Below are 56,340 nucleotides of genomic sequence, written 5' to 3'. Positions count from 1 at the left end.
TCACCTCGGCGCGCAGAACACCCTGGGCGCGGGCAGCGACACGCTGACCGGTATCGAGAACCTGATCGGCTCGGACTACAACGACACCCTGACCGGCAACGATGGCGACAACCTGCTCAACGGTGGCCTGGGGGACGACATCCTCAAGGGTGGCGCGGGCAACGACATCCTCATCGGCGGGCCGGGCAACGACACCCTCACGGGTGGCAGCGGCAACGACACCTTCGTCTGGCAGAAGGGCGACACCGGGCATGACACGGTCACCGACTTCACCTTCGGCAACGACCGGCTCGATCTGTCGCAACTGTTGCAGGGCGAGAATGCCACCAGTGCTTCGTTGGACGACTACCTGCACTTCAAGGTCAGCGGTACCGGGACCAACGTAGTGTCGACCATCGAAGTCAGCAGCGTGGCGGGGGCCGCGCCGATCCAGACCATCGAACTGGCCGGGGTCGACCTGGCGCAGCATTACGGCGTCACGGCCGGGGCGGGTGGGCTGATCGCGGCGGGGCAGGATACGGCGACGATCATCAATGGGATGCTCAATGATCATTCGTTGAAGGTGGATACGGTGTAGCGGCCATCGCCGCGCAGGGCAAGCCCCACAGGTACCCCACCGCGCTTGCGGACGGTGGGGTACCTGTGGGGCTTGCCCCGCGATGAGGGCGGCCCTGACGCTCCGGCATACCAATCCGTCGCACCCACGACGCCATCCCTGCGCAATCCCCCTAGACTGGCTCGACCGTGTTCTTGAGCCCACCTCCATGACCACCCCCGCGCGCCACATCCACCGCCCCCACCAGGCCCACTGGCAGCCCATGCTGCTGGGCGACCGCATTCTCGAAGGCATCACCTGGGCTACCCTCACCGCCGCCGGCCCCTGGCAGGGCTACTGGATGCGCATGTCCCCCGGCAGCCGCTCGCTGCCCCACCGGCATGCCGCCACGGAACTGGTGCAGGTACTGCAAGGGGAGGTGGTCGACAGCGACGGCCAGCGGCTTCAGGCGGGCGACAGCCTGGTCTACGCGGCCGGCTCGGAACATTGGCTGCAATCGCCCAACGGCTGTCTGCTACTGGTGATCGAGTCGCAGCCGTCTTCGCTGCTCTAGGGCCGCTGCAGGGTCTTCTGCTTGAGGATGTACAAGGTCACCAGCACCGCGCTGGTGAGCATGAACGCCCGCGCCCAGAACAACGGCACCAGGTAGCACGACAGGCTGATGCTCGCCCACATCAACCCGATCGCGTAGACCTTGCCCTTGAGCGGAATGCCTTCGCCATTGAGGTAGTCGCGGATCCATGGCCCGAGCCTGGGGTGATTGACCAGCCAATGGTGGAAGCGTGGGGAGCTGCGGGCGAAGCACGCCGCGGCGAGGAGTAGGAAAGGGGTGGTGGGCAACACCGGCAGGAAGATCCCCAACACCCCCAGCGCGACACTGAGCCAGCCGATGGCCAGCAGCAGGTAGCGCACCACGGCACTCAGTGGTGGCGTGGCTTGAGCAGGGCGGGTTTCTCGTCAGGGGCGTGCAGCAGCAGGAAGAGCGCGGTCAGCGCCTCGGGGATCTGCACGATCATGTCGTCCTGCAGGTTGGCGTTGCTGGCGATGTCGGCGAATTCCGGCTGTTCGTCGAACAGGCCCGAACCGACCATGATCGGCAGGAGCATCTCGCTGACTTCTTCCTCGGCGTTCTCGAACCAGGCCTCTTCACGCAGGAATACGCCTTCCATGAAACCGATGCACCAGCCGCGCAGGTCGGAGTCGTCCGGCTCGTCGGTCAGGTCCAGGTCGCACGGCAGCTCGAACTCGTCGTCGCTGGCCAACTGGCGGTTGATGTGCGCCTTCAGGGCGACCAGGGTGGCTTCGATTTCGGTGCGCTGGGCCTCGCTGGCGTAGTGAGGTTCCTCGGCGAACAGCGCGTCGATCCATTCGCGCTCTGGAACGTCCTCGGCACAGATCGACAGCGCGGTCAGGTAGCCGTGTGCGGCGACGTAGTCCAGCGCTTCTTCGTGCAGCTCATCGGCGTCGAGGAAGGCTTGCAGGCGGGTCAGTTGCTCGGCGAAGGACATTACAGGGCTACCTTGGGGAATAAACGATAGTGGATTCTAGCACCTTGCGGCGCTGGCGGGGCAAAGGGAACGTCTGTCACCGGAGCCTGCCGCAGGGCCGGGCAGTCGGGTATACTCCGCGGCTTTCATGCCCGGGCGGCGCTTCCCTGCCACCTGGCAAAAACCGCTTACGCATTCGCTGCGCGCGCGGCAGGTTTATCGTCCAGCCTGTAGCCAGGATGGTACGGCGATTTTGGAGTGGCACATGCTCGAACAGGCTCAGCGCGTCCTCAAGGACATCTTCGGCTACGACAGTTTCCGGGGTCGCCAGGCGGCGATCATCGAACGCGTGGCCAGCGGGGGCGATGCGCTGGTGCTGATGCCCACCGGCGGCGGCAAGTCGCTGTGCTTCCAGGTGCCGGCGTTGCTGCGCCCCGGGCTGGCGGTGGTGGTCTCGCCGCTGATCGCGCTGATGGACGACCAGGTCGCCACCCTCGACGAGCTGGGCGTGGCCGCCGCCTCGCTGAACTCGACCCTGAGCGCCGAGCAGCAACGCGACCTGGCCGGGCGCCTGCGCCGGGGCGAGGTGAAGATGCTCTACCTGGCCCCCGAGCGCCTGGTGCAGCCGCGCATGCTGGAGTTCCTGCGCACCCTCGACATCGCCTTGTTCGCCATCGACGAAGCCCACTGCGTGTCGCAATGGGGCCACGACTTCCGCCCGGAATACCTGCAACTGGGCCAATTGGCCGAGCTGTTCCCGCACGTGCCGCGCATCGCCCTGACCGCCACCGCCGACATGCGCACCCGCGAGGAGATCGTCCAGCGCCTGCACCTGCAAGGCGCCGAACGCTTCCTGTCGAGCTTCGACCGGCCCAACATCTTCTACCGCATCGTGCCCAAGGAGTCGCCGCGCAAGCAGTTGATGGCCTTCCTCGGCGAGCGCCGTGGCAACGCCGGCATCGTCTATTGCCTGTCACGCAAGAAGGTCGACGAAACCGCCGCCTTCCTCTGCGACCAGGGCTTCCCGGCGCTGCCGTACCACGCCGGGCTGGCTGCCGAAACCCGTTCGGCCAACCAGCACCGCTTCCTCAACGAGGAAGGGCTGATCATGGTCGCCACCATCGCCTTCGGCATGGGCATCGACAAGCCCAACGTGCGCTTCGTCGCCCACCTCGACCTGCCCAAGTCGATGGAAGCCTATTACCAGGAGACCGGCCGCGCTGGCCGTGACGGCCTGCCGTCCGACGCCTGGATGGCCTACGGCCTGCAGGACATGGTGATGCTCAAGCAGATGCTGCAGAACTCCGAGGGCGACGAGCGCCACAAGCGCGTCGAGCAGCACAAGCTCGATGCCATGCTGGCGCTGTGCGAGGAAACCCGCTGCCGCCGCCAGTCGCTGCTGGCCTATTTCGACGAAGTGCTGGAGCAACCCTGCGGGCATTGCGACAACTGCGTCGACCAGGTGCAAACCTGGGACGCCACCGAGCCTGCGCGCCAGGCTTTGTCGGCGGTGTTCCGCACCGGCCAGCGCTATGGCGTCGGCCATCTGGTCGACGTGCTGGTGGGCAAGGACACTGAAAAAGTGCGCAATTTCGGCCACGAGAAGCTCTCGGTGTTTGGCGTCGGCAAGGCGATGGGCGAGAACGAGTGGCGCTCGCTGTTCCGCCAGTTGGTGGCCCGCGGGTTGGTGGACATCGACCTGGAAGGCTATGGCGGCCTGCGGCTGTCCGACAGCTGCCGCCCGCTGCTGCGCGGCGAGGTGAACCTGCAACTGCGCCGCGACCTCAAGCCACAGGCCGCGGTCAAGGGTTCCAGCAGCGGCGGCAGCCCTGCCAGCCAACTGGTGCGCGGCGAAGAGCGCGAGCTGTGGGAGGCGCTGCGCACCCTGCGGCGCAAGCTGGCCGAGGAGCACAGCGTGCCGCCCTACGTCATCTTCCCCGATTCCACGTTGCTGGAGATGCTGCGAAGCCAGCCGGCCAGCCTCAGCGACATGGCCCAGGTCAGCGGCGTCGGCGCGCGCAAGCTGGAGCGCTACGGCCAGGCGTTCCTCGAAGTGCTCAATGGTGCCGGTGGCACCGAGGAGGCGCCGAAGGTGGTGCTCGATCTGCGTCACGAATTGGTCAGCCTGGCCCGTGCCGGCATGACCCCGGCGCAGATCGCCGGGCAGCTCGATTGCAGTGAGAAGAATGTCTACAGCTTGCTCGCCGAGGCCATCGGGCGTCAGGAACTGAGCCTGGAGCAGGCGTTGGACCTGCCGGAAGACCTGATGATGGAAGTGCAGGATGCCTTCCTGGACGGCGAGGGCGAGCTGCCGCCGGTGTCGGCCATTGCCCCGCAGTTCGGCCAGCGGGTGCCCGAAGGCGTGCTGTATTGCGTGCGCGCGGCGCTGGCGGCTGAGTTCGAGCTCTGAGCCGAGGGCCCTATCGCGGGGCAAGCCCGCTCACAGGTACAGCGTTGTTCTGTGCACCGCGATAGGGCCGGCCCGGCCCACCCCACTCCTGACCTCTGTCACTCTTTTTGACGATTATCGAACGCTCTTGAGCGGCCGAACCTTGCCTGATCGTCCGGAGCATGATTAGCTGACTAATAATTAGTTCTATCGATCGAGTTGCTTATGCCCCTGACCGACAACCAACACCGCTTCGGCATGCAGCTGGCCCAGATGTCCCGTGGCTGGCGTGCTGAACTGGACCGCCGCCTGGCCGGGCTCAACCTGTCCCAGGCTCGCTGGCTGGTGTTGCTGCACCTGGCCCGCTTCGACGAGGCGCCGACCCAGCGCGAGCTGGCCCAGAGCGTAGGGGTCGAGGGCCCAACCCTGGCGCGCTTGCTCGACAGCCTGGAAAGCCAGGGCCTGGTGCGCCGCCAGGCGGTGCTGGAGGATCGGCGGGCGAAGAAAATCCTGCTGTGCCCCCCTGCCAAGCCGCTGATCGACCAGATCGAAACCATCGCCAACGCTTTGCGCGCCGAGCTGTTCACCGGCGTCGACGAGGCGGACCTGGAAGTGTGCATGCGCGTGCATGCGAAGATTCTCGCCAACCTCGAAAAGTCTTGAATTCAGCTTCGAGCTACGAGAAAAGCGGATTGCGGATGTCGCGCAAACTCCGCTTCTTCTCGAAGCTCGCCGCTCAAAACGTATGCCCCAGGTTCAGGTACACCGCTTTCTGGTCCTCACTGTTGACGCCATAGCTGATGTTCAACGGCCCCAACGGTGTATCCATCCCCAGGAACACGCTCGCCGCATTGATGTAGCCACTGTCGAACTCATTGTCGTTGTTCCACGCCCGCCCTCGCTCCAGCGACCCGCCCAGGTACAACGGGAAGTCCAGCGGCACGTAGGCCCGTGGCGTCAGGCGGCGGTAGTAGACCATGCGCAGCAGGCTGACGTTCTGGCCCGACACCGAATCCTGGCGGAACCCCGACAACTGCCGCGCCCCGCCCAGCACGAAGCTTGAGGTCACCACCTCGGTCTCATCCAGGGTGCGCCCATAGCGCCCACCGAGCACCCAGGTGTTCGGCCCGCTGCTGAAGGCCTTGTCGATGTTGAACTGCCACTGTCGGTAGTCGGTATCCGAGTCCAGCGAGCGGTCGTACTTGCGCAGGGTCAGGCCGATGTCTTCGCCGCTGTGCGGGAAGTACACGTTGTCGAGGGTGTCGAACGAATACTTCAGTTCATAGAACCCCTCGTTGAAACTGACCTTGGGCAGGTCCTGGTCGCCAATGCGCACCTCGGCCTCGCCCCAGGCCTTGCCCACACCCAGGCGCACCTCGCCGTAGGTGCCGATCTGCCGGCCCAGGTTGAGCCCGAAGCCATAGCGTTCCAGGCGGTACTCGGCGATCGGGTCGTTGTCCAGGGTCGCCTCGATGTTCTGTGAGCCGAGGTCCAGGTAGGGAGCGATGAAGTAGCGCGAACCCACGTCGAGCGGCTGGTAGAACTCGCTGTAGAGGTTCTGCTCGTTGCCGATCTGCGCACGGGTCAGCCACTCGGCGCCCAGGCGGTTGATGCCGTTGACCCGGTAGCTGGCACCCAGGTTGAAGGCGCTGTCGCCGCGCAGGTCGTCCGACAGGTTCAGGCCCAGGCGCAGGTAGTCGGTGCCGCCGCGCTTGCCGCGGGCGTTGATCACCAAGGTGTTGTCCTGCCCCTTGTGCACCACCCGGTACTGCACCCGGTCGAAGTAGTCCAGGCCGTACAGCGTGCCCATGTCGATCTGCAGGCGCTCGAGCTCCAGCGGCTCGCCGATGGGCTGGCGGATGTAGTAGCGGATCACCTCGTCACTGACTTTCGAGTCGTTCTCCACCTTGATCGCGGTGATCACGGGGGTGCGCTGGTTGGCCGAGCGCGCCGCGGCCAGGCTGCTGTCACCCTCGGGCTGGCGCAGCGTCGCGAGGCGGCCGTCGAGGGCGCGCGTGGCGCGGTAGCCGGCGTCGATCATGTCCTGGGCACGGCCGAAGTCGGTGACGCCGAAGGCTGCCAGTGATGGCTGCACGAGGATGTCCTCGCGACGCAGGCTGGCCAGTTGCTCTTCGGAGTTGCGCCGGGTCATCAGGGTGATTGACTGGTTGAGCACGTCGACCACGGTGGTCAGGTCCTTGCGGTTGCGCAGCGGGGTGCCGATGTCGACGACGATGGCCAGGTCAACGCCCATCTCGCGCACCACGTCCAGCGGGATGTTGTCGACCATGCCGCCATCGACCAGCAGGCGGCCATCCAACTCCACCGGGGCGAACACCGCCGGGATCGACATGCTGGCCCGGATCACCTGGGGCAGGTGGCCGCGGCGGAACACCACCTTTTCGCCGCTGGCGATGTCGGTGGCCACGGCGCGGAAGGGAATCGGCAGCTTGTCGAAATCGCGGGTGTCGGCGGTATGGGCCAGCTTGCTTTCCAGCAGCAGCGCCAGGTTCTGCCCTTGGATCACCCCCAGTGGCAGGCCGAGGCTGCCGTCGTCGCGAAAGCTCAGCTTCTGCTTGACCAGGAAGTCGCGGTCGTCCTGCTTGCGCCGGAATGGCACGTCCTTGCGCGGCGGGGCGTCGGACAGCGCCTGCTGCCAGTCCAGCGTCAGGGCCAGTTGTTCCAGCTCCTCGATGCTGTACCCGGAGGCATACAGGCCGCCGACCACTGCGCCCATGCTGGTGCCGGCGATGGCGTCGATGCGCACGCCCTGCTGCTCCAGGGCCTTGAGCACGCCGATGTGCGTCAAGCCCCGGGCGGCGCCGCCGGACAACACCAGGCCGACCTTGGGCCGGGTAGCCTCGATGGCGAGGGCGTTGAAAGAGGTCAGCACCAGCAACAGAAGTAACAGCAAACGATGCATCGTGAGTCTCAAAGCAATGGGCAAAGACCGCTAGTATAAGCGGCCCAACCCCGGAGGAGACCGTTCCCATGGCCAACGCCAAGCCCGAAATCGTCATCACTTATTGCACCCAGTGCCAGTGGCTGCTGCGCGCCGCCTGGTTGGCCCAGGAACTGCTCAGCACCTTCACCGACGACCTTGGACGGGTGACGCTGGAGCCCGGTACCGGCGGGGTGTTCCGCATCACCTGCGACGGCGTGCAGCTCTGGGAGCGCAAGGCCGACGGCGGCTTCCCCGAGGCCAAGGTGCTGAAGCAGCGGGTGCGCGACCAGATCGACCCGCAGCGCGACCTGGGCCACAACGACCGCTGATCAGGCCCCTTCGGGCAAGGTCTTGGCGGGCTGCTCGGTGCTCAGGCGGCTGGACAGCACGATGGCGAAGATGATCAGCGCGCCGCCAGCGAGCATGCGCAGGGTCGGCGTTTCGGCGAACACCACCCAGGCCATGGTGATCCCGTAAACCGGCTCCATGCCAAACACCACCGCTGCGGTGCGCGCCTTGATCACCGCCAGGCTGGCGACGAACAGGCTGTGCGCCACGCCCGTGCAGAATATGCCGAGCAGGGCGACCCACAGCCAGTCCATGGCCTGCACGGCGGCCATGTCCGGCAGGGCGAAGGGCAGCAGGCACACACCGACCACCAGGTTCTGGCACAGCGCGGCCTGCACCGCCGATACCCGGCCGGAGCCGGCGCGGTTGGCCAGCGACAGCAGCGAGAACAGCAGCCCCGAGAGCAGCGCCCAGAGCAGCCCGCCAGTGGCCTCGCTGGCCAGGTCGAACGACGGCGTGACCAACACCAGGCCAATGCTGACCAACAGCACCAACAGTGCTTCGTTGCGGCGGATGCGTTCGCGAAACAGCAAGCCTTCAAGGATTACCGTGAACGCCGGGAAGCTGGCGAAGCCGAGGGTCGCGATGGCCACGCCTGCGACCTTGACCGCGACGAAGAAACTCACCCAGTGCCCGGCCAGCAGCACCCCGCCGAGTAGCAGGCGGCGCAGGTCCTGGGGCTTGAGCGCCTGCCAGCCCTGGCGGGCCAGGGTGGCGAACAGGCCCAGGGCAAGTACGGCGAAGATCGCCCGGCCAAAGACGATGACCGACGGGGTGGCGCTGGCGGCGAGCTTGCCGAACACGCCAGTGAGGCCGAAGAACAACGCGCCGATATGCAGGGCGCCGAGGGCGGTGCGGTGATTCATGGTGGTCCTATGTTCGGTGGGCGCGACCCTATTCCCAGGATCGGGCCAGCGCTCAAGAATCGTCGCGGCAGACGGCCAGTGTACAAGATCACTGCGCCTGCCGATCACCCGTCACATGCCTGCCACCAACCTGTCATGTGCAACTGCCAGTCTCCAGCAAACAGCGCCGGAGCCCGCCCATGACCCACGCCGAACTCGCCCGCCCGTCACGCAAGCAACGCGTGCGTACCCTGTGGATCTCCGATGTGCACCTGGGCACCCGGGATTGCCAGGCCGAGCACCTGTCGCAGTTCCTCAAGGGCTACCAGGCCGACCGCATCTACCTGGTCGGCGACATCATCGATGGCTGGAAGCTGCGCGGTGGCATCTACTGGCCGCAGGCGCACACCAACGTGATTCGCCGTCTGCTGACCATGAGCAAGCGCGGTACCGAGGTGATCTACGTCACCGGTAACCACGACGAGTTCCTGCGCCGCTATTCCAAGCTGATCCTTGGCAACATCCAGTTGGTGGACGAGGCCGAGCACCTCACCGCCGACGGCCGGCGCCTGTTGGTGGTGCACGGCGACCAGTTCGACGTGATCACCCGCTACCACCGCTGGCTGGCGTTCCTCGGCGACCGCGCCTACGAGTTCACCCTGGTGCTCAACCGCTGGCTCAACCACTGGCGCGCTCGCTACGGTTACGGGTATTGGTCGCTGTCCGCGTACCTCAAGCACAAGGTCAAGGGTGCGGTGAACTTCATCAGCGACTTCGAGGATGCCATCGCCCACGAGTGCACGCGGCGGGGCTTCCACGGGGTGGTGTGCGGCCACATCCACCATGCCGAGATCCGCAAGGTGGGGGCGGTGGATTACCTCAATTGCGGCGATTGGGTGGAGTCGTGCACCGCGCTGATCGAGCATTGGGACGGCAGCATCGAGCTGTATCGGCTGGCGGATGCCCAGGCGCGTGAGGCCGAGCGGGAGGCGGCGTTGCGCGAGTTGGCGTAGAACTGCAATGGCTCTATCGCGAGACAAGCCGCCACAGGTTCGCCGCTGACCCAGTGAGCCACGCGATTCCTGCGTCCCGCGATGCGATCTAAAGGTTGATTCTGCCCAACAGAATGTCGCGAAACATCGCGAAATCGCCGATCAGGCTATAGAACGGATGAGTGAAGGTGGCCGGCCGGTTCTTCTCGAAGAAGAAATGCCCGACCCAGGCGAAACCATACCCGGCGAACGGTACGGCCAGCAGCAATAGCCAGTGGCCGCTGGCGATGGTGTAGGCCAGCAGGGCGATGACCAGGCTGGTGCCGACGAAGTGCAGGCGGCGACAGGTGGGGTTGGCGTGCTCGCCCAGGTAGTACGGATAGAACTCGGCAAAACTGCGAAACTGCGCTGTGCTGTTCATGGCTGTGCTCCCGGAGGGCGTTTTTGTTCAGGATACACGGCGTGGAGCCTGTTTCGAGTCTAGAGTCACTGAGGCACCCGGCCAGTGACAATAAGCGCCAATTGAGTATCCTTTGGATTCACCGCAGGAGCGGTCAGCACAAGAAGCCTGTCATGAGTGAAAGAACCACGTCAGCCAGCTGGGCATCAGGGATTGTAAAGGCGCTCGAACTGGAGGGGCTCGACTGCCGGGCCATGTTCAGGCAACTGGGGCTGGACTTCGCCGCCCTCGACGACCCCGACGCGCGCTTCACCCAGGACTCCATGACCCGGCTCTGGCAACTGGCGGTGGAGGTGTCGGGCAACGAGGCCATCGGCCTGAACATGGCGCGGGTGGTGCGCCCGGCGTCGTTCCACGTGGTTGGCTACGCGCTGATGTCCAGCCGCACCCTGGCCGAAGGCTTCGAGCGCCTGGTGCGCTACCAGCGGATCATTGCCGAGAGCTCCGACCTGAGTTTTCGCCTGGGGCCGGAAGGCTACGCGCTGGTGCTCACTGTCCACGGCGACCACCTGCCGCCGACCCGGCACAGCGCCGAGGCTTCGCTGGCCTGCGCACTGTCGCTGTGCAGCTGGCTCAGCGGGCGGCCGATCCAGCCGCGGCGGGTGCTGATCCAGGGCCCGCAACCGAAGAACATCGAACCTTACAAGGCAGCCTTCCGCGCCCCGCTGGTGTTCGGCGCGCCGCATGACGCGCTGATCCTCGAGCGCGGCGACCTCGAAGCACCGCTGCCCACCGCCAACGAGGCGATGGCGCTGTTGCACGACCGTTTTGCCGGGGAGTACCTGGCGCGCTTCTCAGAAAGCCGCGTGACCCACCGCGTGCGCCAGACGCTGTGCCGCATCCTGCCCCAGGGCGAGCCCAAGCGCGAAACCGTGGCCCAGGCCCTGCACCTGTCGCAGCGCACCTTGCAGCGGCGCCTGCAGGAAGAGGGCACGAGCTTCCAGACCCTGCTCGACGACACGCGCCGGGAACTTGCCGAGCAGTACCTGGCACAGCCCGGCATGACCCTGCTGGAAACCGCCTATCTCTTGGGTTTTGCCGACCCAAGCAACTTCTACAGGGCATTCCGCCGCTGGTTCGATGCCACGCCCAGCGAGTACCGTGCGCGGCTGGAAGGGCTGCCGGTCAGTGACGCCAGAACGCCGGCATGCACAACACCAGCACCGTGATGATCTCTAGGCGGCCAAGCAGCATGCCGCCGGAAAGAATCCACTTGGCCGCATCCGGCAGCGTCTCGTAGTTGCCTGCCGGGCCGATCACTTCGCCCAGCCCCGGGCCGACGCCCGAGACGGTGCCCGCAGCGCCGGTCAGCGCGGTCATCCAGTCCACGCCCAGCAGCGACAGCAGCAGGGCGATGATGCAGATGGTCGCGGCGAAGAAGAACGAGAACGTCAAGATCGAACGGACGATCTCCTCGTCGAGGCGGTGGCCGTTGTACTTCTGCTTGATCACCGCGCGCGGGTGGATGAGCTGGTTGAGGTTGGCCTTGAGCAGGATGTACGCCACCTGGAAGCGGAAGATCTTGATGCCGCCCGCGGTAGAGCCTGAGCAGCCACCGACGAAGCCCAGGTAGAAGAACAGCATGAGCGAGAAGTTGCCCCACAGGCTGTAGTCGCCCAGGGCGAAGCCCGTGGTCGTGACTACCGACGTAACGTTCAGGGCCACGTGGCGCAAGGCGTCGAGCCAGTGCAGGTCGGTGGTGGCCCAGTACCAGGTGCCGAGCACCAGCCAGACCGTCACCAGCAGGACCAGCATGCCCTGGACCTGCTGGTCCTTGATCAGCGCCTTACGGTGGCCACGCAGGGTCGCCACGTACAGGGTGAACGGCAGGCTACCGAGGATCATCACCACCACCGCCACCCAGTGCACCGCCGGGATGTCCCACTTGGCCAGGGACAGGTCGGAGGTCGAGAAACCGCCGGTGGAGATCGCCGACATGGCGTGGTTGATCGCATCGAACGGACTCATGCCCGCCCACCAGAACGCCAGGCTGCCGAGCACGGTGATGCCGATGTACACCAGCACGATCGACTTGGCGACCATGTGCGAGCGCGGCATCACCTTCTCGGAGCGGTCCGACGATTCGGTCTGGAACAGGCGCATGCCACCGATGCGCAGCAGCGGCAGGATCGCCACCGCCATGCCGATGAAGCCGATGCCGCCGAGCCAGTGCAGCATCGATCGCCACATCAGGATGCCCGGCGACATGTTGTCCAGCCCGCTGAGCACCGTGGCGCCGGTGGCGGTGATGCCGGACATGCTTTCGAAGAAGGCGTCGGTGTAGCTGATGTGCTGGGTCAGCAGGAAGGGCAGGGCCGCGAACACGCAGACGATCAGCCAACTGCTGACGGTCAGCAGGTACATGTCGCGCGGGCGCAGGTGCACGTGCTCGGGGCGGCCGGGGATGACCATGGCCAGGCCGGCGATGAAGGTGATCAGGCTCGACCACAGGAACGACGGCATGTCGCCGGTGCGTTCGAAGACCACCAGGGTCGTCATGGGCACGACCATGCTCACCGCCAGGGTGATCAGGAAGATGCCGATGATGAAACCAATGATCCTTAAGGTCGGCAACGCCATGTGATCTGCCCTGACTCGAAACGGAAGGGCGCCATTTTAAGCCGCAAGCCACAAGCTGCAAGCGGTAAGCGCGAACGTGCTTTATCTTGCGGCTTGCAGCTTGAGGCTTGCCGCTTGAGAATGGCGCACTTCCCACTTGCCAGGAGGGTAGCCGATGGAGGCTCTCGACGCATTGCTCAACCGTGTTTCCGTGGCACGCCTGACCGACCCCGCGCCCAACGAGGCCCAGCGCGAGGCGCTGTTCCAGGCCGCGCTGCGCGCCCCGGACCACGGCCAGTTGCGGCCATGGCGCTTCCTGACCATCGAAGGCCAGGGCCGCGAGAAGCTCGGAGAGCTCTTCGCCGAAGCCGTGCAGGCCAAGGGCGAGGCCAGCCAGGCCGCGCTGGACAAGGCCCGCGCCATGCCACTGCGCGCGCCGCTGCTGATCGTGGTGATCGCCCGGCTGCAGGACCATTTCAAGGTGCCGAAGTCCGAACAGCGCCTGGCCGCGGCGTGTGCGGCCCACGGCATCCTCATCGCTGCGCATGCCCAGGGCGTGGGGGCGATGTGGCGCACGGGCGACCTGTCATTCGATGCGCATGTGCAGCGAGGGCTGGGGCTGGCGCAGAACGAGGAGCTGCTGGGCTTCCTGTATGTCGGCACGCCGATCAGCGAGCCGCGCACGGCGCCGGTGTTGGCCACGGCTGACTTCGTCAACGCCTGGGGCGAGTGACGGCTGCGGGGCTGCGTCGCAGCCCCATTGAGCTCAGGCGGGCGCCTCTGCCAGCGGCAATTCCAGGCGGGCGACGAACCCACCTTGTGTGTGGTTCTCCAGCACCAGGTTGCCACCATGGCGCTCCGCCGCCCGCCGGGCAATGGCCAGCCCCAGGCCATGCCCCGGCGCCTCTTGCCCCGGCGCACGGAAGAACGGCTCACCCAACTGCGTCAGGTGTTCCACCGCCACCCCCGGCCCATGGTCGCGCACGCTCAGCACGATGCGCGCTTGATCGCGCGCGGCGTGAATCTCGATCGGCTGCCCTGCCGGGCTGAAGCGCAGGGCGTTGCGTACCAGGTTGTCCACGGCGCGCTCCAGCAGGGTCGGCCAGCCCTGCAAGGTCAGGCCAGGCTCGGTTTCCAGGCGAATCTCCTGCTCCGGCGCGCCGAGTTGCGCATCCTTGCGCACGCTACCGAGCAGTACGTTGAGGTCCACCGGTTCGGCGTGGGCTTGCTCGGCATCGACGCGGGCCAGGGCGAGGATTTCGCTGATCAGGTCTTCCAGGCGGTCGCATTCGCGGGCCAGGCGCGGCCACAGCGCCTGGCGCTGCTCGGGCTCGGCGCGTTCGGCCAGGGCCAGGGCGATGCGCAGGCGCGCCAGCGGCGAGCGCAACTCGTGGGAGACGTCGCGCAGCAGCTGGCGCTGGCTGCCGATCATGCTTTGCAGGCGTGCGCCCATCTTGTTGAAGTCGTTGGCCAGCACGCCGAACTCGTCGCGCCGGGCGGCCAGGCGCGCCAGGCTGTTCTGCTGGTAGCTGGTCTGGCCGAGGTCGTGCACCGCGCCGCGCAGGCGGCTCAGCGGGCGGGTTATCGACAGGGTCACCAGCAGGCTGAACAAGGTCAGCACCACCAAGGCTATTCCCAGGGCGCTGAGCGGCCAGATCATGCTCTCGCGACGCCAGGCCATCAGTTCCGGGTGGGGGATGCGGTAGATCAGCAGGTAGGTCTCGCCGGTGGTGGGGCTGGTGTATTCCTCGGTCAGGCGGCGCCAGGGCAGGCGGCGGTCATCGTTTTGCTGGCGCGCCTCGAAGGCCGCGGCGCGGCGCGGGAAGGTGCCGGGCACCACGGCATCGCCGCTGTCGTCGAGCACCTGCACGTCGATCCTGTAGCGCTGCTTGCGCTGTTCCAGAAACTGCTGGGAGGCCTCCAGGCCTTCCTTCTCGTAGTGCTGCACCCAGTGGCTGGCCAAGGTATTGAGGCCGGGGTGGCGGCTGAGGATCCAGGCGTCCTGGTTGAGCATGTGGCCGAGCAGGATCGACAGGCCGGCGACCAGGGCGATGGCCAGCCAGAAGCTGGCCAGGATGCGCCAGAACAGTGAACGCAAGACGAGCACCTCCAAACGATGAAAAACCCGGCCCGCAGTGCAGCGGGCCGGGCGTCGGGTTGACAGCTTACTGGGCCTTGCCGGCTTTTTCAGCCTTCCAGGCCTGGAAGGCCTGCCACTCGGCTTTGCGCGCGGCGCGTTCCTTCTGCAGCTCGTCGAACTGTTTCTGCTGCTCGGGCTTGAGCAGGGCGCGGATCTGGCCCTGGGTCTTGTCGTGGCCGGCCTTGATCTCGTCCTGCATGGCCTTGTGCTCGGCGGCCGGCAGCTTGGCCAGGTAGCGTTCAGTGACGTCGCGGCGCTGCTTCATCTGCTCGCCCATCAGCTTGCCGATCTGTTGGCGCTGGTCGCGGGTCAGGTCCAGTTGGGCGAAAGGCGCGTCACCGCGATGATGCGGGCCGTCGTGGCGCGGGCCGCCTTCTGGCATGGCCAGGGCCATGGTCGGCAGGGCGGCGGCGAACATCAGGGCGATCAGGGTCTTGCGCATGGTGTCTCTCCTTCTTGGGGCCGGTGGTTACCGGATGAGCCCAGTCTAGGGAGATCAAGGTCAAGGGCGGTCAGTGCTCGGTAAAGGTGCGGTAAAGATCTTGTAGGCGGGGCAAGCCCGCTCCTGGCGGGAGGCGTTCGGGTTCGGTTAGAGGCTGTAGTAGTAGCCGCGGCTGCGCAGGGCGACGATGCGCGGACGGCCGTCCGGGTGCGGGCCGATCTTCTTGCGCAGGTTGCTCACATGCATGTCCAGGCTGCGGTCGTACAGGGTCAGCTTGCGGCCCAGGCCGATCTGCGCCAGTTCCTGTTTATCCAGCGGCTCGCCGGGCTGACGCAGCAGGGCTTCGAGGATGCGGCTCTCGGAAAGGGTAAGGGTCATTTCGCGCTGGTCGATGTTGACCACACCGCGCACCGGGCTGAACGCCAGGTCGCCGATCTCCACCTGGGTGCTCGGTGCCGCCGGGTGGCTGCGGCGCAGAACGGCGCGCAGACGGGCAGTGAGCTCACGCGGGTCGCAGGGTTTGGCCAGGTAGTCGTCGGCACCCAGCTCGAGGCCAAGGATGCGGTCCAGTGGCTCGCCTCGGGCCGAGAGCATCAGCACCGGCAGTTCGGCGTGGTCGGTGCGCAGCTGCTTGAGCAGTTCCAGGCCGCTGCCATCCGGCAGCATCACATCCAGCACCACGGCCGCCGGGGCGTGGGCCGCCAGGGCCTGGCGCGCGCTCTGGCCATCGTGGCAGGCGCGTACCGAGAACCCCTCTTGGGTCAGCCAGCTGCCGAGCAGCTCGCATAACTCCTGGTCATCATCAATCAGTAACAGCTCGCTCATGACTCACTCAATTCAACCATTGACGGCGTCTTCTGTGTCCGCCGCTGGCTAAGATACCGCAGACTGCGGATAACAGTGCAACGGCTGCGCCGATCAGGAACCACTGCTGCTGGTCGGTGAGCAGGCGCTGCGGGGCGCTGGCCTGCAGTTCCTTGAGCGACAGCTTCAGGCGCTGGTTGTCCTGGCGCAGGCGGGTGAGCTGGGCGCTTTCCCGCTCGCCGTCGGCGTTTTGCAGTTGCTGGGCCAGGGCTGTGCGCTGTTTCTCGCTTTCCTCCAGGCGCTGCTGCAGTTCGGTGATGCGCGCGCCGGCTTCCAGCGACAACGGCTGTTCGGCGTGGACCAGGGGGGACAGCAGTGACAGGCAAAGCAGCAGGGACATCGGACCTTGACGCATTGGAACTCCTGATTCCTATCGGTTCAGAAGGTTGTCGGCCGTTGGTCGGATTTGATGAGCGGGGCGCGGGGTCATCGCATGGCCAGCCACGCCTGTAAAGTGCTGTAAGGCAGGCTGGCCGTGCGTTGAGGCGCTGCGGAATCAGGGCAGGACTTGCTTGAACGGCTTGACCACGACGTTGGCGTAAACGCCGGCGGCGATGTACGGGTCGGCGTCGGCCCAGGCCTTGGCGGCCGCCAGCGAGTCGAACTCGGCGACGATCAGGCTGCCGCTGAAGCCGGCTTCACCCGGGTCGTTGCTGTCGATGGCCGGGTGCGGGCCGGCCAGTACCACGCGGCCCTCGGCCTTGAGCTGCTGCAGTCGCTCGATGTGCGCCGGGCGGGCGGCCAGGCGCTTTTCCAGGGAGTTTTCGACGTCGCTGGCGATGATGGCGTAGAGCATGTCAGTCCTTGGGTTTGGAGGTGGAAGGGTCGGCGTCGTGCAGGTGGCGCGACAGGTACACGCCCTGTGCGACCAGGAATACCACGGTCATGCCCAGGCTGCCGAACACCTTGAAGTCGACCCAGAAGTCCTGGAAGGTGAAGGCGACGAACAGGTTGGCCGCCCCGCACACCAGGAAGAAGCCGATCCAGGCCAGGTTCAGGCGCGCCCAGATGGCGTCGGGCAAGGCCAGGGCGTGGCCCATTATGCGCTTGATCAGCACCCGGTCGCCGATGAAGTGGCTGGCGGCGAAGCCCAGGGCGAACAGCCAGTTGACCACCGGCGCCTTCCATTTCAGGAACGTCTCGCTGTGGAAGGCCAGGGTCAGGCCGCCGAACACCAGGCACGCGACCAAGGTCAGCAACTGGCCCTTCTCCAGTTTGCGGTGACGCAGGAACAGCGCGCCATAGACCACCAGGGAACTGAAGATCAGCATCGCCGTGGCGCTGTAGATGCCGCCGAATTCGAAGCCGTGGCCGGCGATTTCGACAGGGCGGGGGTCGAGCTTGTAGACGATGAAGAACAGCAGCAGCGGGATGAAATCGATGAATTGTTTCACAGTGGCAGCCAGAAGCGGGATGTGACGGCATAATAACAAACATCGATTCCAGCGAAAGCGCTCCCCATGAATGTTGATCTGCACTGTCACAGCACGGCTTCCGACGGCGCCCTGTCGCCCTCGGTGCTGGTCGCCCGGGCCCATGAGCACGGGGTGCGGACACTGGCCCTGACCGACCACGACACCCTCGAAGGCTTGAACGAGGCGCGCCAGGCGTGCGTTTCGCTGGGCATGCAGTGGGTCAGCGGGGTGGAGCTTTCGTGCACCTGGGGTGGGGCGACCATCCATGTGCTAGGCTACGACTTCCCGCTCGACGCACCGCCCTTGCTCGAGGCCATCGCCGCACTGCACCGTGGTCGCTGGCTGCGTGCCGAGGAAATCGCCCGGCGCCTGGCGGCCAAGGGCATGCCGGGCGCCTTGGAGGGCGCGCGGGCGGTGCAGCAGGCGCTGGGTGACAGCGGCAATGCCCCGGCGCGGCCGCATTTCGCCGAATTCCTGGTGCGCGCCGGGTACGCCAAGGACCGTGGCGAGGCGTTTCGCAAATGGCTGGGCGCCGGCAAGCTGGGCGACGTCAAGTTGCATTGGCCGACCCTAGATGAAACCGTGGCGACCCTGCGCGAGTCCAACGCATGGGTGAGCCTGGCCCACCCGATGCACTACGAACTGACACGCAGCAAGCGCAGAAGGCTGATCGCCGACTATATTCAGGCAGGAGGGCAGGCGCTTGAAGTGGTCAATGGCATGATGCCGCCCGAGCAGGTGGGCACGATGTCCATCCTTACCCGTGAGTTCGGCCTGCTGGCAAGCGCTGGCAGTGACTTCCACGGCCCCGGCACCTGGGGCGAGATCGGTGCCTACCGGCCATTGCCCGAGGACCTGCCACCTCTGTGGCGCCGATTCAAGCATGAACAGCCTATGGCGGTATGAACAGGACGACTACGTGAGCCAATTTTTCCAGATTCATGCGGAAAACCCGCAGGCGCGCCTGATAAAACAAGCGGTCGAGATCATTCGCAAGGGCGGGGTGGTGGTCTATCCGACCGATTCGGCCTATGCGATGGGGTGCCAGATCGGCGACAAGAACGCCGTGGAACGTGTCCGTCGGCTACGCCAACTGGACAAGAACCACAATTTCACCCTGTTGTGCTGCGACCTGTCGCAGATGGGCCTGTTCGCCAAGATCGACACGGCCACTTTTCGCCTGCTGAAGGCGCACATTCCCGGCCCCTATACCTTCATCCTCAACGCCACCCGCGAAGTGCCGCGTTTACTGCTGCACGACAAGCGCCGCACCATCGGCCTGCGCGTGCCGTCCAACCCGATCGCCCTGGCGTTGCTCGAAGAACTGGGCGAGCCTTTGATGAGCGTGAGCTTGATCCTGCCGGGCAACGAGGAGCCGATGACCGACCCCTACGAGATTCGCCAGCGCCTGGAGCACCATGTCGACCTGATCATCGACGGCGGTTACGGCGACCTCAAGGCGTCGACGGTGATCAGCCTGGTCGGCGACGAACCTGAGCTGATTCGCGAAGGTTGCGGCGATCCGACGCCCTTCCTGGCCAACGCATGAGCCCGGTGGACGCCCTCGAGGCACCGGCCGGAACCGACGCAGCGCCCCAGCAATTGCAGTTGGCGTTGGTGTACGGCGAGGCCGTTACCGAGTTGCCGCTGGACCTGTATATCCCGCCGGACGCCCTGGAAGTCTTCCTCGAAGCCTTCGAGGGCCCGTTGGACCTGCTGCTCTATCTGATCCGCAAGCAGAACATCGACATCCTCGATATCCCGGTGGCGGAGATCACCCGCCAGTACATGAGCTATGTCGAGCTGATGAAATCGGTGCGCCTGGAACTGGCCGCCGAGTACCTGGTGATGGCCGCCATGCTCGCCGAGATCAAGTCGCGCATGTTGTTGCCGCGCTCGGTCGAGATCGAGGAAGAGGAGGGCGACCCGCGCGCCGAGCTGATCCGTCGCTTGCAGGAGTACGAGCGCTTCAAGGCCGCCGCCGAAGGCATCGACGAGTTGCCGCGGGTCGGCCGCGAAGTCGTGGTGCCACGCCTGGAGGCGCCGCAGGCCAAGGTGCGCAAGCTGCTGCCCCAGGTCAGCCTGGAAGAGCTGCTGGTGTCGATGGCCGAGGTGATGCGCCGCAACGACTTGTTCGAAAGCCACCAGGTCACGCGTGAGGCGCTATCGACCCGCGAGCGCATGAGCGAGGTGCTGGCGCGTCTCAAGGGTGGCGCCTTCGTGCCGTTCGTCGAACTGTTCAGCGCCGAGGAAGGCAAGCTCGGCGTGGTGGTGACCTTCATGGCGATTCTCGAACTGGTGAAGGAATCGCTCATCGAACTGGTGCAGAATGAGCCTTTCGCCCCGATCCACGTCCGTGCCCGGGCAGAGTGAAGCAAGAGCAAGCCTTCCGCCATGAACCTGAATGAACCCCGCGACCTGGCGTCGCTGATCGAAGCCTTCCTGCTCGCCTCGGGCAAGCCGCAGTCGCTCGAACGCCTCTACGAGCTGTTCGAGGAGGCCGAGCGCCCGGCGCCGGCCGTGTTCAAGAAGGCCCTCGAGGTGCTGGACAAATCCTGCAAGGGACGCGCCTTCGAGCTCAAGGAGGTGGCCAGCGGCTACCGGCTGCAGATTCGCGAGGACTACGCACCCTGGGTCGGCCGATTGTGGGAGGAGCGCCCGCAGCGTTATTCCCGCGCGCTGCTGGAAACCATGGCGTTGATTGCCTACCGCCAGCCCATCACCCGTGGCGAGATCGAGGACGTGCGCGGCGTGGCGGTCAACACCAACATCATCAAGACCTTGCTGGAGCGCGAGTGGATCCGCATCGTCGGATACCGTGAGGTGCCCGGCAAGCCGGCGATGTTCGCCACCACCAAGGCGTTTCTCGATCATTTCAACCTCAAGAGCCTTGACGAATTGCCGCCACTGGCCGAACTGCGCGAGATGGAGCCGGCACCTTTGCTTGACCTCGACGATGCGCCGGTGCCGGCGCATCTGCAGGCGCTGGCCGATGCCAGTGTGCTGGAGGAGGACGAGGGCGAGGCGGGGGCGCCGAAGGAGGAGACCAGTTTCCGCAGCCTGCTGGTGGAGCTGGATGCCATGGAGGAGGGGTTGAAGACCGATTTCGATGACCTGCGCGACGAGGCGCAGGAGGCGGTCGAGGGCAAGCTGGAGCCCTGAGGGAGGACTGCCTGCCCCGCGATAGGGCCATCACAACCAACCGTCCAGCGCAAACCCGTGCACCACACCCACAAACCACGTACAATTCGCGCCCCTTGGCGCATTCGCTCGCCAAACCGCTTTCGCTGCTACTACACCGGGAGGTGCCCAGATGAGTGACAAAGACCTGCAAGAAACCCAACCAATTCCCCCGTCCGGCGAGAAGCTGCAAAAGGTCCTCGCCCGCATCGGCGTGGGCTCGCGCCGTGACGTCGAGGCCTGGATCAGCCAGGGCCGCATCAAGGTCAACGGCGTCGAGGCCACCCTCGGCCAGCGCGTCGACCTGCACGACGCCATCGCCGTCGACGGCAAGCTGATCAAGCGCGTGGAAGCCGCCGAGGCGACCCGTCGGGTGATCATGTACAACAAGCCCGATGGCGAGATCTGCACCCGCGACGACCCGGAAGGCCGCCCGACCGTGTTCGACCGCCTGCCGCGGCCGAAGGAAGGCCGCTGGATCAACATCGGCCGCCTGGACATCAACACCACCGGCCTGCTGCTGTTCACTACCGACGGCGAACTGGCCAACCGCCTGATGCACCCGTCCTACGAGATGGACCGCGAGTACGCGGTACGTGTGCGTGGCGAGGTCGACGATGAGATGGTCGAGCGTCTGAAAGCGGGTGTGATGCTCGAAGATGGCCCGGCCAAGTTCACCGACATCCAGAAGGCACCGGGCGGCGAAGGCTTCAACCACTGGTACCACTGCGTGGTGATGGAAGGTCGCAACCGTGAGGTGCGTCGCCTGTGGGAGTCCCAGGGCGTGGTGGTCAGCCGTCTTAAGCGCGTGCGCTTCGGCCCGGTGTTCCTCAACTCCGACCTGCCGATGGGTCGCTGGCGCGAAATGAGCCAGGGCGAGATCGATATCCTCGCGGCGGAAGTCGGCCTGCAACCCGTGGCGCTGCCCGCGTTGAATCTCAAGGCCAAGGACAAGCTCGAGCGCCTGCAGCGCAAGTCCACCCGTCCACTGGGTCGTGGCGAGCGCGTGCGCACCCTGCGCCCGGCCGCAGGCGAGGCGGCGGGTGAGCGCCCGGCGCGTCCGGCTCGGGAAGAGGCGCCGGCACGCAAGAGCAGCCGCAGCAGCGCCGTTGCTGAGCGTCCGAGCGATGTGCGCAAGCGCCCTGGCAAGCCGGACGGTGACAAGCCGGCCGGTCGTGGTCGCGGCAAACCGCGCGGCTGATCGGGCCTGATGTGAAAGAACCAGCCTTCGGGCTGGTTTTTTATGCCTGCGGTGCAGACGATTGTGTACCTGCAGGGCGGGCTTGCCCCGCGATGAATGCACCTCAACTTCATGATCTGAAACGCTTTTCCCTACGGCATGGAAACTATTCAAGCCAGCTTGTAACGATAGTTTTACAACCTTCGCCGATTCTCCCCGCTATCCACCCCTTCGCGTCACTCTGTAAACAGAACTTGCCACCACCCGCGCTACCAACCCCTTCGCGCCTCCATACACGACCTTGCCCAAACGTCCGCCCCACGCTGATATACCCGGCATTGCCGTGCGCAACAGCCGGGCCGGAGAGCCGGGCACGAACAACAACAAATGGAGGCGCCATGTACGCCGATCACTCCGCCTGTAAAGGCCTTCGCCCCAGGACCGGTGCGTTTTTTCCCGAGGAAACGACGCAACGCGTTGACGCCTGCGCGCTCGCAGGGGTATACAATGCGCCGCGTTTTACCTGTGACCCCCTTGCGTACCACGCACTCTCGCCAACGCCCGGCTGATTCGCCCAGGCCCAGAGCCCCGCGCGACACCCCGAGCCCGAGAAACCAAGGTAACCACCTTGCCCATTCCGCTGCGCCACAAGCGCGGTGGGTCCGATTTCGTCACAGATAAAAACAAGCAGGTGACTTCGTTCATGAGTGCAAACAACTCGCAGCCAGGCGAACTCAAGCGTGGCCTGAAAAACCGCCATATCCAGCTGATCGCCCTGGGGGGCGCCATCGGCACCGGGCTGTTCCTGGGCTCGGCCGGCGTGATGAAATCCGCCGGGCCGTCGATGATCCTCGGCTACGCCATCTGCGGCTTCATCGCCTTCATGATCATGCGCCAGCTCGGCGAGATGATCGTCGAGGAGCCGGTGGCCGGCTCCTTCAGCCACTTCGCGCACAAGTACTGGGGCGGTTTCGCCGGCTTCCTGTCGGGTTGGAACTGCTGGGTGCTGTACATCCTGGTCGGTATGTCGGAACTGTCGGCGGTCGGCAAGTACGTCCACTACTGGTGGCCGGAGATCCCGACCTGGGTGACCGCAGCGGCGTTCTTCATCCTCATCAACGGCATCAACCTGATGAACGTGAAGGTGTTCGGTGAGGCCGAGTTCTGGTTCGCGATCATCAAGGTAGTCGCCATCGTCGGTATGATCGCCCTTGGCGCGTACCTGTTGACCAGCGGCAGCGGCGGCCCGGACGCTTCGGTGAGCAACCTGTGGGAACACGGCGGCTTCTTCCCCAACGGCGTGAGCGGGTTGGTGATGGCGCTGGCGATCATCATGTTCTCCTTCGGTGGCCTGGAGATGCTCGGTTTCACCGCGGCCGAGGCCGACAAGCCGAAGACCGTGATCCCGAAAGCCATCAATCAGGTGATCTACCGCATCCTGATCTTCTACATCGGGGCGCTGGTCGTGCTGTTGTCGCTGACCCCGTGGAACAGCCTGGTGGCCAGCATCGACGCTTCCGGTGGCAGCTATGGCAGCAGCCCGTTCGTCCAGGTGTTCTCGCTGCTGGGCAGCGACGTCGCCGCACACCTGCTGAACTTCGTGGTGCTGACCGCGGCGTTGTCGGTGTACAACAGCGGCACCTACTGCAACGCGCGCATGCTCTACGGCATGGCCGAGCAAGGCGATGCCCCGGCGGCCTTGGCGAAGATCGACAAGCGCGGTGTGCCGGTGCGGGCGATCCTGGCGTCGGCGGCGTTCACCCTGGTGGCGGTGCTGCTCAACTACTTCATGCCCCAGCATGCGCTGGAGCTGCTGATGTCGCTGGTGGTCGCGGCGCTGGTGATCAACTGGGCGATGATCAGCTACTCGCACCTGAAATTCCGCCAGCACCTGGACCGCACCGGTCAGAAACCGCTGTTCAAGGCGCTGTGGTACCCCTACGGCAACTACTTGTGCCTGGCGTTCGTGGTGCTGATCCTGGGCATCATGCTGCAGATTCCAGGGATCCAGATCTCGGTGTATGCGATTCCGGTGTGGTTGGTGGTGATGTTCTTGTTCTATGTGATCAAGGGCAAGCGCCCGGCGCAGGCGCGTGAGGCGGCGGATTCCGTGGCCAAGTAAATGCTCGCGCAGGGAAACGTGAAACCCGATGCCGGGAGATCGGCATCGGGTTTTTTGTTGGCTGTGCCGGCTCTATCCCGGGGCAAGCCCGCTCCTGCGACAGGTACGGCGCAACGCCCCTCAAATCTGCGCCAACAACCATCCGCGAAACGCCCGCAACGACGGCAGTGCCTCATTGCGCGGCGGGTAGATCAGGTAATAACTGCGCTGGCTGGCGAATGGCGCCCCGGGGCTGAACAGCTCGCCCTTGGCCAACTCCTCCTCGACCAGAATGCGCGGCACCAGCCCGATGCCGATCCCCGCGCGCACCGCCTGGATCAGGTGCGAGGTCAGTTCGAAGCTCGGCCCCAGGCGCATGGCGCGATGCGGCAGGCCATGATGGGAGAACCACTCGCCCCAGGCATGCGGGTTGTTGGCGACGTTGAGCAGCACCTCTTCGCTGATCTGTGCCGGGCTCCAGCCCTTTGCTGCGGCTGCTTGCGGCGGCAGGATGACCACCAGTTCCTCGGCATGCAGGCGATGGCACACCAGCCCCGGCAGGTCGTGGGTGGCCACGCCGATGGCGGCGTCGATCTCGCTGGTGTCGAAGTTGATCGCTTCGATGCGCGAATGGATGTGCACCAGCATGCCAGGGTGCGCGCCGTAAAACGCATGCAGGCGCGGCAGCAACCATTTCGAGCCGAAGGTCGGCAGCGTTGCCAGGCGCAAGGTGCCGACCCCGGACTGGTAGGCCAGGGCCTGCAAAGTGGCGCTGCGAATACGCCCGAGTGCCTCGCTGAGCTCGCGCTGGTACAGGCGCCCGACGTCGGTCAGTTGCACCTGACGGCCTTCGCGGCGGAACAGGGTCAGGCCCAGTTGCTGCTCCAAGGCTTGGACTTGGCGGCTCACGGCGCTTTGGGTCAGCGACAGTTCGGCGGCGGCGCGGGTGTAGCTTTCATGCCGGGCGGCGGCCTCGAAGGCCAGCAGCAGCGACATCGATGGGGTGAGGTGACGGTAATTCATTCATAAAAGTCATCGATAGCGGCAGGATTATCCGTTTGCCCTGGGCTGGAAAGTACAGGAACATTGGCGCATTCGTCATCCGGCATGGCGTCATTCATGTCGCAGATGCAAGAGATAACGCCTCCCCTGTAGGAGCGTATCTGCCTTAATCACCGTGAACACGCCCCTACAAGAGGCCATCCTTCGATGATCGCCCAGCTTCACCCCAGCGCCCCTGACGCGCAGTACCCGCAATTCCTCGAAGCCCTGCGCGCCAGCGGCTTCCGGGGCCAGATCAGCGCCGACTACGGCACCCGCACGGTGCTGGCCACCGACAACTCCATTTACCAGCGCCTGCCCCAGGCCGCGGTGTTCCCGTTGGATGCCGACGACGTGGCGCGGGTCGCCGCGCTGATGGGTGAGGAGCGCTTCCGCCAGGTCAAGCTGACCCCGCGCGGCGGCGGCACCGGCACCAACGGCCAGTCACTGACCGACGGCATCGTCGTCGACCTGTCGCGGCACATGAACCAGATCCTCGAGATCAATGCCGAGCAGCGCTGGGTGAGGGTCCAGGCCGGGGTGGTCAAGGACCAGCTCAACGCCGCGCTCAAGCCGCACGGGCTGTTCTTCGCCCCCGAGCTGTCCACCTCCAACCGCGCCACCGTCGGCGGCATGATCAACACCGACGCCAGTGGCCAGGGCAGTTGCACCTATGGCAAGACCCGCGACCACGTGCTCGAACTGCACAGCGTGCTGCTCGGTGGCGAACGCCTGCACAGCCTGCCGATCGACGACGCGGCCCTGGAACAGGCCTGCGCCGCACCGGGCCGCGCCGGCGAGGTGTACCGCATCGCGCGCGAAATCCAGCAAACCCAGGGCGAGCTGATCGAGCGCACCTTCCCCAAGCTCAACCGTTGCCTGACCGGCTACGACCTGGCGCACCTGCGCGACGAGCAGGGCCGTTTCAACCTCAACAGCGTGCTGTGCGGTGCCGAAGGCTCGCTGGGCTATGTGGTCGAAGCCAAGCTCAACGTACTGCCGATTCCGAAGTACGCGGTGCTGGTCAACGTGCGCTACATCAGCTTCATGGATGCCCTGCGCGATGCCAATGCACTGATGGCGCACAAGCCGCTGTCGATCGAAACGGTCGACTCCAAGGTGCTGATGCTGGCGATGAAGGACATCGTCTGGCACAGCGTCGCCGAATACTTCCCCGCCGACCCCGAGCGCCCGACCCTGGGCATCAACCTGGTGGAGTTCTGCGGTGACGAGCCGGACGAGGTCAATGCCCGGGTCGAGGCGTTCATCGAGCACTTGCAACGCGATACCAGCGTCGAACGCCTGGGCCACACCCTGGCCGAGGGCGCCGAGGCGGTGACCCGCGTGTACACCATGCGCAAGCGCTCGGTGGGGCTGCTGGGCAACGTCGAGGGCGAGGTTCGCCCGCAGCCGTTCGTCGAGGACACCGCGGTGCCGCCGGAGCAACTGGCCGACTACATCGCCGAGTTCCGCGCACTGCTCGACGGCCATGGCCTGGCCTATGGCATGTTCGGCCATGTCGACGCTGGCGTACTGCACGTGCGCCCGGCGCTGGACATGAAAGACCCGGCCCAGGCCGCGCTGGTCAAGCCGATCTCCGACGCCGTGGCGGCGCTGACCCAGCGCTACGGCGGCCTGCTGTGGGGCGAGCACGGCAAGGGCCTGCGCTCGGAGTACGTGCCGGGCTACTTCGGTGAGCTGTACCCGGCGTTGCAACGCCTGAAGGGCGCCTTCGACCCGCACAACCAGCTCAACCCCGGCAAGATCTGCACGCCACCGGATAGCGCCGAGGGCCTGACCCGCGTCGATGGCGTGACCCTGCGTGGCGACCTCGACCGCAGCATCGACGAGCGCGTCTGGCAGAGCTTCGCCAGCGCCGTGCATTGCAACGGCAACGGCGCCTGCTACAACTACGACCCCAACGACGCCATGTGCCCGTCGTGGAAGGCCACCCGCGAGCGCCAGCATTCGCCCAAGGGCCGAGCCTCGCTGATCCGCGAATGGCTGCGTCTGCAAGGCGCGGCGGATATCGATGTCCTGGCGGCGGCGCGTAGTCAGGTGTCCTGGCTCAAGGGCCTGCCGGCGCGCTTGCGCAACAACCGCGCCCGCGCCCAGGGCCAGGCCGACTTCTCCCATGAGGTGTACGACGCCATGGCCGGTTGCCTGGCCTGCAAGTCGTGCGCCGGGCAGTGCCCGATCAAGGTCAATGTGCCGGACTTTCGCTCGCGCTTCCTCGAGCTGTACCACGGTCGCTACCAGCGTCCGCTGCGCGACTACCTGATCGGCTCGCTGGAGTTCACCATTCCCTACCTGGCCCATGCGCCGGGGCTGTACAACGCGGTGATGGGCTCGAAGTGGGTGGGCAAGCTGCTGGCCGAGCAGGTCGGCATGGTCGACAGCCCGTTGATCAGCCGTTTCAACTTCCAGGCCACCCTGACCCGTTGCCGGGTCGCCGTGGCCAGTGTGCCGGCCCTGCGCGAGCTGACACCGGCCCAGCGCGAGCGCAGCATCGTGCTGGTGCAGGACGCCTTCACCCGTTATTTCGAGACACCGCTGCTGGCCTCGTTCATCGAGCTGGCCCACCGCCTCGGCCACCGGGTGTTCCTGGCGCCGTACAGCGCCAACGGCAAGCCACTGCACGTGCAGGGCTTCCTCGGCGCCTTCGCCAAGGCGGCGATCCGCAACGCCACCCAGCTCAAGGCCCTGGCCGAGTGCGGCGTGCCGCTGGTGGGCCTGGACCCGGCCATGACCCTGGTGTACCGCCAGGAGTACCAGAAGGTCGACGGTCTTGACGGTTGCCCGAAGGTGCTGTTGCCGCAGGAGTGGCTAATGGATGTGCTGCCGGAGCAGGCGCCGGCCAAGGCCGGCGGATTCCGCCTGATGGCCCACTGCACCGAGAAGACCAACGTGCCGGCCAGTACCCGGCAGTGGGAGCAGGTGTTCGCGCGACTGGGCCTGAAGCTGGTCACCGAGGCCACCGGTTGCTGCGGCATGTCCGGCACCTATGGTCATGAGGCGCGTAACCAGGAAACCTCGAAGACCATCTTCGAGCAGTCCTGGGCGACCAAGCTGGACAAGGACGGCGAGCCGCTGGCCACCGGGTATTCGTGCCGCAGCCAGGTCAAGCGCATGACCGAGCGGCAGATGCGCCACCCGCTGGAAGTGGTGTTGCAGTACGCCCAGCGCTGATCTGTGCGAGAGGGCTGCTGTGCAGCCCAATCGCGGGGCAGGCCGCGTCTACAGGTACCCTGGCGATTTCGAAACCCATGGGGTGCCTGTGGGGGCGGGCTTGCCCCGCGATTGGGTCGTCACCTGCTACGTGCCTTCTGCCGATACAAGTACAGGCTGAGCGCCAACCCGCACCCCGAGGCCGCTGCCGCGAACAAGAAGATCGAGGCAAACCCGAACCCCGCCGCCACCGCGCCCACCAGCGGCCCGGTGATCCCCAGCGACAGGTCGATGAACAGCGAATACGCCCCTACGGCCGCCCCGCGGTTGGCCGCCGACATCTGATTCACCGCCTCCACGCCCAGCGCCGGGAACACCAGCGAGAACCCGAACCCGCTCAGCGCCGCGCCCACCAGGGCCATCTCGGCGCTGGATGCGGTCCACAACATCAGCAGCCCCAGGGTTTCCACCGAGAGGCAGGCGATCGCCACGCGGAACCCGCCAATCCGGTTGATCAGATTGCCGAACAGCAGCCGCGCGCTGATGAAGCTGGCGCCGAACAGGCTCAGGGTCAGCGCCGCGTTTGGCCAGTCGCGGCTGGCGTAGTAGAGGGTGATGAAGGTGGCGATGGTGCCGAAGCCGATCGAGCCCAGGGCCAGCCCCGAGCCGTGCGGGAACACCTTGCCCAGCACCCGCAGGAACGGCAGGCGCACGCCGGCGACGATCGGCGCGGCGCGCTTGGGCCAGGCGAGCAGCAGGCCGAGCACCCCGAGCAGGATGATGCTCACGCCCATGCTCCACAGCCCCAGGCCCTTGACCATCAGCACCCCCAGGGGTGCGCCGACGGCCAGTGCCCCGTAGCTGGCGATACCGTTCCAGGAAATGACCTTGGCGGTGTTTTCGGCGCCGACCCGACCGATGCCCCAGCCGATCGACCCCGAGCCCACCAGGCTCTCGGCACTGCCCAGCACCAGGCGGCCGACCAGCAGGCAGGCCAGGCTGGCCCAGGGCAGGTGGGTGAGGAAGGTGCAGGCGAGCATGAATACCCCGCTCAGGCCGCAGCCGGCCAGGCCGTACATCACGGCTTTCTTGCTGCCGAGGTTGTCGATGATGCGGCTGGCGGTGGGGCGGCTAAGCAGGGTGGCCAGGTATTGCACGCTGATCACCAGGCCCGCCACGACGGCGCTGAAGCCAAGGTCGTTGTGCACGTAGCCGGGCAGCACGGCAAGCGGAATACCGATGTTCAGGTAGCCGATGAAGGTGAAGAGGACGATGGAGACGACTTGCAGGGTGACCGCAAGGGGGCGCGGTGAGTCTGGCATGGGGGCCTTCGTGGCAGAGGTTCTGGACGGTGTGAAAACGTGATGACGGGGGTAGCCCGCAGGTCAGCCGTTTTCACACTGTCGGGGGGATGCGCGGTTATTCCTGGTCGGCGCTGGGTTGATCGTCACCATCCTGCTGCGCAGGGGCCGGCTCAGCGGCGTGGGCGGCAACGGTTTGCTCTTCGGGTTTCAGGCTTGGGAAGGGAAGATTCGGGATTTCATGCATCTCGTCGTTCCTCGCAAGTGTGAGTGAAAAGGCTGCGCCAGGCGCGTTCAATGGCTTCGAAAAGCTGAAGCAGGATACAGGAGTCTGGATGACAGTTTGAGATTTTTCCGCCGCGTTTGTCGGTTTGTGCGGGCGGATATCGGACTGTTCGCAGTGCGGGGTAGGGGGATGTAGGGGCGGGCTTGCCCTGCGATGGCGTCGTTTGCGCCGCCGTCGATTGGCAGGCCTGACGCTATCGCGGGTGCAGGCCCGCTCCTAATAAGGGGGGCGTGTGGCGGTGTTATTTGCGCCCTTCAGCGTCCTTGGCCACTGCATCGGTGCGCGCGCACATGATGAAGTCGTTGCGGTGCAGGCCCTTGATCGAGTGGCTCCACCAGGTCACGGTGACCTTGCCCCACTCGGTCAGCAGGCCTGGGTGATGGCCCTCAGCCTCGGCGATCTCGCCCACTGCGTTGGTGAAGGCCAGGGCGTGCTTGAAGTTCTTGAACAGGAACACGCGCTCGAGCTCCATGTGGCCGTCACGCACTTCGATGTTCCAGTCCGGAATCTCGCGAATCAGCACCGCCAGTTCTTCGTCGGTGACCTTCGGCGCATCGGCGCGGCAGGCTTCGCAATGGGCTTGGTTCAAGGCATTCATGGGTGGTTTTCCGGTTCGAGTTGTTGTCGGCAAGGCGGCTCAGGCCGCCTTGGGTGGAAATTTCGGAGCGTGCAGGCCCAGCTGCATGGCCTGGCGCACCATGGCCATGATGTCTTCATGGGCCAGGTCGAACAGGCGCTTGAGCTTGGGCAGGACGAAGTACAGGGGTTGCAGGATATCGATGCGGTATGGCGTACGCATGGCTTCGACGGGGTCGAAGGCCTGGTGCTCGGGCGCTTCGGACAGGCAGTAGACGGTTTCCTTCGGCGACGACAGGATGCCGCCACCATAGATGCGCAGGCCTTGAGGGGTGTCCATCAGGCCGAACTCGATGGTCATCCAGTACAGCCGCGCCAGGTACACCCGCTCTTCCTTGGTTGCCGCCAGGCCCAGCTTGCCGTAGGTGTGGGTGAACTCGGCGAACCAGGGGTTGGTCAGCAGCGGGCAGTGGCCGAAGATCTCGTGGAAGATGTCCGGCTCTTGCAGGTAGTCCAGTTCTTCCGGGGTGCGGATGAAGGTGGCTACCGGGAAGCGCTTGCTGGCCAGGAGCTCGAAGAAGGTCTGGAAGGGGATCAGTGCTGGCACGCGGGCGACCTGCCAGCCGGTGGTGGCGCCCAGCGCCTTGTTGATCTCGCCCAGTTGCGGGATGCGGTCATGGGGCAGCTTGAGCTGTTCGATGCCATCCAGGTACTCCTGGCAAGCCCGCCCCTCGATCACCTTCAGTTGGCGGGTGATCAGGGTGTTCCACACCGCATGCTCTTGCTGCGGGTAGTCGATAAAACCTTGCGCATCGGGCTCGCGGGCCACGTAGTGCGTCTGTTTCATGGGGCACTCCTGGTGAGGGCTTTCTTGTTATGAACACGCATGCCCTAGGAATATCCCGTCCCCTGCGGGTTTGCACGGCGTCTGTGAGGGCCTGGGAGCGGCCTTTGCGTCGAGATCGTAACGATAATTTTACAAAATAGCCCCTGTGCCCGAAAATCGTGCTCATAAGCCTGGCGAAAACCAGGTTTTTGTCAGCTTATCTTTACGACTTTTCTGCGCGCCGATGAAAAATCCGGCCGCGTCGGGGCCTTCCATGCGTATCAAAGTGCATTGCCAGAACCGCATCGGCATCCTGCGGGATATCCTCAACCTGCTGGTGGAGTACGGCATCAACGTGCTGCGCGGCGAGGTGGGCGGCGATCATGGCAACGCGATCTACCTGCACTGCCCGAACCTGGTCAATTTGCAGTTCCAGGCGTTGCGCCCAAAGTTCGAGTCGATCGCCGGGGTGTTCGGGGTCAAGCGCGTCGGCCTGATGCCCAGCGAGCGTCGGCACATGGAGCTCAATGCGCTGCTTGGCGCGCTGGAGTTCCCGGTGCTGTCGATCGACATGGGCGGCAGTATCGTCGCCGCCAACCGCGCCGCCGCACAGCTGCTGGGCGTGCGCGTGGACGAAGTGCCGGGCATGCCGCTGGCGCGCTACGTCGAAGACTTCGACCTGCCGGAACTGGTGCGCGCCAACAAGTCGCGGATCAACGGCTTGCGCATCAAGGTCAGGGGCGATGTGTTCCTCGCCGACATTGCGCCGTTGCAGTCCGAGCATGATGACAGCGAGGCCCTGGCTGGCGCGGTGCTGACCCTGCACCGCGCCGACCGCATCGGCGAGCGCATCTACAACGTGCGCAAGCAGGAGCTGCGGGGCTTCGACAGCATCTTCCAGAGCTCGAGGGTGATGGCTGCGGTGGTGCGCGAGGCGCGTCGCATGGCGCCGCTGGATGCGCCGCTGCTGATCGAAGGCGAGACCGGCACCGGCAAGGAGCTGCTGGCCCGCGCCTGCCACCTGGCCAGCCCGCGCGGCCAGGCGCCGTTGATGGCGCTCAATTGCGCCGGGCTGCCCGAGTCGATGGCCGAGACCGAACTGTTCGGCTACGGCCCTGGCGCCTTCGAGGGGGCGCGGGCCGAGGGCAAGCTGGGGCTGCTGGAGCTGACCGCCGGCGGCACGCTTTTCCTCGATGGGGTGGGGGAGATGAGCCCGCGCTTGCAGGTCAAGCTGCTGCGCTTCCTGCAGGATGGCTGCTTCCGGCGGGTGGGCAGCGATGAAGAGGTGTACCTGGACGTGCGGGTGATCTGCGCCACCCAGGTCGACCTCTCCGAACTCTGTGCCCGGGGTGAGTTCCGCCAGGACCTCTACCATCGGCTCAACGTGCTGTCGCTGCACATTCCGCCGCTGCGCGAATGCATGGATGGCCTGGACGGGCTGGTGCAGCACTTCATCGACCAGGCCAGCCGACAGATCGGCTGCCCGCTGCCGCGTCTGGCGCCAGCGGCGATGGACAAGCTGGCGCAGTACCACTGGCCGGGCAATGTGCGGCAGTTGGAGAACGTGCTGTTCCAGGCGGTGTCGTTGTGCGAGGGCGGGGTGGTGAAGGGCGAGCACATCCGGCTGCCGGATTATGGCGTGCGCCAGCCGTTGGGTGAATTTTCCTTGGAAGGGGATCTTGCGGCGATTGTCGGGCGCTTTGAAAAGGCGGTATTGGAGAGTTTGATGGGCGAGTTTCCCAGCAGCCGGGCGTTGGGTAAACGGCTGGGGGTTTCGCATACCACGATTGCGAATAAATTAAGGGATTATTCGTTGGGCAAGTCGGTGGAATAACGCGTTGGGAAGTGCGTCCACGGGCGGGGCGGAAGTTGTGCGGCATTGGTGCCGATGTTATTGCGGGGCAAGCCCGCTCCTACAGGGATAGCGCAATTAGCAAAGCGACGCAGTACTTGTAGGCGCGGGCATGCCCTGCGATGACTTCACCACTGCACGTTAGCCGTTAGAGCAACCGTTACCCATCACGCGGTATTCGAGAACGTGCCGCTGGCCCTTCGAGTCCTCGTAGGTCATGTGCGCGGGGGCCACTTCGCAAACGTTGGGCACTTCGCTTATGGAAATCACCCGGGCAATGTCCAGGTGCTGCGAATAGCTGTACTGTTCAACCGGAGTCTGCCCGACATCCTGTGCAACTTCATCGGCCATTGCCGCGCTGCAAAGACCGCCAAGTACCAATGCCAGTAACGCTTTCATTTTCAATTTACCTGTCTAAGGTCGTGAGGGGACTCGCGGCACTTTTGGCGCCGCGTTAGATACAGTGTTCTACGGTTGGATTAGTTGAGGATTAACAGACCTTCGTGGGGGCTGTAACTAGAAGTTGATCGCTGTGCCGTTGTAGGCGAGACGAATTTTATGAGGGGGCCGTGGCAGGAAACAGAGGGTGTTTTGATAAAGTTTTCCGGCCTTTTGACAGAACCTGTAACAATCCCCCCGCAAGCATGCCCCTGGATTTTTCCTGTGCCGCCGCAGGCTGCGGTCTAGAGGCCTTGTGCAAGATTGCGGCGGTGCAAACGGTGGTCGGTACTACCAACGTCGAATGGCCTTGTTCGCTCTGGTACAGTTACAAACGGTCCCATACAAAAACAACGATTACACCGAGGTAACACAGATGAGTGCGGCTCCACTGTATCCCGTTCGTCCCGAGGTTGCGGCCACCACCCTGACCGACGAGGCCACCTACAAGGCCATGTACCAGCAATCGGTGATCAACCCGGACGGTTTCTGGCGCGAGCAGGCCCAGCGCCTGGACTGGATCAAGCCCTTCACCAAGGTCAAGCAGACCTCCTTCGACGACCATCACGTCGACATCAAGTGGTTCGCTGACGGCACTCTGAACGTTTCCTACAACTGCCTCGACCGTCACCTGGCCGAGCGTGGCGATCAGGTCGCCATCATCTGGGAGGGCGATGACCCTTCCGAGCACCGCGACATCACCTACCGCGAGCTGCACGAGCAGGTCTGCAAGTTCGCCAACGCCCTGCGTGGCCAGGACGTGCACCGTGGCGATGTGGTGACCATCTACATGCCGATGATCCCGGAAGCTGTCGTAGCCATGCTGGCTTGCGCCCGTATCGGTGCGATCCATTCGGTGGTGTTCGGCGGTTTCTCGCCGGAAGCACTGGCCGGCCGCATCATCGACTGCAAGTCGAAGATCGTCATCACCGCCGACGAAGGCGTGCGTGGCGGTCGCCGTACGCCACTCAAGGCCAATGTCGACCTGGCGCTGACCAACCCTGAAACCAACAGCGTGCAGAAAATCATCGTGTGCAAGCGCACCGGTGGCGATATCGCCTGGCACCAGCATCGCGACATCTGGTACGAAGACCTGATGAAGGTCGCCTCCAGCCACTGCGCGCCGAAAGAGATGGGGGCGGAGGAGGCGCTGTTCATCCTCTACACCTCTGGCTCCACCGGCAAGCCCAAGGGTGTGCTGCACACCACCGGTGGCTACCTGGTGTATGCCTCGCTGACCCACGAGCGGGTGTTCGACTACCGCCAGGGCGAGGTCTACTGGTGCACCGCCGACGTCGGCTGGGTCACCGGTCACAGCTATATCGTCTACGGGCCGTTGGCCAATGGCGCCACCACCTTGCTGTTCGAAGGCGTGCCGAACTACCCGGACATCACCCGCGTGTCGAAGATCGTCGACAAGCACAAGGTCAATATTCTCTACACCGCGCCCACCGCGATCCGCGCGATGATGGCCGAGGGTCAGGCCGCGGTCGCCGGCGCCGACGGTTCGAGCCTGCGCCTGCTGGGTTCGGTGGGCGAGCCGATCAACCCCGAGGCTTGGAACTGGTACTACAAGACCGTCGGCAAGGAGCGTTGCCCGATCGTCGACACCTGGTGGCAGACCGAGACCGGCGGCATCCTCATCAGCCCGCTGCCGGGTGCCATCGGCCTCAAGCCAGGCTCGGCGACCCGTCCGTTCTTCGGCGTGGTGCCGGCGCTGGTGGATAACCTGGGCAACCTGATCGAGGGCGCCGCCGAGGGCAACCTGGTGATCCTCGACTCCTGGCCGGGCCAGTCGCGCTCGCTGTACGGCGACCACGACCGCTTCGTCGACACCTACTTCAAGACCTTCCGCGGCATGTACTTCACCGGCGACGGTGCGCGCCGCGATGAAGATGGCTACTACTGGATCACTGGTCGCGTCGACGACGTGCTCAACGTTTCCGGGCACCGCATGGGCACCGCCGAGATCGAAAGCGCCATGGTGGCCCATGCCAAGGTCGCCGAGGCAGCGGTGGTGGGTGTGCCGCACGACATCAAGGGGCAGGGTATCTATGTCTACGTCACCCTCAACGCCGGCGAGGAGCCGAGCGAGCAGCTGCGCCTGGAGTTGAAGAACTGGGTGCGCAAGGAGATCGGCCCGATCGCCTCGCCGGATGTCATCCAGTGGGCGCCGGGGCTGCCGAAGACCCGTTCGGGCAAGATCATGCGGCGTATCCTGCGCAAGATCGCCACGGCCGAGTACGATGCCCTGGGCGATATCTCCACCCTGGCGGACCCAGGTGTGGTGCAGCACCTGATCGACACCCACAAGGCCATGCACCTGGCATCCGCTTGAAGGCCTTTCGGGGCTGATTCGCAGCCCTGTGGGAGCGACCTCGTCTCGTGAAAGGCCAGCGAGGCGCCCCTGGTTTTCACAGGAACCCCGCCCTCAACCGGCGGGGTTCTTGCATTCTGTTACCGACTTTCATCGGTAACCGTTCCTTGTCACCGCGTTTGCGCGCAAACGGGGCGCCGGGAAACATTCCTGTTCATTCCCGGTGCCTTCGGGTAGGCATTTTTTGCATCTCTGCACCCTGCACTTGCCGGAATACAAGGCTTTGCCAATAATAGGCGCGGTTATTGCTTTGGCTAAAGGTTATTTTTCTTGTGCTCTTGCATGTTTTGCTAGGGCTGTCAATATTGCCCGCCGCGGTTTCAAGCGCTTCTGTAACTAGTTGTCGCTTTGAAGAAATATCGACTACCGGGCTGTCGTTAGAATGCCACTCACTCGCTCGTGGTCTGCGACCTTGGTCGAAACCTGCGCGGCTCGCGTTGTAACCATTCGCATATCGGGCAGCCGTTACAAACTGCCTTGTATTGCTCCGTACCGATGGAGTTACCTGATGAAGAAGCTCGCACTGCTTGGCGCCCTGGCGCTGTCCGTGTTTTCCCTGGTCTCGCAGGCCGATGAGAAGCCGTTGAAGATCGGTATCGAAGCCGCCTACCCACCCTTCGCCTTCAAGCAGCCCGATGGCAGCATCGCCGGCTTCGACTACGACATCGGCAACGCCCTGTGCGAAGAGATGAAGGCCAAGTGCACCTGGGTCGAGCAGGAGTTCGACGGCCTGATCCCGGCGCTGAAAGTGCGCAAGATCGACGCCATCCTGTCGTCGATGTCGATCACCGAAGACCGCAAGAAATCCGTCGATTTCACCAAGCGCTACTACCTGACCCCGGCTCGCCTGGTGATGAAGGAAGGCGCTGCCGTCAGCGATAGCCTGAGCGAATTGAGCGGCAAGAAGATCGGCGTGCAGCGCGGTTCGATCCACGACCGCTTCGCCAAGGAAGTCCTGGCCCCGAAAGGCGCCACCGTCGTGCCGTACGGCACCCAGAACGAAATCTACCTGGACGTCGCCGCCGGTCGCCTCGACGGCACCCTGGCCGACGCCACCTTGCTCGAGGACGGCTTCCTGAAGACCGATGCCGGCAAGGGCTTCGCCTTCGTTGGCCCAGCCTTCACCGACGTGAAGTACTTCGGTGACGGCGTCGGCATCGCCGTGCGCAAGGGCGACGACGCCAACCGCGAGCGCATCAACAAGGCCATCGACGCGATCCGCGCCAACGGCAAGTACAAGCAGATCGAAGCCAAGTACTTCAACTTCGACATCTACGGCCCAGAAGCCCAGTAAGACGTCGAGTTTCACCTGTGCAATGGTGCAAACAGCAGAATCTCTGAGGTTTGCACCATTTTTCATTCCCAAGCCCGAGGAATCCCAATCATGTTGAAAGGCTACGGGGCAGTCATCCTCGACGGGGCGTGGCTGACGCTTCAGCTCGCCCTGTCGTCGATGGCCCTGGCCATCGTGCTCGGCCTGGTCGGCGTGGCCCTGCGCCTGTCGCCGGTGCGGTGGCTGGCCTGGCTGGGGGATATGTACGCCACGGTGATCCGCGGCATCCCCGACCTGGTGCTGATCCTGCTGATCTTCTACGGCGGCCAGGACCTGATCAACCGCGTCGCGCCGCTGCTCGGCTATGAGGACTATATTGACCTCAACCCACTGATCGCCGGCATCGGCACCCTGGGCTTCATCTTCGGTGCGTACCTGTCGGAAACCTTCCGTGGCGCCTTCCTCGGCATCCCCAAGGGCCAGGCCGAAGCGGGTGTGGCCTACGGGATGAGCGGTCGCCAGGTGTTCTTCCGGGTGATGGTGCCGCAGATGATCCGTCTGGCGATCCCGGGCTTCACCAACAACTGGCTGGTGCTGACCAAGGCCACCGCGCTGATTTCCGTGGTCGGCTTGCAGGACATGATGTTCAAGGCCAAGCAGGCGGCGGATGCCACCCGCGAGCCCTTCACCTTCTTCCTTGCGGTGGCGGCGTTGTACCTGGTGCTCACCAGTGTCTCGCTACTGGCGCTGAAGTACCTTGAGAAGCGCTACTCGGTGGGCGTAAAGGCGGCTGAACTATGATCTTCGACTACAACGTCATCTGGGAGGCCATGCCGCTGTACCTGGGTGGCCTGCTGACCACCCTGAAGCTGCTGGCGCTGTCGCTGCTGTTCGGCCTGCTGGCGGCCATTCCGCTGGGCCTGATGCGCGTCTCGAAGCAGCCGCTGGTGAACATGAGCGCCTGGCTCTACACCTACGTGATCCGCGGCACGCCAATGCTGGTGCAGTTGTTCCTGATCTACTACGGCCTGGCCCAGTTCGAGGCGGTGCGCGAGAGTTTCCTGTGGCCTTGGCTGTCCAGCGCGACCTTCTGCGCCTGCCTGGCCTTCGCCATCAATACCAGCGCCTACACCGCCGAGATCATCGCCGGCAGCCTCAAGGCCACGCCTCATGGGGAAATCGAGGCGGCCAAGGCCATGGGCATGTCGCGCTTCAAGATGTACCGCCGCATCCTGCTGCCTTCGGCCCTGCGCCGGGCGCTGCCGCAGTACAGTAACGAAGTGATCATGATGCTGCAGACCACCAGCCTGGCGTCGATCGTCACCCTGATCGACATCACCGGCGCGGCGCGCACGGTCAATGCCCAGTACTACCTGCCTTTCGAGGCCTACATCACGGCGGGCGTGTTCTACCTGTGCCTGACCTTCATCCTGGTGCGCCTGTTCAAGATGGCCGAACGCCGTTGGCTCGGCTACCTGGCGCCGCGCAAGCACTGAACGCTCTGTGAGAACCGACAGCATGTACAAACTCCAAGTCCAAGACCTGCACAAGCGCTACGGCAGCCATGAAGTGCTCAAGGGTGTGTCCCTCGAGGCGAAAGCAGGCGATGTGATCAGCATCATTGGCTCCAGTGGCTCGGGCAAGTCGACCTTCCTGCGCTGCATCAACCTGCTCGAACAACCCCACGCCGGCAAGATCCTGCTCAACAACGAGGAGCTCAAGCTGGTGGCCGGCAAGGACGGCGCGCTCAAGGCCGCTGATGCCAAGCAGTTGCAGCGCATGCGTTCGCGCCTGTCGATGGTGTTCCAGCACTTCAACCTGTGGGCGCACATGACCGCCCTGGAAAACATCATCGAAGCCCCGGTGCACGTGCTGGGCATGAACAAGAAGCAAGCGCTGGAGAAGGCCGAGTACTACCTGGCCAAGGTGGGCGTGGCGCACCGCAAGGACGCCTTCCCGGGGCACATGTCTGGCGGTGAGCAGCAGCGCGTGGCAATTGCCCGGGCCCTGGCCATGGAGCCGGAGGTGATGCTGTTCGACGAGCCGACCTCGGCGCTGGATCCGGAGCTGGTGGGCGATGTGCTCAAGGTCATGCAGTCGCTGGCCCAGGAAGGTCGCACCATGGTGGTGGTGACCCACGAGATGGGCTTTGCCCGCGAGGTTTCCAACCAGTTGGTGTTCCTGCACAAGGGCCTGGTGGAAGAGCGCGGCAACCCGCGTGAGGTGCTGGTCAACCCGCAGTCCGAGCGCCTCAAGCAGTTTCTTTCCGGCAGCCTGAAGTAAAGGCTGACTCCTTGCACCAGACTAGGGCATGCTGCGCAGCGCGCGCCGCATGCTCCTGGCGCCACAGACCCGTACAGGTTTCGGACCGCAGCCTATGACCACCCAGCGAATCGGATTTCTCCTCTGGCCCGGCACCAAGCCGCTGACCCTGGCGCTTGCCGAGGAAGTGTTGCGGGTGGCCCAGCGGGTGCATCCGGACGTGGTCTATGAGTTGGCCTTCTTGCACGCCGAAGCGGTAGAGGAGGGTGCCTGGCGCTTGCCGGGCGAGCTGTGGAGCGGGCGCCTGGAAGGTTGCCAGAAGCTCTTCCTGCTGGCCGACGAGCCGCCACTGGTGGTGGGTTCGGCGCTGGCGGCGGCGCTCAAGCAACTGGCGCGCAGTGGCTGCATGATCGGCGGGTTGTCCGCCGGGGTGTACCCGCTGGCATTGCTCGGCCTGCTCGACGGTTACCGCGCCGCGGTGCACTGGCGCTGGCAGGACGACTTCGCCGAACGCTTCCCCAAGGTCATCGCCACCAGCCACCTGTTCGACTGGGATCGCGACCGCCTGACCGCCTGTGGCGGCATGTCGGTCACCGACCTGCTGCTGGCGGTGCTGGCCCGTGACCATGGTGCCGAACTGGCGGGCGCGGTGTCCGAGGAGCTGGTGGTCGAGCGCATTCGCGAGGGCGGCGAGCGCCAGCGTATTCCCCTGCAGAACCGCCTGGGCTCCAGCCATCCGAAGCTGACCCAGGCGGTGCTGTTGATGGAAGCCAACATCGAGGAGCCGCTGACCACCGACGAGATCGCCCAGCACGTGTGCGTGTCGCGCCGGCAACTGGAGCGCATCTTCAAGCAGTACCTGAACCGTGTGCCTAGCCAGTACTACCTGGAGTTGCGGCTGAACAAGGCGCGGCAGATGTTGATGCAGACCAGCAAGTCGATCATTCAGATCGGCTTGTCGTGCGGGTTCTCCTCCGGGCCGCATTTCTCCAGTGCGTACCGCAATTTCTTTGGCGCCACGCCGCGTGAAGACCGCAACCAGCGGCGCAGCAGCAGCCCGTTCGAGTTGAGTTCGGCGCCGACCGAGCGCGGCTGAGGCCGCGTCGCGCTCCTCGCAGGGTTCGGGAGGGTGGCGCGCTACCTGCGGGGGCGGGCTTGCCCCGCGATAGGGCCGTCGCAGACCCCGCAACCACCCCCTGTGAACACCCGTTCTCCCAATTTCCCCAGCCCTCTCCCCGCCACCCCGCCCGCCCGTTACACTGCGCGATTGCGACACTGTTTGTCGCATTGCCGAAAACCCAGGTAAAACAGGGTTTGGCGCTGTAACAAGTTGTCGCCTGGCAGCAAGGACAGGCGCCGATCAGTCCTTACAATCCCCCCATCGCTCGCCACTTCCAGGCCAGCGTTCCTCTTCAGGAGACTCAGATGTCCGTTGAGCAAGCCCCGGTGCAACGTGCCGATTTCGACCAGGTCATGGTGCCCAACTATTCCCCCGCGGCCTTCATTCCCGTGCGCGGCGAGGGTTCGCGAGTCTGGGACCAGTCGGGCCGTGAGCTGATCGACTTCGCCGGCGGCATCGCGGTGAACGCCCTGGGTCATTGCCACCCGGCCCTGGTCAAGGCCCTGACCGAGCAGGCCAATACCCTCTGGCACGTGTCCAACGTCTTCACCAACGAGCCGGCCCTGCGTCTGGCGCACAAGCTGGTGGACGCGACCTTCGCCGAGCGTGCCTTCTTCTGCAACTCCGGCGCCGAAGCCAACGAGGCCGCCTTCAAGCTGGCCCGTCGCGTCGGCCACGACCGCTTCGGCCCGGAAAAGCACGAGATCATCGCCACCGTCAACAGCTTCCACGGTCGCACCCTGTTCACCGTCAGCGTTGGCGGCCAGCCGAAGTATTCCGACGGCTTCGGCCCGAAGATCACCGGCATCAGCCACGTGCCGTACAACGACCTAGAAGCGCTCAAGGCGCAGATCTCCGACAAGACCTGCGCCGTGGTGATCGAGCCGATCCAGGGCGAAAGCGGCGTGGTGCCGGCTGACAAAGCCTACCTGGAAGGCGCGCGCAAGCTGTGCGACGAGCACAACGCCCTGCTGATCTTCGACGAGGTGCAGACTGGCGTTGGCCGCACCGGCTCGCTGTACGCCTACCAGCACTACGGCGTGACCCCGGACATCCTGACCAGCGCCAAGAGCCTGGGTGGTGGCTTCCCGATCGGTGCCATGCTGACCACCAGCGAGCTGGCCAAGCACCTGGCGGTCGGCACCCACGGCACCACCTACGGCGGCAACCCGCTGGCGTGTGCGGTGGCGTGCGCGGTGCTGGACGTGGTCAACACTCCCGAGACCCTGGCCGGCATCAAGGCCAAGCACGAGCGCTTCAAGGCGCGCCTGGAGAAGATTGGCCAGGATACCGGCCTGTTCACCCTGGTGCGTGGCGTCGGCCTGCTGATCGGCTGTGTGCTGAGCGAAGCCTGGAAGGGCAAGGCCAAGGACGTGCTCAACGCCGCCGAGAAGGAAGGCGTGATGGTCCTGCAGGCTGGCCCTGACGTGGTGCGCTTCGCCCCGAGCCTGGTGGTCGAGGATGCCGACATCGACGAAGGCCTGGCGCGCTTCGAGCGCGCGGTGGCCAAGCTGACCCAGGGCTGATCGCCCGGCGGTCCCTTCGCCGGCCCTGACAGCCAGGGTCGGCGATACCTGAATTCCAGTGCGGGTGCGCCGCTGGCAGCGCCCGCCGTTTTTCCGTGCCGATCTCTCGGCCTGCTTTCCCGAAAGGAGTGACACCATGCTGGTGATGCGCCCCGCGCAAATGGCGGATCTGAACGAAGTGCAGCGCATGGCTGCCGACAGCCCCATTGGTGTCACCTCGCTGCCGGACGACGCCGGTCGCCTGGGCGACAAGATCGCCGCCTCGGAAACCTCGTTCGCCGCCGAAGTGATCTTCAATGGCGAGGAGAGCTACTTCTTCGTGCTCGAAGACAGTGCGACCGGCAAGCTCGCCGGCTGCTCGGCCATCGTCGCCTCGGCAGGCTATTCCGAACCGTTCTACAGCTTTCGCAACGAGACCTTCGTGCATGCCTCGCGCGAGCTGAAGATCCACAACAAGATCCACGTCCTGTCGCTGTGCCACGACCTTACCGGCAACAGCCTGTTGACCAGCTTCTACGTGCTGCCGGAGCTGGTGAATAGCGGCTGGGCCGAGCTCAACTCGCGCGGCCGCCTGTTGTTCATGGCCTCGCACCCGGAGCGTTTCGCTGAATCGGTGGTCACCGAGATCGTCGGCTACAGCGACGAGGCAGGCGAGTCGCCGTTCTGGGACGCCATCGGCCGCAACTTCTTCGACCTCAACTATGCCGACGCAGAACGCCTGTGCGGCCTGAAGAGCCGTACCTTCCTCGCCGAGCTGATGCCGCACTACCCGATCTACGTCCCACTGCTGCCCGACCAGGCCCAGGAGGCCATGGGACAGGTGCACCCGCGCGCGCAGATCACCTTCGACATCCTCATGCGCGAAGGCTTCGAGACCGAGCACTACATCGACATCTTCGACGGCGGCCCGACCCTGCATGCCCGGGTTTCGAGCATACGCTCGATCGCCCAGAGCCGCGTGGTGCCGGTCAAGCTCGACGACACCCCGGTCAAAGGCGGGCGCCCGTACCTGGTGTGCAACGGCCAGTTGCAGGACTACCGCGCGGTGCTGCTGGAACTGGACTGGGTGCCGGGCAAGCCGGTGAGCCTGAACAGCGAAGCTGCCGACGCCCTGGGCGTGGGCGAGGGCGGCAGTGTCCGCCTGGTCGCCGCCTGAACCTGCGCCGAGCACGCGCAAGCGAGTTTCGCGGCAGCCACAGGCCGCCGCACAAGGAGATAGCATGATCGTTCGTCCTGTACGCAGCAGCGATTTACCCGCGCTGATCGAATTGGCCCGTAGCACCGGCACTACCGGGCTGACCACCTTGCCTGCCAACGAGGATCGCCTCGGGCAGCGGGTCGGCTGGGCCGAGAAGAGCTTCAGCGGCGAAGCCGAGCGCGGCGACACCGACTACTTGTTCGTACTGGAGAACGACGAGGGGCTGGTGGTCGGCATCAGCGCCATCGCCGGCGCCGTCGGCCTGCGCGAACCCTGGTACAACTACCGCGTCGGCCTGACCGTCAGCGCCTCCCAGGAGTTGAAGATCTACCGCGAGATCCCCACCCTGTTCCTGGCCAACGACCTGACCGGCAACTCCGAGCTGTGCTCGCTGTTCTTGCGCAGCGACTACCGCAGCGGCCTCAATGGTCGCCTGCTGTCGAAGGCACGCATGCTGTTCATCGCCGAGTTCCCGCAGCTGTTCGGCAACAAGATCATCGCCGAGATGCGCGGCATGTCCGATGCCGCCGGGCGCTCGCCGTTCTGGGAAAGCCTGGGCCGGCATTTCTTCAAGATGGAGTTCAGCCAGGCCGACTACCTCACCGGCGTGGGCAACAAGTCGTTCATCGCCGAGCTGATGCCCAAGTTCCCGCTGTACACCTGCTTCCTGTCGGAGGCCGCGCGCAACGTCATCGGCCGCGTGCACACCGACACCGAGCCTGCGCTGGCGATGCTCAAGCGCGAGGGCTTCAACTACCAGGGCTACGTCGACATCTTCGACGCAGGCCCGGCCATCGAGTGCGAAACCGCGAAGATCCGCGCCGTGCGTGACAGCCAGACCCTGGTGCTGGCCGTGGGCACGCCGGGCGACGACGCCACCCCCTACATCATCCACAACCGCAAGCGCGAAGACTGCCGCATCACCGCGGCGCCCGCGCGCCTGGCGGCCGGCACCCTGGTGGTCGACCCGTTGACCGCCAAGCGCCTGCGCCTGGGCGCGGGCGACCATGTGCGCGCCGTGCCGCTGTCCGCCAGCCGGGAGGCCCAGTAAATGACCACGCATTACATCGCAGGCCTGTGGCAGGCCGGGCAGGGCGAGCGCCTGCAATCGCTGAACCCGGTCACCCAGGCGGTGGTCTGGGCTGGCCAGGGCGCTGACGCAGCGCAGGTCGACAGCGCCGTGCAGGCCGCGCGCCAAGCCTTCCCGGCCTGGGCGCAACTGAGCCTGGAGGCGCGCATCGCCGTGCTGGAGGCGTTCGCCGAGAAGCTCAAGGCCAAGGCCGAGGCGCTGGCGCGCTGCATCGGCGAGGAAACCGGCAAACCGCTGTGGGAGTCGGCCACCGAAGTCACCACCATGGTCAACAAAGTGGCCATCTCGGTGCAGAGCTACCGCGAGCGCACCGGCGAGAAAAGTGGCCCGCTCGCCGACGCTACCGCCGTGCTGCGGCACAAGCCGCATGGCGTGGTGGCGGTGTTTGGCCCGTACAACTTCCCCGGGCACCTGCCCAATGGTCATATCGTCCCGGCGCTGCTGGCGGGCAACTGCGTGGTGTTCAAGCCCAGCGAGCTGACCCCCAAGGTCGCCGAGTTGACGGTTCAGTGCTGGATCGACGCCGGCCTGCCCACCGGCGTGCTCAACCTGGTGCAGGGCGCCCGTGAAACCGGCGTCGCCCTGGCGGCCAACCCGGGCATCGACGGGCTGTTCTTCACCGGCTCCAGCCGCACCGGCAACCTGCTGCACCAGCAGTTCGCCGGGCGCCCGGACAAGATCCTGGCCCTGGAAATGGGCGGCAACAACCCGCTGCTGGTCGACGAGGTCAAGGACCTGGACGCGGCGGTGTACACCATCATCCAATCGGCCTTCATCTCCGCCGGCCAGCGCTGCACCTGCGCCCGTCGCCTGCTGGTGCCACAGGGCGCCTGGGGCGACCAGTTGCTCGCCCGCCTGGTCGAGGTCAGCCGCGGCATCAGTGTCGGTGCCTTCGACCAGCAACCGGCGCCGTTCATGGGCTCGGTGATTTCGCTGCAGGCTGCCGGCGCACTGCTCGCCGCCCAGGCCGAGCTGCTCGGCAAGGGCGCCGTGGCGCTGCTGGAAATGACCCAGCCGCAAGCCGGTGCCGCGCTGCTGACCCCCGGCATCATCGACGTCACCCAGGTGGCCGAGCGCCCGGACGAAGAGTTCTTCGGCCCGCTGCTGCAGGTGATCCGCTACAGCGACTTCGACGCCGCCATCGATGAAGCCAACGCTACCCAATATGGCCTGGCCGCCGGGTTGCTGTCCGACTCGCGCGCCCGCTACCAGTACTTCTGGCTGCGCAGCCGCGCTGGCATCGTCAACTGGAACAAGCAACTGACCGGCGCCGCCAGCAGCGCGCCGTTCGGCGGCGTCGGGGCCAGTGGCAACCACCGCGCCAGCGCCTACTACGCGGCAGACTACTGTGCCTACCCCGTGGCTTCGCTGGAGACCGCCAGCCTTGCCCTGCCGGCCACCCTGACGCCGGGCGTCACCCTATAACAACAGGTCTCGGAGCTAGCCGATGAAATCCTATGAAGTGAATTTTGATGGCCTGGTGGGGCCGACCCACAACTACGGCGGCCTGTCCTACGGCAACGTGGCCTCGCAGAGCAACAGCCAGCAGGGCTCCAATCCGCGCGAAGCGGCGCGCCAGGGTCTGGCGAAGATGAAAGCGCTGATGGAGATGGGCTTCAAGCAGGGCGTGCTCGCGCCGCAGGAGCGCCCCGATGTGGCCGCCCTGCGCCGCCTGGGCTTCACCGGCAGCGATGCCGAGGTGATCCGTCGCGCCGCCAAGGACGCCATGCCCCTGCTGGTGGCCAGCTGCTCGGCGTCGAGCATGTGGGTGGCCAACGCCGCCACCGTCAGCCCCAGCGCCGACACTGCCGATGGCCGCGTGCATTTCACCGCTGCCAACCTCAACTGCAAGTACCACCGCAGCATCGAGCACCCGACCACCAGCCGCGTGCTGGGTGCGATGTTCGCCGATGACCGGCACTTCGCCCACCACGCCGCGCTGCCGGCGGTGGCGCAGTTCGGCGACGAAGGCGCGGCCAACCACACGCGCTTCTGCCGCGCCTACGGCGAGGCCGGCGTGGAGTTCTTCGTCTATGGTCGCAGCGCCTTCGACAGTCGCTACCCGGCACCGCAGAAGTACCCGGCGCGCCAGACCCTCGAAGCGTCCCAGGCCGTGGCCCGGCTGCACGGGCTGAGCGACGATGGCGTGGTCTACGCTCAACAGAACCCGGCGGTGATCGACCAGGGCGTGTTCCACAACGACGTGATCTCGGTGGGCAATGGCGAGGTGCTGTTCTACCACGAGGACGCGTTCCTCGAGACCGAGGCGGTGCTCGGCCAACTGCAAGCTAAACTGGCCAGCAAGGGTGGCAACTTCCAGGCCATTCGCGTGCCGCGCACGGCGGTGACGGTGGAGGACGCGGTGCGTTCCTACCTGTTCAACAGCCAATTGCTGTCGCGCGAAGACGGCTCCATGCTGCTGGTGGTGCCCGAGGAGTGCCGCAACAACGAGCGCGTATGGAGCTACCTGGGCCAGTTGACCGCCCAGGGCGGCGCGGTGAAGGAGGTCAAGGTGTTCGACCTCAAGCAGAGCATGCAGAACGGCGGCGGCCCGGCATGCCTGCGCTTGCGCGTGGCCTTGAAGGAATCGGAACTGGCGGCGGTCAATCCAGGCGTTATCATGACCGCGCCGCTGTACGACACCCTGGTGCAGTGGGTCGACAAGCACTATCGCGACCGCCTTGGTGAAGCGGACCTTGCCGACCCGCAATTGCTGGACGAATGCCGTACGGCACTGGATGAACTGACCCAGATCCTGAAACTGGGTTCGGTGTATCCCTTCCAACGCCAACCTTGAAGAGAGAAATTGCAATGTCCGACGCCCTGCGCCTGCTGCTCGAAGACGATGACGGCACCCAGCTGGAAACCTCCTGCACCCGTTTTGCCGTGGTCTGGCAAGGCAAGGAGGTGTGGATCCAGCAAGACGGCCGTGGCCAGTTGCTGATCGGTGTGGACGTCGAGGACGGCGATACCGAGTACGCCAACCTGCTGCTGCGCCCGATGGCCACCAACCTGGTCAGCCTGCAGTTGGAGATGGAGCCGGCCGAACTCGGCGACGACGATGACCACGTGCACGGCCCGGACTGCGGCCATCACCACTAAGGAAGCGCCCTATGCTCGCCCTTGGCAAACTGCTTGAGCTGACCCTGACCGATCACGAACCGGCCGAGAAGACCCAAGTGACCACCCGGGGCGTGCGTTTGCGCTGGCTGGGGGAGGGCGCGCTGGAAGTGCGCCCGCCCGAAGGTGAGGATTGCGGTCTCGATCTGTTGTTGTCCGCCGGCATCCATGGCAACGAGACTGCGCCGATCGAGCTGCTGGAAAATCTGCTGCATGGCGTGGCCAACGGCAAGATCAAGCCCCGTGCGCGGGTGTTGTTCCTGTTCGGCAACCCGGCGGCGATCCGCAAGGGTGAGCGCTTCATCGAGCAGGACATCAATCGCCTGTTCAATGGCCGGCATGAGCTTTCCAGTGGTTTCGAAGCCTTGCGCGCGGCGGAACTCGAGCAGTTCGCCCGGGTGTTCTTCAGCAAGCCCGAGCGCACCCGCCTGCATTACGACCTGCACACGGCCATCCGTGGCTCGAAGATCGAGCAGTTCGCGCTGTACCCCTTCAAAGAGGGGCGCAAGCATTCGCGTCGTGAGCTGGCCCGTCTGGCGGCGGCGGGGATGGAGGCGGTGTTGTTGCAGAGCAAGTCGTCGATCACCTTCAGCGCCTTCACCTACGAGCAACTCGATGCCGAAGCCTTCACCCTCGAACTGGGCAAGGCCCGGCCATTTGGGCAGAACGAGGGGGTCAACCTCGACAAGCTCGAGGCGCGTTTGGTCCAGCTCATCGAGAACACCGAGCCTGAGACCGAGCAGAGCCTCGATGGCCTGAAGCTGTTCAGCGTTGCTCGTGAGATCATCAAGCACAGCGACAGTTTTCACCTGCACCTGCCGGCGGACATCGAGAACTTCTCGGAGCTGAGCAAGGGGTATCTGCTGGCCGAGGACCTGGCTGAGACGCGCTGGGTCGTCGAGGAGGAGGGCGCGCGGATCATCTTCCCCAACCCGAAGGTCAAGAACGGCCTGCGCGCGGGCATCCTGGTGGTGCCGGATTCGGGGCAGCGCCTGGGGTGACCCCGGTGGGTGCCGGTGCCGGCCCTTTCGCGGGTTTACTCGCGAAAGGGCCGGCACGGTATTGCCATCGTTCTGGATCCCATCGATCCTGAAAATCCTTTCATCCTCCGCGTATTCTCTTTTCCCGCCACCTGCGCGGTAATGGGCTTGCCAGTGGCAAAACCCAGGCTTTAGCATCTTCTCATGTCGTTTTTGCCCATCCGGACCTGAAAAAGCGTCCGATTGCCGGTTTCTATCGCATAAACACACTGCACCCGAACTGCAGGACCGATATAATGCGGCCCTTTGCCGTCGTTTCGTCGATCCGACGAGTTAGCCCAAAGGGCCGCCGTTTCCGTGGAAGAACCTATGAAAAGCGCAGAAATCCGTGAAGCCTTCCTCCGCTTCTTCGAGGAGCAGGGGCACACCCGCGTCGCCTCCAGCTCCCTGATCCCGGGCAATGACCCGACCCTGCTGTTCACCAACGCCGGCATGAACCAGTTCAAGGACTGCTTCCTCGGCCAGGAAAAGCGCGCCTACACCCGCGCCGTGAGCAGCCAGAAGTGCGTGCGTGCCGGCGGCAAGCACAACGACCTGGAGAACGTGGGCTACACCGCGCGTCACCACACCTTCTTCGAGATGCTGGGCAACTTCAGCTTCGGCGACTACTTCAAGCGCGACGCCATTACCTTCGCCTGGACCTTCCTGACCTCCGACAAGTGGCTGAACCTGCCCAAGGAGAAACTTTGGGTCACCGTCTACGCCAGCGATGACGAGGCCTACGACATCTGGACCAAAGAAGTCGGGGTGCCCGCCGAGCGCATGGTGCGTATCGGCGACAACAAGGGCGCCCCGTACGCCTCCGACAACTTCTGGACCATGGGCGATACCGGCCCATGCGGCCCCTGCACCGAGATCTTCTACGATCACGGCGCCGACATCTGGGGCGGCCCACCCGGCTCGCCGGAAGAAGACGGCGACCGCTACATCGAGATCTGGAACAACGTCTTCATGCAGTTCAACCGCACCGCCGATGGCGTCCTGCACCCGCTGCCGGCCCCGTCGGTGGACACCGGCATGGGCCTGGAGCGCATCAGTGCGGTGATGCAGCACGTGCACTCGAACTACGAGATCGACCTGTTCCAGAACCTGCTGTCGGCCGCCGCCAAGGCCATCGGCTGCAGCAACGATGGCCAGCCATCGCTGAAAGTGGTTGCCGACCACATCCGTTCCTGCGGCTTCCTGATCGCCGACGGCGTGCTGCCGTCCAACGAAGGCCGCGGCTACGTGCTGCGCCGCATCATCCGTCGCGCCTGCCGCCACGGCAACAAGCTGGGCGCCAAGGGCAGCTTCTTCTACCAGATCGTCGGCGCCCTGGCGGCCGAGATGGGTGAGGCCTTCCCCGAGCTCAAGAGCCAGCAGGCGCACATCGAGCGCGTGCTCAAGACCGAGGAAGAACAGTTCGCCAAAACCCTGGAGCAGGGGCTGCGCATCCTCGAGGCGGACCTCGCCCAGTTGCAGGGCAAGGTCGTGCCGGGCGACGTGGTGTTCAAGCTGTACGACACCTATGGCTTCCCCATGGACCTGACCGCCGACATCGCCCGCGAACGTGAGCTGACCATCGACGAAGCCGGCTTCGAGCGCGAGATGGAAGCCCAGCGTGAGCGTGCCCGCTCCGCCAGCGCCTTCGGCATGGACTACAACAGCCTGGTCAAGGTCGACGTGGCCACCGACTTCCTCGGCTACGACGCCACCGAAGGCCAAGGCAAGGTCATTGCCTTGTACAAAGACGGCCAGGCGGTCGAGCAGTTGGCCGAAGGCGAGCAAGGGGTGGTGGTCCTCGACCGTACCCCGTTCTACGCCGAATCTGGCGGCCAGGTCGGTGACACCGGTTACCTGCAGGCGGGCGCCGCGCGTTTCGACGTGCGCGACACCACCAAGACCGGTGGCGCCTTCCTGCACCATGGCGTGGTCGCCAGCGGCGCGCTGAGCGTAGGCGCCTCGGTCGAGGCCCGTGTGGATGCCGATGTGCAGCACGCCACCTCGCTGAACCACTCCGCCACCCACCTGCTGCACGAAGCGCTGCGCCAGGTGCTGGGCGAGCACGTACAGCAGAAGGGGTCGCTGGTCGACAGCCAGCGCCTGCGTTTCGACTTCAGCCACTTCGAGGCGGTGAAGCCGGAACAGATCAAGGCGCTGGAAGACATCGTCAACCGCGAAGTGCGCAAGAACACCGCGGTGCAGACCGAAATCACCGATATCGAGACCGCCAAGCGCAAGGGCGCCATGGCGCTGTTCGGCGAGAAGTACGGCGACACCGTGCGCGTGCTGAGCATGGGCGGCGATTTCTCCGTCGAGTTGTGCGGCGGAATCCACGCCAAGCGCACCGGCGACATCAGCCTGTTCAAGATCATCAGCGAAGGCGGCGTGGCCTCCGGCGTGCGCCGTATCGAGGCGATCACCGGGGCCGCGGCGCTGGCCTACCTGAACACGGCCGAAGAGCAGGTCAAGGAAGCCGCGCAGTTGGTCAAGGGTAACCGTGACAACCTGATCGACAAGCTGTCGGCTGTGCTCGAGCGCAACCGCCAGCTGGAAAAGCAGCTGGAGCAGCTGCAGGCCAAGGCCGCCAGCGCCGCCGGGGACGATCTCTCCAATGCGGCCGTTGAGGTCAAGGGTGCCAAGGTTCTCGCCGCCCGCCTGGATGGGCAGGACGGCAAGGCCCTGCTGGCGCTGGTCGATCAATTGAAGAACAAGCTCGGCCACGCAGTGATCCTGCTGGGCAGCGAGCATGAGGGCAAGGTCGTGCTGGTGGCCGGCGTGACCAAGGACCTCTCCAGCCAACTCAAGGCTGGCGATCTGATGAAACAGGCTGCTGCGGCGGTCGGCGGCAAGGGCGGTGGCCGCCCGGACATGGCTCAGGGTGGCGGCGTCGACGTCGCGGCACTGGACAATGCCCTGGCTCTGGCCGTGCCGTTCGCCGAGCAGGGGCTTTGAGATGAAGCGGCCCGCTGTCTAGTAGCGGGCCGTTTCATGTTGGATTGATTACTGGGTGCCCTTCGTGGGCTGAGGCACTTTGAAATGGCGTTGATCGTACAGAAATTTGGCGGCACCTCCGTCGGCTCCGTCGAGCGGATCGAGCAGGTGGCCGACAAAGTCAAGAAACACCGCGAGGCGGGCGATGACCTGGTGGTTGTGCTGTCGGCCATGAGCGGGGAAACCAACCGTCTGATCGACCTGGCCAAGCAGGTGAACGACCAGCTGGTTCCACGTGAGCTGGACGTGATCGTCTCGACCGGTGAGCAGGTGACCATCGCCTTGTTGGCCATGGCCCTGATCAAGCGTGGCGTGCCGGCGGTGTCCTACACCGGCAACCAGGTGCGCATCCTCACCGACAGCGCGCACAACAAGGCGCGCATCCTGCAGATCGACGACCAGAAGATCCGCGCCGACCTGAAGGCCGGTCGCGTGGTGGTGGTCGCCGGTTTCCAGGGCGTCGATGAGCACGGCAACATCACCACGCTCGGCCGTGGCGGCTCGGACACCACCGGCGTGGCCCTGGCGGCGGCGCTCAAGGCCGACGAATGCCAGATCTACACCGATGTCGATGGTGTCTACACCACCGACCCGCGCGTGGTGCCCCAGGCCCGTCGCCTGGAGAAGATCACCTTCGAGGAGATGCTGGAAATGGCCAGCCTCGGCTCCAAGGTGCTGCAGATCCGCTCGGTGGAGTTCGCCGGCAAGTACAATGTCCCGCTGCGCGTGCTGCACAGCTTCAAGGAGGGTCCGGGTACCCTCATTACCATTGATGAAGAGGAATCCATGGAACAGCCGATCATTTCCGGTATCGCCTTCAACCGTGATGAGGCCAAGCTGACCATCCGTGGCGTGCCGGACACTCCGGGCGTCGCCTTCAAGATCCTCGGCCCGATCAGCGCCGCGAACATCGAAGTCGACATGATCGTGCAGAACGTCTCGCACGATAACACCACCGACTTCACCTTCACCGTGCACCGCAACGAGTACGAGAAGGCCCACAGCGTGCTGGAGAATACCGCGCGCGAGATCGGTGCCCGTGAAGTGATCGGCGACACCAAGATCGCCAAGGTATCGATCGTCGGTGTTGGCATGCGCTCCCATGCAGGTGTTGCCAGCCGCATGTTCGAGGCCCTGGCCAAGGAGAGCATCAACATCCAGATGATCTCCACCTCGGAGATCAAGGTCTCGGTGGTTATCGAAGAGAAGTACCTGGAGCTTGCGGTACGTGCCTTGCACACCGCCTTCGAGCTCGATGCACCGGCCCGACAGGGCGAGTAAGGCATTGCCTTCAGGGGCGCGGCTTTTGCCGCGCCCTTCGTGTTTCTGGCTGTCGTGGCGAACCCTGTCCGTTCGCCATGCCAGCACCGCAAGGCCCTGTGCCGTCGTCCCCGGTGCGGGTAAAACAAACCAAAGACTGTTGTCCCTGAATGAATTGCGTGAGGAGAAAACTATGCTGATTCTGACTCGTCGGTGCGCCGAGAGCCTGATCATTGGTGACGGTGAGATCACCGTGACGGTCCTGGGCGTCAAAGGCAACCAGGTGCGTATCGGTGTAAGCGCGCCGAAAGAAGTGGCTGTTCACCGCGAGGAAATCTACCTGCGGATCAAGAAAGAGAAGGACGAAGAACCAAGCCTTTAATTTTTCTCAGGTTTTTTTCAAAAAAGGGTTTGCAAACGGGGAAGGGTCTGGTTATTATACGCCCCGTGTTGCGGTGAGGTGGCCGAGTGGCCGAAGGCGCTCCCCTGCTAAGGGAGTATACCTCATAAGGGTATCGGGGGTTCGAATCCCCCCTTCACCGCCATTTTTCGTGTAGGGCGCTGAAATCGCCAGGATCACTTAAGTAGTTGAAAATAAACGAAAAAGTGCTTGGCAAAACGATTTAGCGAACTATAATGCGCGGCAAGACACGGACTCATAGCTCAGCTGGATAGAGTACTCGGCTACGAACCGAGCGGTCGGAGGTTCGAATCCTCCTGAGTCCGCCATATAATGGGGCGGTTATTCTTCGTGAATAAGCTTCATTTCACCAGTGGTAACCTGGTCTAAAACTACCAACTACGGACTCATAGCTCAGCTGGATAGAGTACTCGGCTACGAACCGAGCGGTCGGAGGTTCGAATCCTCCTGAGTCCGCCACTTTTGAAGTGGCTTTGCTTGTCGAAGCAGCTTCATCAACCAGTGGTAACCTGGTCTAAAACTACCAACCACGGACTCATAGCTCAGCTGGATAGAGTACTCGGCTACGAACCGAGCGGTCGGAGGTTCGAATCCTCCTGAGTCCGCCATACCAAAAAGCCCGCTCCTGTAGCGGGCTTTTTCTTTTCCGCCGTTTAACGGATTTGTCAGTACCGCCAGCTAGACTCCAGCACAGGGCGCGACCCTTTGTGTGCTGCGTCGGCGTCATTGCCAATGTGCTTTTTCATGAACTTCTGCCGTCGCACTGTTGGCTTCGAGCGTTGTCACAGCTTTATCGCGCAAACGATTGTTCCAGCCAAAAATTTAAGCGATCCGACAGCTTAGGCAGTGTATGATTGCGCCCGTCAGCCCCGCCGGGGCTTGTGGAATACCACCATGGACTTACCCAGTAGTTACTCGATAACAAGTTTCATACAGCCAGATTGATTCTCCCGGCGTGCTCCGCTGCTGGGAGTGGAGTTCGCCTATGACCGAAGTCGAAGTAAAGAAAGCGCAGGAGAGCCTGCAGGATCGCCTTGCCCAGGTGATCGACCTGCTGCAGCGCCAACGCGTGGTGGAAGACCTGACCCACCGTCAGGAAGGCCAGCATCACGACCTGGTGGAAAACCTGGTCCACCGCCAGAACCTGGTCGAGCTGCAGCGCAAGCTCGATGACCTGCACCCTGCCGACATTGCCTACATCCTCGAAGCCTTGCCGCTGGAAGACCGCCTGACGGTCTGGCAGCTGGTACGCTCGGATCGCGACGGCGATATCCTGCTCGAAGTCTCCGATGCGGTGCGCCAGACGCTGATCGCCGACATGGACGATCACGAGCTGCTCGCGGCGGCCAAGGAAATGGACGCCGACGAGCTGGCCGACCTGGCGCCGGAGCTGCCGCGCGACGTCGTACACGAGTTGATGGAAAGCCTCGACGCCCAGCAGCGCGAGCGTGTGCGTTCGGCCCTGAGCTACGACGAGGAGCAGGTCGGTGCGCTGATGGACTTCGAGATGGTCACTATCCGCGAAGACATCAGCCTCGAAGTGGTATTGCGCTACCTGCGCCGGCTTAAGGAGCTGCCAGGGCATACCGACAAACTGTTCGTGGTTGACTACGACGGCATCCTCAAGGGTGTGCTGCCGGTCAAGCGTCTGCTGGTCAACGACCCGGAGAAGAAAGTGGCGGAGGTCATGGCGACCGACCCGGTCACTTTCCACCCTGAGGAAGATGCCTACGACGCAGCCCAGGCGTTCGAACGTTATGACTTGGTATCCGCGCCGGTGGTGGACAAGGCCGACCGTCTGATCGGCCGCCTGACCATCGATGAGATGGTCGACCTGATCCGTGAAGAGAGCGAGAGCGAAGTGCTTAACATGGCCGGTCTGCGCGAAGAGGAAGACATCTTCGCTTCGGTCTGGCGCTCGCTGCGCAACCGTTGGGCATGGCTGGCCATCAACCTGATCACCGCCTTTGTCGCCTCGCGGGTGATCGGCCTGTTCGAGGGCTCGATCGAGAAGCTGGTGGCGCTGGCCGCGTTGATGCCGATCGTGGCGGGCATTGGCGGCAACTCGGGCAACCAGACCATCACCATGATCGTTCGTGCCATGGCGCTGGACCAGGTGTCGCCGGGCAATACCAGCCGACTGATGCGCAAGGAGCTGGCGGTGTCGCTGCTCAATGGCCTGATCTGGGGTGGGGTGATCGGCGCCGTGGCGTTCTGGCTGTACGGCAGTTGGTCGCTGGGGGTGGTGATGACCGCGGCAATGACCTTGAACTTGCTGCTGGCCGCGCTGATGGGCGTATTGATTCCGATGACCTTGGCGCGCCTGGGGCGCGACCCGGCGATGGGGTCGAGCGTGATGATCACTGCGGTGACCGACAGCGGTGGCTTCTTCATCTTCCTGGGCCTGGCCACGCTGTTCCTGCTCTGAGGGTCGCGCCGCTCGTGTCTAGTCCTGAAATAGGTTTACACCTGTTCAGGTAGGCCGACAGACCTCAAAACGCCCGATGCACCGCATCGGGCGTTTTGTTTTTCAGGGCCATATGAGGCCGTTCTGTGTTGTAGATCTGCACTGCCTCGTCAACCATTTGCCTCGCTTGCTCCAGATCTGCAGGGCTACTCAACAGCAGCTCCATCTTGAGGATTCCGTTGATTCGCTCGGCCAGCGCATTCTGGTAGCAGTCATACCCATCGGTCATGGAGCACTGAACGCTGTGCCGTTGATGCAGTGACTGGTATAGCGCCGAGCAGTATTGGATGCCTCGATCCGAATGGTGGACTAATGGCTGGCGATGACGTCGCTTCCGTAATGCCTGCTTGAAAGCTTGCGCCACCGACTCGGCATGCAGGCTTTCATGGACGTGGTGGCCAACGATTTTCCTGGAGTACGCATCCGTGATCAGGCTCAGGTATAGCGGGCCGTTACGTGCAGGCAGGTAAGTAATGTCGGCCACCCAGACGTGTTCCGGCCTTGTCGGAACAATCTGGCTTGGCCCGGGCTTGAGTAAGTTGGGATGGCGGTAGAAGCGATGAAAGCTTTGTGTTGTCTTGTGGTAGGCCCGCTTAGGCAGTACGAGCAAACGGCGCTCTCCCAAGACCTGGAACAGCCTATCTCGGCCGACCTGGAATCGTCTGTCAGGTTGGCAATGCAGCAGATAGTGCAGCTTGCGAGTACCCAGACGGGGTTGGCGCATTCGGACTTGCTGTACAAACTCAACCACCCGGTCTGCCTGGCGTTCTTTGCCATCAGCGGCTCGGTTGCGTTTGTAGTAAGCCTGTCGACTGATGCCTAG

52 protein-coding genes and 4 tRNA genes (1 of these 56 only partly in view) are annotated in these 56,340 nt (G+C 64.6%); 37 read left to right on the top strand and 19 right to left on the bottom strand.

All coding sequences use genetic code 11. From position 1 onward, the window contains the following. Both P0Y43_RS16385 and P0Y43_RS16380 read left to right on the top strand, forming a co-directional pair. Positions 1 to 577, top strand: the 3' portion of a protein-coding gene (locus tag P0Y43_RS16385) for a retention module-containing protein (protein WP_275638323.1). It extends 6,554 nt beyond the left edge of the window; 577 of the gene's 7,131 nt are visible here — the last part of the coding sequence; the start codon falls outside the window, past its left edge; it ends in the stop codon at positions 575 to 577. A 187-nt stretch (positions 578 to 764) separates the two neighbouring features. Continuing rightward, positions 765 to 1,109 carry a cupin domain-containing protein gene (locus P0Y43_RS16380; protein WP_275638322.1) on the top strand — a complete coding sequence of 115 codons (345 nt, stop codon included), beginning with the start codon at positions 765 to 767 and terminating at the stop codon, positions 1,107 to 1,109. Here the strand turns inward: P0Y43_RS16380 and P0Y43_RS16375 are convergent. Beyond that, positions 1,106 to 1,468, bottom strand: a complete 363-nt coding sequence (locus P0Y43_RS16375) for a YbaN family protein (RefSeq protein ID WP_275638321.1) — start codon at positions 1,466 to 1,468, stop codon at positions 1,106 to 1,108. The two genes, P0Y43_RS16380 and P0Y43_RS16375, sit on opposite strands and share 4 nt — an antisense overlap. An 8-nt stretch (positions 1,469 to 1,476) precedes the next feature. Beyond that, positions 1,477 to 2,064: a YecA family protein gene (locus P0Y43_RS16370; protein ID WP_275638320.1), complete on the bottom strand. Its 588-nt coding sequence runs from the start codon at positions 2,062 to 2,064 to the stop codon at positions 1,477 to 1,479. 244 nt (positions 2,065 to 2,308) lie between these two features. On the opposite strand from P0Y43_RS16370, the gene recQ reads away from it, so the two are divergent. Further along, positions 2,309 to 4,453: a DNA helicase RecQ gene (recQ, locus tag P0Y43_RS16365; protein WP_275638318.1), complete on the top strand. Its 2,145-nt coding sequence runs from the start codon at positions 2,309 to 2,311 to the stop codon at positions 4,451 to 4,453. A 204-nt stretch (positions 4,454 to 4,657) separates the two neighbouring features. Then, complete coding sequence (locus P0Y43_RS16360; protein WP_275638317.1) at positions 4,658 to 5,095, top strand: MarR family transcriptional regulator; 438 nt, start codon at positions 4,658 to 4,660, stop codon at positions 5,093 to 5,095. 73 nt (positions 5,096 to 5,168) lie between these two features. Here the strand turns inward: P0Y43_RS16360 and P0Y43_RS16355 are convergent, their stop codons facing one another. Continuing rightward, positions 5,169 to 7,355: a patatin-like phospholipase family protein gene (locus tag P0Y43_RS16355; protein WP_275638316.1), complete on the bottom strand. Its 2,187-nt coding sequence runs from the start codon at positions 7,353 to 7,355 to the stop codon at positions 5,169 to 5,171. 68 nt (positions 7,356 to 7,423) lie between these two features. Here P0Y43_RS16355 and P0Y43_RS16350 point away from each other — a divergent pair, with 68 nt between their 5' ends. After that, positions 7,424 to 7,705 (top strand): SelT/SelW/SelH family protein, encoded by a 282-nt coding sequence (locus P0Y43_RS16350; RefSeq protein WP_275638315.1) that lies wholly within the window; start codon positions 7,424 to 7,426, stop codon positions 7,703 to 7,705. Here the strand turns inward: P0Y43_RS16350 and P0Y43_RS16345 are convergent, their stop codons facing one another. Further along, positions 7,706 to 8,590, bottom strand: a complete 885-nt coding sequence (locus P0Y43_RS16345; protein WP_275638314.1) for a DMT family transporter — start codon at positions 8,588 to 8,590, stop codon at positions 7,706 to 7,708. Between the two features lie 179 nt (positions 8,591 to 8,769). Between P0Y43_RS16345 and P0Y43_RS16340 the strand changes: the two genes are divergently transcribed. Further along, positions 8,770 to 9,582: a UDP-2,3-diacylglucosamine diphosphatase gene (locus P0Y43_RS16340; protein ID WP_275638313.1), complete on the top strand. Its 813-nt coding sequence runs from the start codon at positions 8,770 to 8,772 to the stop codon at positions 9,580 to 9,582. A gap of 88 nt (positions 9,583 to 9,670) precedes the next feature. Here P0Y43_RS16340 and P0Y43_RS16335 read toward each other — a convergent pair whose 3' ends face one another. Continuing rightward, a complete protein-coding gene (locus P0Y43_RS16335; protein ID WP_275638312.1) occupies positions 9,671 to 9,982 on the bottom strand; it encodes a DUF962 domain-containing protein in 312 nt (103 codons plus the stop codon). 152 nt (positions 9,983 to 10,134) lie between these two features. On the opposite strand from P0Y43_RS16335, the gene P0Y43_RS16330 reads away from it, so the two are divergent. After that, entirely contained in the window at positions 10,135 to 11,190 is a 1,056-nt protein-coding gene (locus P0Y43_RS16330) for an AraC family transcriptional regulator (RefSeq protein WP_275638311.1), read from the top strand. Here P0Y43_RS16330 and P0Y43_RS16325 read toward each other — a convergent pair. Then, positions 11,147 to 12,601: a TrkH family potassium uptake protein gene (locus P0Y43_RS16325; RefSeq protein ID WP_275638310.1), complete on the bottom strand. Its 1,455-nt coding sequence runs from the start codon at positions 12,599 to 12,601 to the stop codon at positions 11,147 to 11,149. The genes P0Y43_RS16330 and P0Y43_RS16325 overlap by 44 nt on opposite strands. 154 nt (positions 12,602 to 12,755) lie before the next feature. On the opposite strand from P0Y43_RS16325, the gene P0Y43_RS16320 reads away from it, so the two are divergent. Beyond that, entirely contained in the window at positions 12,756 to 13,313 is a 558-nt protein-coding gene (locus tag P0Y43_RS16320) for a nitroreductase family protein (RefSeq protein WP_275638309.1), read from the top strand. A gap of 33 nt (positions 13,314 to 13,346) precedes the next feature. On the opposite strand, the gene P0Y43_RS16315 is transcribed toward P0Y43_RS16320, so the two are convergent. From P0Y43_RS16315 to P0Y43_RS16290, 6 genes are all read right to left on the bottom strand, one after another. Beyond that, a complete protein-coding gene (locus tag P0Y43_RS16315) occupies positions 13,347 to 14,678 on the bottom strand; it encodes a sensor histidine kinase (RefSeq protein ID WP_275638308.1) in 1,332 nt (443 codons plus the stop codon). 67 nt (positions 14,679 to 14,745) lie between these two features. Continuing rightward, positions 14,746 to 15,162 (bottom strand): Spy/CpxP family protein refolding chaperone, encoded by a 417-nt coding sequence (locus P0Y43_RS16310; protein WP_275638307.1) that lies wholly within the window; start codon positions 15,160 to 15,162, stop codon positions 14,746 to 14,748. 147 nt (positions 15,163 to 15,309) lie between these two features. Further along, positions 15,310 to 15,987 (bottom strand): response regulator transcription factor, encoded by a 678-nt coding sequence (locus P0Y43_RS16305; RefSeq protein ID WP_275638306.1) that lies wholly within the window; start codon positions 15,985 to 15,987, stop codon positions 15,310 to 15,312. A 7-nt stretch (positions 15,988 to 15,994) separates the two neighbouring features. Next, complete coding sequence (locus P0Y43_RS16300; RefSeq protein ID WP_275638305.1) at positions 15,995 to 16,381, bottom strand: translation initiation factor 2; 387 nt, start codon at positions 16,379 to 16,381, stop codon at positions 15,995 to 15,997. 141 nt (positions 16,382 to 16,522) lie between these two features. After that, positions 16,523 to 16,822, bottom strand: a complete 300-nt coding sequence (locus tag P0Y43_RS16295) for a YciI family protein (protein ID WP_275638304.1) — start codon at positions 16,820 to 16,822, stop codon at positions 16,523 to 16,525. A gap of 1 nt (position 16,823) precedes the next feature. Next, positions 16,824 to 17,420, bottom strand: a complete 597-nt coding sequence (locus P0Y43_RS16290) for a septation protein A (protein ID WP_275638303.1) — start codon at positions 17,418 to 17,420, stop codon at positions 16,824 to 16,826. Positions 17,421 to 17,486: 66 nt separating this feature from the next. Between P0Y43_RS16290 and P0Y43_RS16285 the strand changes: the two genes are divergently transcribed. The 6 genes from P0Y43_RS16285 to P0Y43_RS16260 all read left to right on the top strand — a co-directional run bounded on the left by P0Y43_RS16285 (position 17,487) and on the right by P0Y43_RS16260 (position 23,923). After that, positions 17,487 to 18,347, top strand: coding sequence for a PHP domain-containing protein (locus tag P0Y43_RS16285; RefSeq protein ID WP_275638302.1), 861 nt, complete (start codon positions 17,487 to 17,489; stop codon positions 18,345 to 18,347). Positions 18,348 to 18,360: 13 nt separating this feature from the next. Next, on the top strand, positions 18,361 to 18,990 hold the full coding sequence (locus tag P0Y43_RS16280) for an L-threonylcarbamoyladenylate synthase (RefSeq protein ID WP_275638301.1): 630 nt from the start codon (positions 18,361 to 18,363) through the stop codon (positions 18,988 to 18,990). Between the two features lie 125 nt (positions 18,991 to 19,115). Further along, a complete protein-coding gene (locus P0Y43_RS16275) occupies positions 19,116 to 19,814 on the top strand; it encodes a segregation and condensation protein A (RefSeq protein WP_275638335.1) in 699 nt (232 codons plus the stop codon). A gap of 21 nt (positions 19,815 to 19,835) precedes the next feature. Further along, a complete protein-coding gene (gene scpB / locus P0Y43_RS16270; protein ID WP_275638300.1) occupies positions 19,836 to 20,603 on the top strand; it encodes an SMC-Scp complex subunit ScpB in 768 nt (255 codons plus the stop codon). Positions 20,604 to 20,754: 151 nt separating this feature from the next. Continuing rightward, positions 20,755 to 21,822 carry a 23S rRNA pseudouridine(2605) synthase RluB gene (gene rluB / locus P0Y43_RS16265; protein WP_275638299.1) on the top strand — a complete coding sequence of 356 codons (1,068 nt, stop codon included), beginning with the start codon at positions 20,755 to 20,757 and terminating at the stop codon, positions 21,820 to 21,822. Positions 21,823 to 22,504: 682 nt separating this feature from the next. Then, positions 22,505 to 23,923 carry an amino acid permease gene (locus P0Y43_RS16260; protein WP_275638298.1) on the top strand — a complete coding sequence of 473 codons (1,419 nt, stop codon included), beginning with the start codon at positions 22,505 to 22,507 and terminating at the stop codon, positions 23,921 to 23,923. A 120-nt stretch (positions 23,924 to 24,043) separates the two neighbouring features. Here the strand turns inward: P0Y43_RS16260 and P0Y43_RS16255 are convergent, their stop codons facing one another. Continuing rightward, on the bottom strand, positions 24,044 to 24,925 hold the full coding sequence (locus P0Y43_RS16255) for a LysR substrate-binding domain-containing protein (RefSeq protein WP_275638297.1): 882 nt from the start codon (positions 24,923 to 24,925) through the stop codon (positions 24,044 to 24,046). Between the two features lie 186 nt (positions 24,926 to 25,111). Between P0Y43_RS16255 and ydiJ the strand changes: the two genes are divergently transcribed. After that, a complete protein-coding gene (gene ydiJ / locus P0Y43_RS16250) occupies positions 25,112 to 28,132 on the top strand; it encodes a D-2-hydroxyglutarate dehydrogenase YdiJ (protein WP_275638296.1) in 3,021 nt (1,006 codons plus the stop codon). A gap of 119 nt (positions 28,133 to 28,251) precedes the next feature. Here the strand turns inward: ydiJ and P0Y43_RS16245 are convergent, their stop codons facing one another. The 4 genes from P0Y43_RS16245 to phhA form a co-directional block, all read right to left on the bottom strand. Then, on the bottom strand, positions 28,252 to 29,433 hold the full coding sequence (locus tag P0Y43_RS16245) for an MFS transporter (protein WP_275638295.1): 1,182 nt from the start codon (positions 29,431 to 29,433) through the stop codon (positions 28,252 to 28,254). Positions 29,434 to 29,530: 97 nt separating this feature from the next. Beyond that, the gene (locus P0Y43_RS16240) at positions 29,531 to 29,659 is read right to left on the bottom strand and encodes a hypothetical protein (protein ID WP_275638294.1); all 129 of its coding nucleotides are present in this window, start codon (positions 29,657 to 29,659) and stop codon (positions 29,531 to 29,533) included. Positions 29,660 to 29,939: 280 nt separating this feature from the next. After that, complete coding sequence (locus tag P0Y43_RS16235) at positions 29,940 to 30,296, bottom strand: 4a-hydroxytetrahydrobiopterin dehydratase (RefSeq protein ID WP_275638293.1); 357 nt, start codon at positions 30,294 to 30,296, stop codon at positions 29,940 to 29,942. Between the two features lie 39 nt (positions 30,297 to 30,335). Then, positions 30,336 to 31,121 (bottom strand): phenylalanine 4-monooxygenase, encoded by a 786-nt coding sequence (gene phhA, locus P0Y43_RS16230; RefSeq protein ID WP_275638292.1) that lies wholly within the window; start codon positions 31,119 to 31,121, stop codon positions 30,336 to 30,338. A gap of 253 nt (positions 31,122 to 31,374) precedes the next feature. Between phhA and P0Y43_RS16225 the strand changes: the two genes are divergently transcribed. Continuing rightward, positions 31,375 to 32,934 (top strand): sigma-54-dependent transcriptional regulator, encoded by a 1,560-nt coding sequence (locus P0Y43_RS16225; RefSeq protein ID WP_275638291.1) that lies wholly within the window; start codon positions 31,375 to 31,377, stop codon positions 32,932 to 32,934. A 159-nt stretch (positions 32,935 to 33,093) separates the two neighbouring features. Here P0Y43_RS16225 and P0Y43_RS16220 read toward each other — a convergent pair whose 3' ends face one another. Next, positions 33,094 to 33,351, bottom strand: coding sequence for a DUF2790 domain-containing protein (locus P0Y43_RS16220; RefSeq protein WP_275638290.1), 258 nt, complete (start codon positions 33,349 to 33,351; stop codon positions 33,094 to 33,096). A gap of 415 nt (positions 33,352 to 33,766) precedes the next feature. On the opposite strand from P0Y43_RS16220, the gene acs reads away from it, so the two are divergent. From acs to mgtE, 21 genes are all read left to right on the top strand, one after another. Further along, complete coding sequence (gene acs / locus P0Y43_RS16215; RefSeq protein WP_275638289.1) at positions 33,767 to 35,728, top strand: acetate--CoA ligase; 1,962 nt, start codon at positions 33,767 to 33,769, stop codon at positions 35,726 to 35,728. A gap of 547 nt (positions 35,729 to 36,275) precedes the next feature. Next, positions 36,276 to 37,061 (top strand): ABC transporter substrate-binding protein, encoded by a 786-nt coding sequence (locus P0Y43_RS16210; RefSeq protein ID WP_275638288.1) that lies wholly within the window; start codon positions 36,276 to 36,278, stop codon positions 37,059 to 37,061. A gap of 90 nt (positions 37,062 to 37,151) precedes the next feature. Then, entirely contained in the window at positions 37,152 to 37,841 is a 690-nt protein-coding gene (locus tag P0Y43_RS16205; protein ID WP_275638287.1) for an ABC transporter permease, read from the top strand. Further along, entirely contained in the window at positions 37,838 to 38,536 is a 699-nt protein-coding gene (locus P0Y43_RS16200; protein WP_275638286.1) for an ABC transporter permease, read from the top strand. The genes P0Y43_RS16205 and P0Y43_RS16200 overlap by 4 nt, the downstream gene beginning before the upstream one ends. Positions 38,537 to 38,558: 22 nt before the next feature. Further along, positions 38,559 to 39,323: an ABC transporter ATP-binding protein gene (locus tag P0Y43_RS16195; RefSeq protein ID WP_275638285.1), complete on the top strand. Its 765-nt coding sequence runs from the start codon at positions 38,559 to 38,561 to the stop codon at positions 39,321 to 39,323. A 94-nt stretch (positions 39,324 to 39,417) separates the two neighbouring features. Then, the gene (gene argR, locus P0Y43_RS16190) at positions 39,418 to 40,398 is read left to right on the top strand and encodes a transcriptional regulator ArgR (RefSeq protein ID WP_275638284.1); all 981 of its coding nucleotides are present in this window, start codon (positions 39,418 to 39,420) and stop codon (positions 40,396 to 40,398) included. Positions 40,399 to 40,727: 329 nt separating this feature from the next. Next, positions 40,728 to 41,948 carry an acetylornithine transaminase gene (locus tag P0Y43_RS16185; RefSeq protein WP_275638283.1) on the top strand — a complete coding sequence of 407 codons (1,221 nt, stop codon included), beginning with the start codon at positions 40,728 to 40,730 and terminating at the stop codon, positions 41,946 to 41,948. A 136-nt stretch (positions 41,949 to 42,084) separates the two neighbouring features. Continuing rightward, the gene (aruF, locus tag P0Y43_RS16180; RefSeq protein WP_275638282.1) at positions 42,085 to 43,104 is read left to right on the top strand and encodes an arginine/ornithine succinyltransferase subunit alpha; all 1,020 of its coding nucleotides are present in this window, start codon (positions 42,085 to 42,087) and stop codon (positions 43,102 to 43,104) included. A gap of 64 nt (positions 43,105 to 43,168) precedes the next feature. Continuing rightward, positions 43,169 to 44,197, top strand: coding sequence for an arginine N-succinyltransferase (gene astA / locus P0Y43_RS16175; RefSeq protein ID WP_275638281.1), 1,029 nt, complete (start codon positions 43,169 to 43,171; stop codon positions 44,195 to 44,197). Next, positions 44,198 to 45,661, top strand: a complete 1,464-nt coding sequence (astD, locus tag P0Y43_RS16170) for a succinylglutamate-semialdehyde dehydrogenase (RefSeq protein WP_275638280.1) — start codon at positions 44,198 to 44,200, stop codon at positions 45,659 to 45,661. It abuts the gene before it with no gap. 22 nt (positions 45,662 to 45,683) lie between these two features. Beyond that, positions 45,684 to 47,033 (top strand): N-succinylarginine dihydrolase, encoded by a 1,350-nt coding sequence (gene astB, locus P0Y43_RS16165; protein ID WP_275638279.1) that lies wholly within the window; start codon positions 45,684 to 45,686, stop codon positions 47,031 to 47,033. A 14-nt stretch (positions 47,034 to 47,047) separates the two neighbouring features. Beyond that, entirely contained in the window at positions 47,048 to 47,338 is a 291-nt protein-coding gene (locus P0Y43_RS16160) for a topoisomerase II (RefSeq protein ID WP_275638278.1), read from the top strand. Positions 47,339 to 47,349: 11 nt separating this feature from the next. Then, on the top strand, positions 47,350 to 48,357 hold the full coding sequence (gene astE, locus P0Y43_RS16155; protein WP_275638277.1) for a succinylglutamate desuccinylase: 1,008 nt from the start codon (positions 47,350 to 47,352) through the stop codon (positions 48,355 to 48,357). 348 nt (positions 48,358 to 48,705) lie between these two features. Continuing rightward, positions 48,706 to 51,330, top strand: a complete 2,625-nt coding sequence (gene alaS / locus P0Y43_RS16150; RefSeq protein WP_275638276.1) for an alanine--tRNA ligase — start codon at positions 48,706 to 48,708, stop codon at positions 51,328 to 51,330. An 84-nt stretch (positions 51,331 to 51,414) separates the two neighbouring features. Further along, positions 51,415 to 52,650 (top strand): aspartate kinase, encoded by a 1,236-nt coding sequence (locus tag P0Y43_RS16145; RefSeq protein ID WP_275638275.1) that lies wholly within the window; start codon positions 51,415 to 51,417, stop codon positions 52,648 to 52,650. Positions 52,651 to 52,822: 172 nt separating this feature from the next. Further along, positions 52,823 to 53,011, top strand: coding sequence for a carbon storage regulator CsrA (csrA, locus tag P0Y43_RS16140; protein ID WP_003254503.1), 189 nt, complete (start codon positions 52,823 to 52,825; stop codon positions 53,009 to 53,011). 72 nt (positions 53,012 to 53,083) lie between these two features. Then, a tRNA-Ser gene (locus tag P0Y43_RS16135) sits at positions 53,084 to 53,174 on the top strand. 107 nt (positions 53,175 to 53,281) lie between these two features. Then, positions 53,282 to 53,358 (top strand) — tRNA-Arg (locus P0Y43_RS16130). Between the two features lie 74 nt (positions 53,359 to 53,432). After that, positions 53,433 to 53,509: transfer RNA gene (locus P0Y43_RS16125), tRNA-Arg, on the top strand. Positions 53,510 to 53,581: 72 nt separating this feature from the next. Beyond that, a tRNA-Arg gene (locus P0Y43_RS16120) sits at positions 53,582 to 53,658 on the top strand. A gap of 377 nt (positions 53,659 to 54,035) precedes the next feature. After that, positions 54,036 to 55,478: a magnesium transporter gene (mgtE, locus tag P0Y43_RS16115; protein ID WP_275638274.1), complete on the top strand. Its 1,443-nt coding sequence runs from the start codon at positions 54,036 to 54,038 to the stop codon at positions 55,476 to 55,478. Positions 55,479 to 55,542: 64 nt separating this feature from the next. Here the strand turns inward: mgtE and P0Y43_RS16110 are convergent. Continuing rightward, the coding region (locus tag P0Y43_RS16110) for an IS3 family transposase (protein ID WP_275636849.1) at positions 55,543 to 56,340 on the bottom strand (798 nt) is incomplete at its 5' end.

It is taken from the genome of Pseudomonas entomophila (assembly GCF_029193575.1).
Taxonomy (GTDB): Bacteria; Pseudomonadota; Gammaproteobacteria; order Pseudomonadales; family Pseudomonadaceae; genus Aquipseudomonas; species Aquipseudomonas entomophila_G.
This window is presented reverse-complemented; position numbering and strand designations above follow the sequence as displayed.

Bases quoted from the DNA above. Each gene is read 5' to 3' on its own strand.
- P0Y43_RS16380 (WP_275638322.1), top strand. From the start codon at position 765: ATGACCACCCCCGCGCGCCACATCCACCGCCCCCACCAGGCCCACTGG.
- P0Y43_RS16370 (WP_275638320.1), bottom strand. From the start codon at position 2,064: ATGTCCTTCGCCGAGCAACTGACCCGCCTGCAAGCCTTCCTCGACGCC.
- recQ (WP_275638318.1), top strand. From the start codon at position 2,309: ATGCTCGAACAGGCTCAGCGCGTCCTCAAGGACATCTTCGGCTACGAC.
- P0Y43_RS16360 (WP_275638317.1), top strand. From the start codon at position 4,658: ATGCCCCTGACCGACAACCAACACCGCTTCGGCATGCAGCTGGCCCAG.
- P0Y43_RS16355 (WP_275638316.1), bottom strand. From the start codon at position 7,355: ATGCATCGTTTGCTGTTACTTCTGTTGCTGGTGCTGACCTCTTTCAAC.
- P0Y43_RS16350 (WP_275638315.1), top strand. From the start codon at position 7,424: ATGGCCAACGCCAAGCCCGAAATCGTCATCACTTATTGCACCCAGTGC.
- P0Y43_RS16345 (WP_275638314.1), bottom strand. From the start codon at position 8,590: ATGAATCACCGCACCGCCCTCGGCGCCCTGCATATCGGCGCGTTGTTC.
- P0Y43_RS16340 (WP_275638313.1), top strand. From the start codon at position 8,770: ATGACCCACGCCGAACTCGCCCGCCCGTCACGCAAGCAACGCGTGCGT.
- P0Y43_RS16335 (WP_275638312.1), bottom strand. From the start codon at position 9,982: ATGAACAGCACAGCGCAGTTTCGCAGTTTTGCCGAGTTCTATCCGTAC.
- P0Y43_RS16330 (WP_275638311.1), top strand. From the start codon at position 10,135: ATGAGTGAAAGAACCACGTCAGCCAGCTGGGCATCAGGGATTGTAAAG.
- P0Y43_RS16325 (WP_275638310.1), bottom strand. From the start codon at position 12,601: ATGGCGTTGCCGACCTTAAGGATCATTGGTTTCATCATCGGCATCTTC.
- P0Y43_RS16320 (WP_275638309.1), top strand. From the start codon at position 12,756: ATGGAGGCTCTCGACGCATTGCTCAACCGTGTTTCCGTGGCACGCCTG.
- P0Y43_RS16310 (WP_275638307.1), bottom strand. From the start codon at position 15,162: ATGCGCAAGACCCTGATCGCCCTGATGTTCGCCGCCGCCCTGCCGACC.
- P0Y43_RS16305 (WP_275638306.1), bottom strand. From the start codon at position 15,987: ATGAGCGAGCTGTTACTGATTGATGATGACCAGGAGTTATGCGAGCTG.
- P0Y43_RS16300 (WP_275638305.1), bottom strand. From the start codon at position 16,381: ATGCGTCAAGGTCCGATGTCCCTGCTGCTTTGCCTGTCACTGCTGTCC.
- P0Y43_RS16295 (WP_275638304.1), bottom strand. From the start codon at position 16,822: ATGCTCTACGCCATCATCGCCAGCGACGTCGAAAACTCCCTGGAAAAG.
- P0Y43_RS16285 (WP_275638302.1), top strand. From the start codon at position 17,487: ATGAATGTTGATCTGCACTGTCACAGCACGGCTTCCGACGGCGCCCTG.
- scpB (WP_275638300.1), top strand. From the start codon at position 19,836: ATGAACCTGAATGAACCCCGCGACCTGGCGTCGCTGATCGAAGCCTTC.
- rluB (WP_275638299.1), top strand. From the start codon at position 20,755: ATGAGTGACAAAGACCTGCAAGAAACCCAACCAATTCCCCCGTCCGGC.
- P0Y43_RS16260 (WP_275638298.1), top strand. From the start codon at position 22,505: ATGAGTGCAAACAACTCGCAGCCAGGCGAACTCAAGCGTGGCCTGAAA.
- P0Y43_RS16255 (WP_275638297.1), bottom strand. From the start codon at position 24,925: ATGAATTACCGTCACCTCACCCCATCGATGTCGCTGCTGCTGGCCTTC.
- ydiJ (WP_275638296.1), top strand. From the start codon at position 25,112: ATGATCGCCCAGCTTCACCCCAGCGCCCCTGACGCGCAGTACCCGCAA.
- P0Y43_RS16245 (WP_275638295.1), bottom strand. From the start codon at position 29,433: ATGCCAGACTCACCGCGCCCCCTTGCGGTCACCCTGCAAGTCGTCTCC.
- P0Y43_RS16240 (WP_275638294.1), bottom strand. From the start codon at position 29,659: ATGCATGAAATCCCGAATCTTCCCTTCCCAAGCCTGAAACCCGAAGAG.
- P0Y43_RS16235 (WP_275638293.1), bottom strand. From the start codon at position 30,296: ATGAATGCCTTGAACCAAGCCCATTGCGAAGCCTGCCGCGCCGATGCG.
- phhA (WP_275638292.1), bottom strand. From the start codon at position 31,121: ATGAAACAGACGCACTACGTGGCCCGCGAGCCCGATGCGCAAGGTTTT.
- P0Y43_RS16225 (WP_275638291.1), top strand. From the start codon at position 31,375: ATGCGTATCAAAGTGCATTGCCAGAACCGCATCGGCATCCTGCGGGAT.
- P0Y43_RS16220 (WP_275638290.1), bottom strand. From the start codon at position 33,351: ATGAAAGCGTTACTGGCATTGGTACTTGGCGGTCTTTGCAGCGCGGCA.
- acs (WP_275638289.1), top strand. From the start codon at position 33,767: ATGAGTGCGGCTCCACTGTATCCCGTTCGTCCCGAGGTTGCGGCCACC.
- P0Y43_RS16210 (WP_275638288.1), top strand. From the start codon at position 36,276: ATGAAGAAGCTCGCACTGCTTGGCGCCCTGGCGCTGTCCGTGTTTTCC.
- P0Y43_RS16205 (WP_275638287.1), top strand. From the start codon at position 37,152: ATGTTGAAAGGCTACGGGGCAGTCATCCTCGACGGGGCGTGGCTGACG.
- P0Y43_RS16200 (WP_275638286.1), top strand. From the start codon at position 37,838: ATGATCTTCGACTACAACGTCATCTGGGAGGCCATGCCGCTGTACCTG.
- P0Y43_RS16195 (WP_275638285.1), top strand. From the start codon at position 38,559: ATGTACAAACTCCAAGTCCAAGACCTGCACAAGCGCTACGGCAGCCAT.
- argR (WP_275638284.1), top strand. From the start codon at position 39,418: ATGACCACCCAGCGAATCGGATTTCTCCTCTGGCCCGGCACCAAGCCG.
- P0Y43_RS16185 (WP_275638283.1), top strand. From the start codon at position 40,728: ATGTCCGTTGAGCAAGCCCCGGTGCAACGTGCCGATTTCGACCAGGTC.
- aruF (WP_275638282.1), top strand. From the start codon at position 42,085: ATGCTGGTGATGCGCCCCGCGCAAATGGCGGATCTGAACGAAGTGCAG.
- astA (WP_275638281.1), top strand. From the start codon at position 43,169: ATGATCGTTCGTCCTGTACGCAGCAGCGATTTACCCGCGCTGATCGAA.
- astD (WP_275638280.1), top strand. From the start codon at position 44,198: ATGACCACGCATTACATCGCAGGCCTGTGGCAGGCCGGGCAGGGCGAG.
- astB (WP_275638279.1), top strand. From the start codon at position 45,684: ATGAAATCCTATGAAGTGAATTTTGATGGCCTGGTGGGGCCGACCCAC.
- P0Y43_RS16160 (WP_275638278.1), top strand. From the start codon at position 47,048: ATGTCCGACGCCCTGCGCCTGCTGCTCGAAGACGATGACGGCACCCAG.
- astE (WP_275638277.1), top strand. From the start codon at position 47,350: ATGCTCGCCCTTGGCAAACTGCTTGAGCTGACCCTGACCGATCACGAA.
- alaS (WP_275638276.1), top strand. From the start codon at position 48,706: ATGAAAAGCGCAGAAATCCGTGAAGCCTTCCTCCGCTTCTTCGAGGAG.
- P0Y43_RS16145 (WP_275638275.1), top strand. From the start codon at position 51,415: ATGGCGTTGATCGTACAGAAATTTGGCGGCACCTCCGTCGGCTCCGTC.
- csrA (WP_003254503.1), top strand. From the start codon at position 52,823: ATGCTGATTCTGACTCGTCGGTGCGCCGAGAGCCTGATCATTGGTGAC.
- mgtE (WP_275638274.1), top strand. From the start codon at position 54,036: ATGACCGAAGTCGAAGTAAAGAAAGCGCAGGAGAGCCTGCAGGATCGC.